This window comes from Robertmurraya kyonggiensis, from assembly GCF_005116465.1.
GTDB lineage: Bacteria > Bacillota > Bacilli > Bacillales > Cytobacillaceae > Robertmurraya > Robertmurraya kyonggiensis.
The window spans coordinates 57672-115342 of record NZ_SWBM01000003.1 but is presented as its reverse complement, the minus strand read 5'-3'; the positions used below and the strand labels follow the sequence as shown (position 1 = coordinate 115342).

At 38.6% G+C, this 57671-nt stretch carries 53 protein-coding genes (2 of these 53 cut by a window edge); 32 read left to right on the top strand and 21 right to left on the bottom strand.

The window, feature by feature from the left end; genetic code table 11:
• The 5 genes from nagA to murQ form a co-directional block, all read right to left on the bottom strand.
• A protein-coding gene (nagA, locus tag FA727_RS14305; protein WP_136831963.1) for an N-acetylglucosamine-6-phosphate deacetylase crosses the window boundary here: on the bottom strand, window positions 1-264 show its start. It extends 900 nt beyond the left edge of the window; 264 of the gene's 1164 nt are visible here — the first part of the coding sequence; it begins with the start codon at window positions 262-264; its stop codon lies beyond the left edge, outside the window.
• A gap of 152 nt (window positions 265-416) precedes the next feature.
• Window positions 417-1424 (bottom strand): MupG family TIM beta-alpha barrel fold protein, encoded by a 1008-nt coding sequence (locus FA727_RS14300; RefSeq protein WP_136831961.1) that lies wholly within the window; start codon window positions 1422-1424, stop codon window positions 417-419.
• Window positions 1421-2779: a PTS transporter subunit EIIC gene (locus FA727_RS14295; protein ID WP_136831959.1), complete on the bottom strand. Its 1359-nt coding sequence runs from the start codon at window positions 2777-2779 to the stop codon at window positions 1421-1423. Before FA727_RS14295 ends, FA727_RS14300 begins: the two co-directional genes overlap by 4 nt.
• Before the next feature lie 18 nt (window positions 2780-2797).
• Window positions 2798-3658, bottom strand: coding sequence for a MurR/RpiR family transcriptional regulator (locus tag FA727_RS14290; protein WP_136831957.1), 861 nt, complete (start codon window positions 3656-3658; stop codon window positions 2798-2800).
• A 35-nt stretch (window positions 3659-3693) separates the two neighbouring features.
• Window positions 3694-4593 carry an N-acetylmuramic acid 6-phosphate etherase gene (gene murQ / locus FA727_RS14285; protein ID WP_136831955.1) on the bottom strand — a complete coding sequence of 300 codons (900 nt, stop codon included), beginning with the start codon at window positions 4591-4593 and terminating at the stop codon, window positions 3694-3696.
• A 228-nt stretch (window positions 4594-4821) separates the two neighbouring features.
• Between murQ and FA727_RS14280 the strand changes: the two genes are divergently transcribed.
• The 9 genes from FA727_RS14280 (at window position 4822) to FA727_RS14240 (ending at window position 14666) form a co-directional block, all read left to right on the top strand.
• Entirely contained in the window at window positions 4822-5400 is a 579-nt protein-coding gene (locus tag FA727_RS14280; RefSeq protein WP_136831953.1) for a nucleotidyltransferase family protein, read from the top strand.
• 679 nt (window positions 5401-6079) lie between these two features.
• The gene (locus tag FA727_RS14275; RefSeq protein WP_136831951.1) at window positions 6080-8236 is read left to right on the top strand and encodes a xanthine dehydrogenase family protein molybdopterin-binding subunit; all 2157 of its coding nucleotides are present in this window, start codon (window positions 6080-6082) and stop codon (window positions 8234-8236) included.
• Window positions 8229-8696, top strand: coding sequence for a (2Fe-2S)-binding protein (locus FA727_RS14270; RefSeq protein WP_136831949.1), 468 nt, complete (start codon window positions 8229-8231; stop codon window positions 8694-8696). Before FA727_RS14275 ends, FA727_RS14270 begins: the two co-directional genes overlap by 8 nt.
• Entirely contained in the window at window positions 8693-9553 is an 861-nt protein-coding gene (locus FA727_RS14265) for an FAD binding domain-containing protein (protein WP_158318877.1), read from the top strand. Before FA727_RS14270 ends, FA727_RS14265 begins: the two co-directional genes overlap by 4 nt.
• 10 nt (window positions 9554-9563) lie before the next feature.
• Complete coding sequence (locus FA727_RS14260; RefSeq protein ID WP_158318876.1) at window positions 9564-10376, top strand: XdhC family protein; 813 nt, start codon at window positions 9564-9566, stop codon at window positions 10374-10376.
• An 88-nt stretch (window positions 10377-10464) separates the two neighbouring features.
• Window positions 10465-11034, top strand: coding sequence for a hypothetical protein (locus FA727_RS14255; protein WP_136831943.1), 570 nt, complete (start codon window positions 10465-10467; stop codon window positions 11032-11034).
• A gap of 16 nt (window positions 11035-11050) precedes the next feature.
• On the top strand, window positions 11051-12232 hold the full coding sequence (locus FA727_RS14250) for an amidase (protein WP_136831941.1): 1182 nt from the start codon (window positions 11051-11053) through the stop codon (window positions 12230-12232).
• Window positions 12229-13869 carry a gamma-glutamyltransferase gene (ggt, locus tag FA727_RS14245; protein ID WP_136831939.1) on the top strand — a complete coding sequence of 547 codons (1641 nt, stop codon included), beginning with the start codon at window positions 12229-12231 and terminating at the stop codon, window positions 13867-13869. The genes FA727_RS14250 and ggt overlap by 4 nt, the downstream gene beginning before the upstream one ends.
• A 410-nt stretch (window positions 13870-14279) precedes the next feature.
• Window positions 14280-14666, top strand: a complete 387-nt coding sequence (locus tag FA727_RS14240; RefSeq protein ID WP_136831937.1) for an SET domain-containing protein — start codon at window positions 14280-14282, stop codon at window positions 14664-14666.
• A 47-nt stretch (window positions 14667-14713) separates the two neighbouring features.
• Here FA727_RS14240 and uraH read toward each other — a convergent pair whose 3' ends face one another.
• The 4 genes from uraH to FA727_RS14220 all read right to left on the bottom strand — a co-directional run bounded on the left by uraH (window position 14714) and on the right by FA727_RS14220 (window position 18830).
• A complete protein-coding gene (gene uraH, locus FA727_RS14235) occupies window positions 14714-15067 on the bottom strand; it encodes a hydroxyisourate hydrolase (RefSeq protein ID WP_136831935.1) in 354 nt (117 codons plus the stop codon).
• A gap of 13 nt (window positions 15068-15080) precedes the next feature.
• Window positions 15081-16526 carry an NAD(P)-binding domain-containing protein gene (locus tag FA727_RS14230; protein WP_136831933.1) on the bottom strand — a complete coding sequence of 482 codons (1446 nt, stop codon included), beginning with the start codon at window positions 16524-16526 and terminating at the stop codon, window positions 15081-15083.
• A 26-nt stretch (window positions 16527-16552) separates the two neighbouring features.
• Window positions 16553-17029 carry a 2-oxo-4-hydroxy-4-carboxy-5-ureidoimidazoline decarboxylase gene (gene uraD, locus FA727_RS14225; protein ID WP_306461675.1) on the bottom strand — a complete coding sequence of 159 codons (477 nt, stop codon included), beginning with the start codon at window positions 17027-17029 and terminating at the stop codon, window positions 16553-16555.
• A gap of 214 nt (window positions 17030-17243) precedes the next feature.
• The gene (locus tag FA727_RS14220) at window positions 17244-18830 is read right to left on the bottom strand and encodes a PucR family transcriptional regulator (protein ID WP_136831929.1); all 1587 of its coding nucleotides are present in this window, start codon (window positions 18828-18830) and stop codon (window positions 17244-17246) included.
• A gap of 173 nt (window positions 18831-19003) precedes the next feature.
• On the opposite strand from FA727_RS14220, the gene allC reads away from it, so the two are divergent.
• The 6 genes from allC (at window position 19004) to FA727_RS14190 (ending at window position 27296) form a co-directional block, all read left to right on the top strand.
• Window positions 19004-20239, top strand: coding sequence for an allantoate deiminase (allC, locus tag FA727_RS14215; RefSeq protein ID WP_136831927.1), 1236 nt, complete (start codon window positions 19004-19006; stop codon window positions 20237-20239).
• A gap of 13 nt (window positions 20240-20252) precedes the next feature.
• Window positions 20253-21491, top strand: coding sequence for a pyridoxal-phosphate-dependent aminotransferase family protein (locus FA727_RS14210; protein WP_136831925.1), 1239 nt, complete (start codon window positions 20253-20255; stop codon window positions 21489-21491).
• Window position 21492: 1 nt separating this feature from the next.
• On the top strand, window positions 21493-22863 hold the full coding sequence (locus tag FA727_RS14205; RefSeq protein WP_136831923.1) for an allantoinase: 1371 nt from the start codon (window positions 21493-21495) through the stop codon (window positions 22861-22863).
• 98 nt (window positions 22864-22961) lie between these two features.
• Complete coding sequence (locus tag FA727_RS14200; RefSeq protein WP_136831921.1) at window positions 22962-24158, top strand: class I SAM-dependent rRNA methyltransferase; 1197 nt, start codon at window positions 22962-22964, stop codon at window positions 24156-24158.
• A gap of 57 nt (window positions 24159-24215) precedes the next feature.
• Complete coding sequence (locus FA727_RS14195) at window positions 24216-25883, top strand: ribonuclease J (protein ID WP_136831919.1); 1668 nt, start codon at window positions 24216-24218, stop codon at window positions 25881-25883.
• A gap of 633 nt (window positions 25884-26516) precedes the next feature.
• Window positions 26517-27296 (top strand): Cof-type HAD-IIB family hydrolase, encoded by a 780-nt coding sequence (locus tag FA727_RS14190; protein WP_136831917.1) that lies wholly within the window; start codon window positions 26517-26519, stop codon window positions 27294-27296.
• A gap of 239 nt (window positions 27297-27535) precedes the next feature.
• Here FA727_RS14190 and FA727_RS14185 read toward each other — a convergent pair whose 3' ends face one another.
• Complete coding sequence (locus tag FA727_RS14185) at window positions 27536-28303, bottom strand: divergent polysaccharide deacetylase family protein (protein ID WP_136831915.1); 768 nt, start codon at window positions 28301-28303, stop codon at window positions 27536-27538.
• A gap of 149 nt (window positions 28304-28452) precedes the next feature.
• On the opposite strand from FA727_RS14185, the gene FA727_RS14180 reads away from it, so the two are divergent.
• The 3 genes from FA727_RS14180 (at window position 28453) to FA727_RS14170 (ending at window position 32981) form a co-directional block, all read left to right on the top strand.
• The gene (locus tag FA727_RS14180) at window positions 28453-29010 is read left to right on the top strand and encodes a phosphatase PAP2 family protein (protein ID WP_246041891.1); all 558 of its coding nucleotides are present in this window, start codon (window positions 28453-28455) and stop codon (window positions 29008-29010) included.
• Window positions 29011-29188: 178 nt separating this feature from the next.
• Window positions 29189-31762 (top strand): EAL domain-containing protein, encoded by a 2574-nt coding sequence (locus FA727_RS14175; protein WP_136831911.1) that lies wholly within the window; start codon window positions 29189-29191, stop codon window positions 31760-31762.
• 112 nt (window positions 31763-31874) lie between these two features.
• Window positions 31875-32981, top strand: a complete 1107-nt coding sequence (locus FA727_RS14170) for an HD-GYP domain-containing protein (RefSeq protein WP_136832482.1) — start codon at window positions 31875-31877, stop codon at window positions 32979-32981.
• A gap of 747 nt (window positions 32982-33728) precedes the next feature.
• Here the strand turns inward: FA727_RS14170 and FA727_RS14165 are convergent.
• Entirely contained in the window at window positions 33729-35471 is a 1743-nt protein-coding gene (locus FA727_RS14165) for a methyl-accepting chemotaxis protein (RefSeq protein WP_136831909.1), read from the bottom strand.
• 144 nt (window positions 35472-35615) lie between these two features.
• Window positions 35616-36095 carry a glutathione peroxidase gene (locus FA727_RS14160; protein WP_136831907.1) on the bottom strand — a complete coding sequence of 160 codons (480 nt, stop codon included), beginning with the start codon at window positions 36093-36095 and terminating at the stop codon, window positions 35616-35618.
• A 164-nt stretch (window positions 36096-36259) separates the two neighbouring features.
• Here FA727_RS14160 and FA727_RS25055 point away from each other — a divergent pair, with 164 nt between their 5' ends.
• A complete protein-coding gene (locus FA727_RS25055) occupies window positions 36260-36442 on the top strand; it encodes a hypothetical protein (protein ID WP_306461674.1) in 183 nt (60 codons plus the stop codon).
• Window positions 36443-36706: 264 nt separating this feature from the next.
• Here FA727_RS25055 and FA727_RS14150 read toward each other — a convergent pair whose 3' ends face one another.
• From FA727_RS14150 to FA727_RS14125, 6 genes are all read right to left on the bottom strand, one after another.
• The gene (locus tag FA727_RS14150; RefSeq protein WP_136831905.1) at window positions 36707-37324 is read right to left on the bottom strand and encodes a class I SAM-dependent methyltransferase; all 618 of its coding nucleotides are present in this window, start codon (window positions 37322-37324) and stop codon (window positions 36707-36709) included.
• Window positions 37325-37403: 79 nt separating this feature from the next.
• Complete coding sequence (locus FA727_RS14145; RefSeq protein WP_136831903.1) at window positions 37404-37697, bottom strand: DUF4306 domain-containing protein; 294 nt, start codon at window positions 37695-37697, stop codon at window positions 37404-37406.
• Window positions 37698-37981: 284 nt separating this feature from the next.
• Complete coding sequence (locus FA727_RS14140; RefSeq protein ID WP_136831901.1) at window positions 37982-38881, bottom strand: ABC transporter permease; 900 nt, start codon at window positions 38879-38881, stop codon at window positions 37982-37984.
• Window positions 38878-39765, bottom strand: a complete 888-nt coding sequence (locus FA727_RS14135; protein ID WP_136831899.1) for an ABC transporter permease subunit — start codon at window positions 39763-39765, stop codon at window positions 38878-38880. The genes FA727_RS14140 and FA727_RS14135 overlap by 4 nt, the downstream gene beginning before the upstream one ends.
• Before the next feature lie 13 nt (window positions 39766-39778).
• A complete protein-coding gene (locus FA727_RS14130) occupies window positions 39779-40678 on the bottom strand; it encodes a peptide ABC transporter permease (protein WP_136831897.1) in 900 nt (299 codons plus the stop codon).
• Complete coding sequence (locus FA727_RS14125; RefSeq protein ID WP_136831895.1) at window positions 40675-41577, bottom strand: ABC transporter permease subunit; 903 nt, start codon at window positions 41575-41577, stop codon at window positions 40675-40677. Before FA727_RS14125 ends, FA727_RS14130 begins: the two co-directional genes overlap by 4 nt.
• A 117-nt stretch (window positions 41578-41694) precedes the next feature.
• Between FA727_RS14125 and glsA the strand changes: the two genes are divergently transcribed.
• The 7 genes from glsA (at window position 41695) to FA727_RS14090 (ending at window position 48580) form a co-directional block, all read left to right on the top strand.
• Complete coding sequence (gene glsA / locus FA727_RS14120) at window positions 41695-42624, top strand: glutaminase A (RefSeq protein WP_136831893.1); 930 nt, start codon at window positions 41695-41697, stop codon at window positions 42622-42624.
• A gap of 326 nt (window positions 42625-42950) precedes the next feature.
• On the top strand, window positions 42951-43679 hold the full coding sequence (locus FA727_RS14115) for an ABC transporter ATP-binding protein (protein ID WP_136831891.1): 729 nt from the start codon (window positions 42951-42953) through the stop codon (window positions 43677-43679).
• The gene (locus FA727_RS14110) at window positions 43676-44440 is read left to right on the top strand and encodes an ABC transporter permease (RefSeq protein ID WP_136831889.1); all 765 of its coding nucleotides are present in this window, start codon (window positions 43676-43678) and stop codon (window positions 44438-44440) included. The genes FA727_RS14115 and FA727_RS14110 overlap by 4 nt, the downstream gene beginning before the upstream one ends.
• A 238-nt stretch (window positions 44441-44678) precedes the next feature.
• Window positions 44679-45887 carry a glycine betaine/L-proline ABC transporter ATP-binding protein ProV gene (gene proV / locus FA727_RS14105; RefSeq protein WP_136831887.1) on the top strand — a complete coding sequence of 403 codons (1209 nt, stop codon included), beginning with the start codon at window positions 44679-44681 and terminating at the stop codon, window positions 45885-45887.
• Window positions 45888-46721, top strand: a complete 834-nt coding sequence (locus FA727_RS14100; RefSeq protein ID WP_136831885.1) for an ABC transporter permease — start codon at window positions 45888-45890, stop codon at window positions 46719-46721. It abuts the gene before it with no gap.
• An 11-nt stretch (window positions 46722-46732) separates the two neighbouring features.
• Complete coding sequence (locus FA727_RS14095; RefSeq protein ID WP_136831883.1) at window positions 46733-47626, top strand: glycine betaine ABC transporter substrate-binding protein; 894 nt, start codon at window positions 46733-46735, stop codon at window positions 47624-47626.
• Between the two features lie 102 nt (window positions 47627-47728).
• A complete protein-coding gene (locus FA727_RS14090; protein ID WP_136831881.1) occupies window positions 47729-48580 on the top strand; it encodes an MBL fold metallo-hydrolase in 852 nt (283 codons plus the stop codon).
• Between the two features lie 39 nt (window positions 48581-48619).
• On the opposite strand, the gene FA727_RS14085 is transcribed toward FA727_RS14090, so the two are convergent.
• Window positions 48620-49498 (bottom strand): TetR/AcrR family transcriptional regulator, encoded by an 879-nt coding sequence (locus FA727_RS14085; protein ID WP_136831879.1) that lies wholly within the window; start codon window positions 49496-49498, stop codon window positions 48620-48622.
• A 224-nt stretch (window positions 49499-49722) separates the two neighbouring features.
• Between FA727_RS14085 and FA727_RS14080 the strand changes: the two genes are divergently transcribed.
• Together FA727_RS14080 and FA727_RS14075 are read left to right on the top strand one after the other, a co-directional pair.
• Complete coding sequence (locus tag FA727_RS14080) at window positions 49723-51225, top strand: DHA2 family efflux MFS transporter permease subunit (protein ID WP_136831877.1); 1503 nt, start codon at window positions 49723-49725, stop codon at window positions 51223-51225.
• Window positions 51226-51338: 113 nt separating this feature from the next.
• On the top strand, window positions 51339-52481 hold the full coding sequence (locus FA727_RS14075) for a trans-sulfuration enzyme family protein (protein ID WP_136831875.1): 1143 nt from the start codon (window positions 51339-51341) through the stop codon (window positions 52479-52481).
• Window positions 52482-52745: 264 nt separating this feature from the next.
• Here the strand turns inward: FA727_RS14075 and FA727_RS24070 are convergent, their stop codons facing one another.
• On the bottom strand, window positions 52746-52889 hold the full coding sequence (locus FA727_RS24070) for a hypothetical protein (protein WP_158318875.1): 144 nt from the start codon (window positions 52887-52889) through the stop codon (window positions 52746-52748).
• A gap of 346 nt (window positions 52890-53235) precedes the next feature.
• On the opposite strand from FA727_RS24070, the gene FA727_RS14070 reads away from it, so the two are divergent.
• The 4 genes from FA727_RS14070 to FA727_RS14055 all read left to right on the top strand — a co-directional run bounded on the left by FA727_RS14070 (window position 53236) and on the right by FA727_RS14055 (window position 57270).
• A complete protein-coding gene (locus FA727_RS14070) occupies window positions 53236-54009 on the top strand; it encodes a TerC family protein (RefSeq protein WP_136831873.1) in 774 nt (257 codons plus the stop codon).
• Between the two features lie 85 nt (window positions 54010-54094).
• Complete coding sequence (locus FA727_RS14065; protein ID WP_194138534.1) at window positions 54095-55426, top strand: hemolysin family protein; 1332 nt, start codon at window positions 54095-54097, stop codon at window positions 55424-55426.
• Between the two features lie 84 nt (window positions 55427-55510).
• Window positions 55511-56080, top strand: a complete 570-nt coding sequence (locus FA727_RS14060) for a TetR/AcrR family transcriptional regulator (protein WP_136831871.1) — start codon at window positions 55511-55513, stop codon at window positions 56078-56080.
• A gap of 254 nt (window positions 56081-56334) precedes the next feature.
• Window positions 56335-57270 carry an SDR family NAD(P)-dependent oxidoreductase gene (locus FA727_RS14055; protein WP_136831869.1) on the top strand — a complete coding sequence of 312 codons (936 nt, stop codon included), beginning with the start codon at window positions 56335-56337 and terminating at the stop codon, window positions 57268-57270.
• Window positions 57271-57378: 108 nt separating this feature from the next.
• Here the strand turns inward: FA727_RS14055 and FA727_RS14050 are convergent, their stop codons facing one another.
• Window positions 57379-57671 carry the 3' portion of a hypothetical protein gene (locus FA727_RS14050; protein WP_136831867.1) on the bottom strand. Its footprint extends 73 nt past the window's final position, so the window shows 293 of its 366 coding nt (coding positions 74-366); its start codon lies off the right edge, out of view; it ends in the stop codon at window positions 57379-57381.

Sequence of the window (57671 nt, the reverse complement as noted above, 5' to 3'; positions counted from 1 at the left end):
TAAGTTTGTGGCCATTGTATCGAGTGCGGCTTCTGTTGCATCCATTACGTCTGCTCCGTACGCACCATGGATATGTCCATCAATAAAGCCTGGAATCAGATTTAAATTGGTCCCATCAATTATGATTCTATTTTCAAGTTGCTCTGTTTCAAAAGGTGTAGAAGTAACCTGAGAGATTGTCCCATTTTCGATCAAGAGGGAGCCTTGCTCGATTACTTCTGTTTCTGTGAAAATTTTAACATTCTTAATTAGTATGGACTTCATTTTCTAGTTTCCTTTCTTTATAGACGAAAAAAGTGGAAGGTGATTCATTTTTTAAGTTTGTCTATATCATATGAAAAAAATCCAATCCAGTCTCGGCGGATTAGATTTTTTTCGGCTAAGGCTGTTTTCGTATAGATTTTGCCTCGAATTAATTAAACAAGTTCAACCATCATTCCTGGCTTTAGCTTCAACAATAATGGTACATCATCTTCATGAATCTTTCCAATTACATTGACTCGTTCATCTGCAGGTAAGTCATGTATGGCAATTTGAATCTCGCCTTGGTAACGACCATATCGTTGATTGTCCATTGTAATTGTACCAACAGGACGCGAGTAACTATTGGAAGGAGCGATTGGTTCTATCGATCTTGTGTTCATAAAACGTAGAACATCTCTAGAAAAATCAGGTCTTAATTGATACGTTCCTTGATGCCCGAATCCATTTTCGGTACGTAGTGAAATCACATTTTCATGATCAAATTGTACTAATCTTTTCAACAGCTCTTCTCCAGGCTCAGGATCCCCGATATAAACGTCTTCTACTCCTTCTTGAAAAAGCTCTAATGCAGACAAGAAAGGATCCGCAGAACGGTGGTCTTCAAGAGTTGGTAATCCTTCGAATAGGGGACCTCTTTTTTCACCGTCACCAGGAACATAGGCACTGATTGGAATGCCATAGCGTTTATATAATTCATTTTGTTGATGGAAGAACTCTTTGCTTAAGCCAGTCTCACGACGTGGATAAAAATTATGCCAGCCAATGATATGCTCCGTTTTTAATCCTTGCGAGATTAGAGCATCCAAATCTTTTGCAAATAAAATACTGGCATTGACTGCAATTTTAAATTCGTTTGCTAATTCACAAATCAAGCCATGGTCAAAGAAATCATCCAAACGAAGTCCTGTTACACCTAAATCCTTCAACTCGAAAAAGCTATCAATCCCTAAATGAGAAGGTGTTTTATAGGATACATCCGCAAAAACTTCAATCCCATTTTGGCTGGCTAGCTTTAATAGATTTTTTGCTCGTTCGGCTAATTCACCTTGTTCTTCAGGGAGGTGAAGCGAGGTAAACGCTCGCTTCACACCCATTTTTCCTGCAAAAACAATTCTTTCTTCTGCTAGTTTGTCATTTAAATAGAATGATATTCCGATCAATCGTATTCAACTGCCATTTCATCTTTAAATCCGAATAGGTAAGTAAAGAGGAAGCCAGCTGCGTAAGCAATTACAACGCCTAATAAATAGAGCAGAACTTCTCCAGTGTTTACAAGGAACGCTAGTGGTAAACCAGACACACCAACTGCAATAGTTGCGACATTAAAGTATGCTTGGAACGCTCCACCAATACCTGCACCTAGACAAGCAGTGATAAACGGTCTTCCAAGAGGAAGCGTTACACCAAAGATAAGTGGTTCACCAATTCCTAAGATACCAGATGGAAGTCCACCACCAATTGCTCTTTTTAAACGAGGTTTCTTCGTTTTGAAATAGATTGCAAAAGCAGCACCGACTTGACCAGCTCCACCCATTGCCAGGATTGGTAATAATGGGTCATCCCCAATGGTATTGATTAACTCTAAATGTACAGGAGTTAAACCTTGATGTAATCCAGTTACAACTAATGGTAGGAATGTTGCACCAAGAACAAATCCAGCGACAATTCCACCCATATCTAGAACAGCAAGTAAACCTTTTGTAATAACGTCAGAGATAAATCCACCAACAGGCATAAAGACAACATAAGTAACAATACCAGTAATCAATAAAGAAATAGTTGGAGTTAAGATAATATCTAGTGACTGCGGAATAAATTTACGTACACGTTTTTCGACAATAGCAATGAAAATAGCTGCTAATAAAACACCAATAAGTCCGCCACGTCCTGGGACGAGTTCTTTACCAAAAAGAATAATTGTTGCAGCAGCAGGGTTAAGAATTAAGATCCCGGCTAAAGCACCTAGTGCAGGAGAGCCACCGAATTCTTTTGATGCGTTAAGACCTACTAAAATACCAAGGTAAGAGAATAATCCTCCACCAATAACCGTTAAGATTATAGCAATCTGTGAATCAGCTGCTACCCAACCAGCTTGAATAACTGCTTTAGAGATCCCTGTAATTAATCCAGAAGCAACTAGCGCTGGAATTAATGGAATAAAGATACTCGCAATTTTATTTAAGAATAGCTTGAAAGGTGTTGCGTTCTTTTTCTTCAAATCAGACTTTACACTTGCAGCGCGGTCTTTTAAATTAATTTCGCCGCCAACTAATTTCCCGAATTCTTCTGTAACTTTGTTGACCTTACCAGGTCCTAGGATGATTTGTAATGTATCTTCCTCAACAACCCCGATTACGCCATCGATTTTCTTGATAGCATCTTTGTTTACAAGTGATTCATCTACTGGAGTTACACGAAGTCTTGTCATACAGTGTGTGTAAGACGCGACATTTTGAGATCCACCAAGCTGTTCTAATATTTTTTCAGCAAGAATTTTGTTGTTTTCCGCCATAATTGGCTCCCCCCATCATTTTCAATTTGATGATCGATCTTTTAAAAATTGGATAGCGCCTCTCGTTTTATCGATATAATCGACGGTTTCTTCGAATTGTTCAGATGCCATGCATAAGAACAAAATATCAATCATGAAGAGCTGTGCTAATCGAGAGGACGTGGCAGCGCTTCGGAATGGAGCTTCGGCAGAATGAGAGGTAAATAACTTCATGTCTGCTAAATCTGCAACAGAAGATTGCCCGTATTTTGTTAAGCTAATGGTCTTCATGCCTTGTTCTTTTGCTAATGCCATCACATTGATGACTTCAGGTGTTTCTCCTGAAAAAGAGATTCCAAACAATACATCGTCTGGCTCGGCATTCGCGATCAAAGTTGCTACTAAATGTGTGTCAGAAAAAGCCGTTGAACTCTTTTTGATGCGAAGCAATTTTTGTTGCGCATCTGTAGCGATGATATGTGAAGCTCCAATGCCAAAGAAATGAACATTTTTGGCGGTTAAAAGGGCTTGAACGGCCTTCTTTAACTCTTCATAATGGATAACTTCCACTGAATCACGTAGGCTCTGAATGCTATTGCTTAATGTTTTTTGAACGATATCTTCGCTCTTTTCGCCACGTTCAAAATCTCTGTACCCCTGTTCAACCGGTTTCCCTAAGTCGCTAATTATACGTATTTTTAATTCTTGAAACCCCTTGAAACCCAGTGATTTACATAGTCTGATGACCGCGGCACCACTTGATTCGGTAATTGCTGCTAATTCACTAACTGTGCAGTTTACAGCATCATGTGGAGATTGCAGAATATACTGGGCGATTTTTCTTTCAGACTCTGGCAATTGTCCCAGCATATTTTCGATGATTTTTAATCCACCGGAAATAATCGTGATACATCACCTCCTTAACCGGAAATTAGGGATTACTTATTAATAGCTCTACGAACATATCCATTTGCTTCTTCAAGTAATTTAATAGCTTCGTCTTTCGTAACGCTGTTAGCTAGCATGACGATGGCCACTTTTACTTGTAAACCAGAAGCTTGAAGTGCCTCAAGTGCTTCTTCATAGCTAACATCTGTAATTCTTGTGATGATATTGATGGCACGTTCTTTTAGTTTTTCGTTGCTGACGTGAACATCAATCATCAGATTTTCGTAAGCTTTTCCTAATAAAATCATAGAAGAAGTTGAAATCATGTTAAGGATCATCTTATGAGCTGTAGCAGCTTTTAATCTTGTTGATCCAGTCAACACTTCAGGTCCAACAACTACTTCAATTGCCTGATCTGCTTCCTTACTAATAAGGGCATTTTTGTTACATGAAAGAGCAACTGTTTTAGCCCCAATGCTGCGAGCATATTGGAGGGCACCAATTACATAAGGTGTTCTTCCGCTAGCCGCAATCCCAATGACTGTGTCATTTTCCGTTAGGTTAATTGCTTTTAAATCTGCAACTCCAGCTTCAGGTTTGTCTTCTGCACCTTCTACAGCCTTAACAAAAGCATTTTCTCCACCAGCAATAATTCCTTGTACCATTTCAGGTGGTGTACTAAATGTCGGAGGACATTCCACAGCGTCAAGAACGCCTAATCTCCCGCTCGTTCCAGCTCCGATATAAACAAGTTTTCCTCCTTGTTTAAACGATTCTAACGCGTATCGAACAGCAACTTCGATATTAGGTAGTTCTTCTTGAACAGCTATAGCAATCTTTTGATCGTCGTCATTCATGATTTTTAAAATGTCCATTGGTTCAGCTGTGTCGATTTGCATGGAACGCTCATTTCTAGATTCTGTTGTTAACGTTTTCAAGTTATGTTGCATGGTAAAGTTCCTCCGTGTTTTTGGCTTGATGTCGTTTTCATATGTTCACCACTAATATATCTTCTTCAAAACAAAATTTCAATAAGTTTTAAAAAATAGTGAAATTTTATTTCACTATACTTTTATATCATAATAAGTCTTGCCTAAAAAAGGTTGTCTTATTGACCGTGAATTGTGCTGGATTTATGATTGAACTACTAAATTGGATCTTGAGGGGGGAGATGGGACTTGGAAGCAATCATCTTAGCAGCAGGTTATTCTAGTCGAGCGAAGGATTTCAAAATGCTGTTGCCTCTTGGGAAAAAATCAATCTTAGAGCATACGATATCTAAATTTGAAGGGGTTTGTGAAAGAGTTATTGTCGTAGGCGGACATAATTCGAATTTTTTACAGGAAGCTATTTCAAAAATCAATTCAATCAAAATAAAATACGTCTTAAATGAGAATTTTGATTTGGGGATGTTTAGCTCGATTCTAAAAGGGTGTGAAGAAATACGTGCACCCGAATTTTTTATCACGCCCGGAGACTGTCCACTGGTGAAGAAGGAAACCATTAAGATCTTGGCAAGAACTGAGGGGGAAGTTGTCATTCCAAGCTTTGAATATAGAGGTGGACATCCGATTAAATTATCGAGTGAGATTGGGCATGCAATTCTTGCTGCTGAAGCCAACAGTAATTTGCGGATGATCCTACAAGATTTTGATAAAAAATATGTAAACGTCGATGATCCAGGTGTGCTTATGGATGTAGATACGCCTGAAGATTATAAAAGAGTTTTAGAATATTATGAGGAAAGAATGAAGTGACTGCTGCCTAGAATGTGAGGTTGCAGTTTTTTTGTTTATGGTTGCCTAGAGTGGTTCATGCGGACAAGTATCGCCGAATTCTTGCAATAGTTGTCTTCATGAAAGCTTCATGCGGACACTATTTTCAGGCCAACTGAGATTAATGTCTTCATGTGGATTTCATGCGGACACTATTTTCAGGCCAACTTAGATTAATGTCTTCATGAAGGCTTCATGCGGACACTATTTTCAGGCCGGCTGAGATTAATGTCTTCATGAAGGCTTCATGTGGACACTATTTTCGGACCGGCTGAGATTAATGTCTTCATGAAGGCTTCATGTGGACACTATTTTCGGGCCGGCTGAGATTAATGTCCTCATGGGAAATTCATGCGGACACTAAATTCGGGCCAGCTGAGGTTAATGTCTTCATGGGCACTTTATGCAGACACTATATTTAGACCAACCAAGATTAATGTCTTTATGATCCCAAAAAGAAACCAACTGAAAACAAGATGCTCTTAATCTAAGTTACAAAAACAGAATTTTTAGAAAAAATATTGTCAGATTACCTAACAAAAACCATTTTTTCAAATACAACTTCATATATAATAAATAAAATTCATTTTACCAGTGCGAAAAGAGAGGCGTCTATTCTAAGAAGGATGCCTTTTATCATCGGTCGAAGGGTGTTGCTTATATGATTACGAAAGACATTAGCCAGTCAGTAGTGAAAAAGGATCATGTAGACAAGGTAGCGGGTCAACTTCCTTATATCAGCGACGTGAAAATGGAAGACATGCTGTATGGCGTTTTATACCGCTCACCTATTGCATACGGAAAGGTGCTTTCAATCGAGTATCCAATCTTACCTGAAGGCTATCATGTGATTGGGGCTGAACATATTCCTGGAGGGAATTTCGTCAAAATCTTAATTCCCGATCAGCCGATTTTTGCCAATGAGTGGGTCAATTATATCGGGGAACCAATCTTTATGCTTGTGGGAAAAGAGTTAGAGGTACTATATCAATTGCTTGATGAAGCCCAAGTAAAATTTGAAGAACATGAAGCTACATATACACTTGACGACGCGATTGAGAAAATGACCGATGTGATGGCGACTCATGAATTTGGAGAAAGTCTCCAAACGATTGAGGAGATTGGAAAAAAAGCGTACCAAATTATCGAGGAAGAATATGAGACGGGGTATCAAGAGCATGTCTATTTAGAGCCGCAGGGGATGCTTGGGATATATCAAGAAGATGAAATCCAAGTACAAGGCTCAATGCAATGTCTCTATTATATAAAAAATGCATTGATTAGTGCCTTAGCTTGCGATGACGATGAGGTTCGAGTCATTCAAAGTCCAACAGGTGGAGGCTTTGGTGGAAAAGAAGACTTTCCATCGATGATGGCTTGCCATGTGGCCATTGCGGCACAGGTTGTCAAAAAGCCAGTGATGTTACTTTTTGATCGGTCGGAGGATTTGGTTGTCACGACAAAAAGACATCCCTCAAAAATCAAATATAAAACGGCTCTCGATAGGGACGGAAACATTCTCAGTATGAGTACAGAAGTTTTTCTTGATGGGGGAGCCAATACAGGACTAAGTCCAGTTGTCCTACAACGAGCATTGCTCAACAGTGCGGGTGTCTATAAGATTCCTCACTATCATGCCAAAGGTTATGTGTTAAAAACGAATACCGTACCAAACGGAGCTTTCAGAGGATTTGGAGCACCGCAAAGCTTCGCTGGTTTAGAGAGTCATATGGGCCACATTGCGCGTATTGCTGGTAAGGACCCGCTTGAGTATAAGCGTCAATATCTGGTGAAGCAAGGGGAACCGACTATTACCAATGGACGTTTTAGAGACCCGATCTTCATGGAGGACATGATTGAGGATCTCTTGAAGACGTTGAATTATAAAAAGAAAAAAGAAGAGTTTGCTAGATTCAATCAACAAAGCCCACGCTTCAAAAAAGGAATTGGAACCTCGCTTTTTTTGCATGGCTGTGGTTTTACTGGAAGTGGCGAGCGGGATCATATTAAAGCGACCGTTAAGCTTTTAAAAACGAAAGACGATCAAGTTTTGGTGAAAATCTCGAACTCGGATATGGGGCAGGGCATTTTTACCACGCTGAGCAAAATTGTCGCACAAGAGTTAGGTGTGCCATACGAAGAGATTTCATTTCCATACCCTGATACAAAGGATGTTCCTGATTCTGGTCCGACTGTAGCATCTCGGACAACGATGATTGTCGGAAAGTTGCTGGAGCGTGCAGCACGAAGACTCAAGGAAAAATGGCAGTCAGGTGTAGAACAAGAAATCGTTGAAGATTACGTCCATGAGGAAATGATTCCTTGGGATGAAAAAACATTTTCAGGAGATGCCTATCCTGCCTATTCATGGGGCGTCAATATAGTCGAGGTTGAAGTTGACTCGTTCACAGGAAATGTTCAGTTGGAAAAAATTCATGCAAGTTTTGATATCGGAAAAGCCATTGATGAACGAATAGTCAAAGGACAAATAGATGGCGGTATGGCTCAGGGTCTCGCCTATGGGTTTATGGAAAAAATGACATCAAAGCAAGGACGAATTCAGCAAAGGAGCATTACCGACTATGGTCCACCAACGGCCATGGATATCGTCCATATAGAAAGCAAACTTTATGACAATCCATATGCAGGCGGACCATATGGTGCCAAGGGGGTTGGCGAATTGACATTGATTGGTGGCGCCCCTGCTGTTCAATCAGCAATAGAGGATGCGCTTGCGGTTCCTTTTTATCAAATTCCAATTACACCGGAAATAATCATCGAAAGTCTTGAAAAGAGAGAAGGGGAAGCTGTTGATTAAATTTAAGCTCAATGGGAGTGTTGTAGAAACAGATGCTCCTTCTACGGTTAGATTACTAGATTTGTTGAGAGAAGAGTTTGAATTAATTGGCTCCAAGGAAGGCTGTGGAGAAGGGGAATGTGGGGCATGCAGTGTTCTTGTCGATAATCTTGTGCAAAACAGCTGTTTAATTCCGATTGGAGCACTTGAAGGAACGGACGTGCAAACAATCGAAGGATATAGTAAAACCCCTCAATATCAGGTATTGAATGAATGCTATGCCACAGCAGGTGGAGTTCAATGTGGTTTCTGTACACCAGGGATGATTATTGCGACGGAAGCCTTATTATCGAAAAATCCTCATCCTTCTGAAGAGGAGATTCGTGAAGGTATTTCAGGAAATCTCTGTCGCTGTACAGGGTACAACATGATTGTCGATGCGATTCAGCTTGCTGCGAAAAAAGGTGATGGTCTATGGTGACAAAGACTGTAGCATCATATCATTTTGATACGCTGGCTGAGACGATTTCAAAGTTAAATGAAGAGGATTGTACCATTATTGCTGGGGGAACAGATGTGATGGTTCTTCATAAAAGTCGCCGAGGTGTAGCCCCAAAAATAGCGAAACCGGTTGTGTTTATCGATCATCTTCGTGAACTTAAGCAAACGTATTTGGAGGATGGAGACCTTCATATTGGAGCTTGTTGTACGTATGGAGAGATGCTCGAACACTCTTTAATCCCAAACATTTTTAAGAAAGCGATTCGAGAAGTTGCTGCACCAGCGATTCGTAATCGAGGAACGTTGGGAGGGAATATATGCAATGCTTCACCGGCTGGGGACATGTTGCCTCTTTTATATATTTTTAATGCGAAGCTAGTTCTGCGTTCTGTAAACGAAGATAGAATCGTAGAAATTCATGATTTTATTCAAGGGCCAAGAAGAATTGCTCGTCAGCAAAATGAATTGTTAGTAGAAATCATTTTGCCAGAAGTTGTAAACGAAGCTCGCCTGATTTTTGAAAAAATCGCTAATCGACGAGCTGATGCCATTTCGAAAGTGTCATTTGCAGGATTACTACAAGTGCAGGCTGGAAAGGTTGCAGATGCTAGATTTGCTTTTGGTGCGGTTGGACCAACGATGGTTCGTTCGCAGGAAACTGAAAAGAAATTATTGAGTCAGGTCTATCCTTTAAAGGTTGAAGTGTTAGACGAAGTAGTAGCTGACTTTGCTTCGATTATTAATCCAATTGATGACCAGCGCTCAACAGCAGCTTATCGTAAAACAGTTGCTCTTAAACTATTACGTTACTTTTTAACCTCAAAGGAGTTGTTCTAGCATGTTGCTCATGGAAAGAGTAGCGGAATTAGTTCGGCATAACGAGACGTTTGCGCTGGCAATGATTATCGAGTCAAAAGGCTCTACTCCAAGGCATGTTGGAAAAATGATTGTCAATCGTGACGGGACGAGTGAAGGGACTGTTGGCGGGGGACTTGCTGAGCTTTATGTCATTGAGGAGGCTCTGAAAGCAATCGAAAAAGGTCAGTCTACGATTGTTCAATATAAGCTTAATAAAAACGCTAAAGACGGCATAAGCATGCATTGTGGTGGGACATTAAGTGTTTTTATCGAGGTATATACAAATAGACCGGAGATGGTCATTGTGGGAGCGGGACACGTAGCTTACGGGTTAGCGAAGCAATTCGATTTTCTTCAATATCCGTATCGAGTTGTCGATGACCGACCGGATTATTGTACACACGAACGATTTCCGAATGCCGAGCAGATTTACGTGGATGAAAATATTGAATATGCTTTAACGAATGCGCACTTGGACGAAAAATCCCATGTCATCATCTGTACAAAGGATGGAGACGACCGGGTTTTGAAGAAGGCATTGGAATATCCATGTGCCTATATTGGGATGATTGCAAGCAAACGGAAGGTTCTGCAAATTTTTAAAAAACTAAAAGAAGAAGGTTGTTTAGATGAGCAACTAGAGCAGGTTTATACACCGATCGGTCTTGATATCGGGGCTGAAACGGTTGAGGAAATTACGATCAGCATTATTGCGGAAATCATTAAAGTAAGTCGAGCAGGAAATAAATCATCTGACAGAGAAAAATTGATTCATGCTGAGAAGGAAAGCTCATCTGTTTAAAGATGGGCTTCCTTTATCTCGAAAGTTACGTAACAAAATGGATTGGTTTTCGTCTTCATAATTAAACAATAATTATGGAGGGGTTAACGTGAAACGAGCATTGTTAAGCATCTTATTTATTTGTACCTTGGTTGGCTGCGGTACAAATGATAGCGAGCTGCCGACGAATAATCAGGCAGAGGAAACAGAAAAGGATGAGATTGTTCAGCCGAATGAACATGAGGATCAACACGAAGAAGTGGAAGATGAAAAAAATCCTAATGAATATGAAAACACTGAATATGGCTTTGTTTTTTCCTTGCCTGAAAGCTGGAAGGGGTATCGCATTGTGGAAGAACGGTGGGAAGGCTTAGGGATTACCGAGGAGCAAAGTGGGAAAGTCGTAGAAACAGGTCCGCAAATTGTTATTCGCCACCCACAATGGACAGAAGAGACCCCAAGACAAGATATTCCGATTATGATTTTTACACTTGAACATTGGGAAGCACTTCAAAAAGAAGAATATTCAGTTGGTGCTGCGCCAATTAAACCAAAGGAACTTGGAAGAAATGATGAGTATGTATTTGCATTACCGGCCCGCTATAATTTTGCATTCCCATTAGGTTTTGAAGAGGTTGAAGAGATTTTGAACGGTAATCCACTTAAGCCAATCAAGTAGATTGAGGAGGGTTCTAATGACGGACCGATGGAATGCCTTTGTAAAAAATGATCTCCATATAAAGCCAGAACGTTCTGGGATATTAGATGGACTTACATGTGGAGTTAAGGACGTTATCTCTATTAAGGGATATCAGAATACGGCTGGGAATCCGGATTGGTTAAGGACGCATGAGCCCGCCGCTGAAAATGCTCCTGTTATTAAGCAGTTATTAGAACAAGGAGCTGAGATAACAGGAACGACTCATACAGATGAACTTATGTTTAGTCTAAATGGAGAGAATTTTCATTATGGGACGCCAGTAAATCCAAAAGCGCCTGATCGAATTCCTGGTGGTTCTTCAAGTGGTTCTGCAGTTGCAGTAGCGGCTGGACTTGTTGATTTTGCCGTTGGGACCGATACAGGAGGCTCTGTTCGCATCCCTTCTTCTTATTGTGGAATCTTCGGCTTCAGACCAACCCATGGAGTTGTGAATATTGAAGGCGTCATTCCGCTGGCGAAAAGCTTTGATACAGTAGGTTGGATGGCGAGGGAAGCTGATCTTTTGTTAAAAGTTGGCGAAACACTTATCCCGCCAAGCTCTTCAGAAGAACAGAAATATACCCATTTCTATCTGGAAAAAGAAGCTTGGTCATTTTTAGAGGATGAGACAAAACAAATTTTATTAAAAGTTGTCTCTGAACTGGAGGAAAAGCATTTCTTAAAAATCACAGAAGATGGACTTTCTGAGTGGGCAAACCTGTTCCGTACGATTCAAGGAATCGAAATTTGGAAGGAACATGGGGAGTGGATTGAGCAGGTGAAGCCGAACTTTGGTCCTGGGATAGCCGAACGCTTTTTATGGACGAGTACATTAATCCAAGATGAACTTGAACCTAAGATGGAAGCGAGAATGAAAATAAAGGAGAAGCTGTCAGAACTTTTAAAGGACAATGGATTACTAGTGATCCCGACTGCCCCAGGTGAAGCTCCATTGAAAAATCTATCTATGGAAAAAATGGAGCAATATCGCTCAAGAGCGATGCAATTAACCTGCATTGCTGGATTAACAGGTTTTCCGCAGATAACGATTCCTTTTGTAAAAGAAGATGGACTACCAATTGGCTTATCCTTTATAGCTAATGAATTTCAAGATATAAACTTGTTAGAGTGGGCGAACCAGTTTGTGACAAGTTTAAGGGAGGCGCATTTGATATGAAATCGTACCGTCCAACAACGATGGCAGCTAATGGGATGATTACAACTCCTCATTATTTAGCGACCCAAGCAGGAATGAATGTTTTGCAAAATGGAGGAAATGCCGTTGAAGCTGCGATTGCTGCTGTCTCGACGATTGGTGTTGTTTATCCTCATATGAACGGAATTGGTGGGGATAACTTTTGGCTAGTCTATGATGCAAAACATAAAGAACTGAAAGCATTGAATAGTTCGGGGCGTTCAGGTGAAAATGTCACGATTGATTTTTATAAAAGGCAGCACTTAGATAAGATTCCATCAAGGGGAGTGCTTGCTGCTAATACGGTGCCCGGTGCTGTTGCGGGTTGGGAGCAGGCATATCAGTTTTCGCGAAATCAATTAAAAGGTACATATAGCTGGGAGCAATTACTTCTTTCAGCTATTCATTATGCAAAAGATGGCTTTCCGGTGACTCCGAGTCAAGAGTATTGGACCAATGTGAACCTTGATGACAAGGATAGTCAATTTCGTTATTTGCAACGATTCCCCGAGTTTTGCAAAATCTTTCTGAAGTCTAGTGGACTTTCTTATAAGGCTGGAGACATGATGAAACAGACTGATTTGTCCTTAACATTGGAGGGGATTGCAAAAGGAGGAAGTCAGTACTTCTATCAAGACGTAGCTGCACAAGCGATCGTCAAGGACCTTCAGCGACATGGTGGGTTATTGACAGTTGGTGATTTTGCTCGCCATACAAGTGATTGGGTGGAGCCGATTTCTGTTAAGTATCGTGGACATACAGTATATAACGTGCCACCAAACTCTCAAGGGTTTGCGTCCCTTTCTATCCTTAATATTTTGAACAACTTTAATATGGAACTAATAGAAGAAGGTTCAGCGGAGTATTACCACGTATTAACGGAAGCGATCAAACTAGCATTCTTAGATCGGGATCAATATTTAACGGATCCTGAGTTTTTGCCAATTCCATTAGAATATTTGCTATCACCTGAAAGAGGAATGGAACTGGCAAATAAAATTAATTTTACAAAGGCGCAAAGCTTTGAAAGACAATTAGATCCAAAAGGGGATACGATTTGGCTTGGTGTGGTTGATAAAGAGGGAAATGCCATTTCCTTAATTCAAAGTATTTATCATGAATTCGGCTCAGGTTTTATTCCAAAGAATACGGGAGTAGTCTTGCAGAATCGTGGAAGTTTCTTCTCGTTAGATCCTGAGCATGTGAACTGCTTGCAGCCGCACAAACGAACATATCATACATTAAATCCAGCGATGATGTTTACAGATGACGTCCTTTCCTTAGTGTATGGAACGATGGGTGGAGAAGGGCAGCCGCAAACACAGGCTGCACTTGTTACGCGGATTATTGATTATGGTTATCCTGTCCAAGCGGCAATAGAAGCGCCAAGATGGTTATATGGCCGAACATGGGGAGCAGCATCCAATAGTTTGAAAATCGAAGGTAGAGTGTCAGATGAAGTGACTGAATTTCTTCGAGAAAAGGGGCATGAAGTAGAGTTGCTTGAAGATTTTACAGATGTGATGGGGCATGCGGGAGTGATCAAGATTGACCCTGTAAGTGGTGTGAAATATGGAGGTGCCGACCCAAGAGGGGATGGAGTAGCGTTGGGGTATTGATATTAATTTGGACTTAGTCTGCGGATTGGGCTCTTTTTCCCTTTTAATTATCATGTCTTGTGCTTAAACGGCTAACTAGAAAAAAAGTATAATAAGCGGAAATTTTCCGGTTAGATATAGAATGAAGCTCGTTTCGGGGTATATAAGCAGAGTTTTTCCGATTATGCCAAGAAAAACCTCTCATTTTCCCGTTTTTCGAGTCGATAGTCGGAATTTCTACGCTTATTTAACCTCAATTTTTATAATAACTACTTTATAAGCGGAATTTTTCCTTTTATTTTCGAATCAGCTTATCCCAAAAACGATATGTGTGGAATAAAGTCTCTTATTGAAATAAAAACAAGCCCATTGTCCAAAATAATGGTAAAGTTAAGAAAGTAGTAAATTTTAAAAGTGAGTAGGTGCACAGCATGATAGAGATAAAATCATCTTCACTAAGTGATGGAGAATTCAATAGAGGGGTATTTGCTACATGTGATATCAAAAAAGGAACGCTTATCCATGAAGCGCCAGTTATTGCTTATCCAAACGAACAGCATGAACATATTGAAAAAACCTTACTCGCTGATTACGCGTTTGAGTATGGGATTAATCATACGGCGATTCTTCTTGGTTATGGAATGTTGTTTAACCATTCCTATGAACCGAATGCAACTTATGATATTAATTTTGATAATCACACTTTTGACTTCTTTGCTTATAAAGATATAAAAGCAGGGGAAGAGATTCTCATCAATTATAATGGTGATGTGGATGATCAAGAAAAGTTGTGGTTTGATCGAGAAGACGAAGAATAAGTACAAGCAAGAGCACGTCTTGGCAACATTGCCAAAGCGTGCTCTTTTTAACTTCCTCTATACACTTGATAGCCCCAAGGAGAAACGAGTAATGGTACGTGGTAATGGGAAGTCACATTTGAAATGCTGAAGCGTACGGGAACTTTATCTAAAAAAGGCAGTTCCGGTAATTCAAGTGCTGTACTACGAAAATAATCCCCGATATGAAATATGAGTTCATAGGTTCCGATTTTCGTATCTTCTTTAGATAGAAGCGGTTCACTCAGTCTTCCGTCTAAATTTGTAACGGCTGAAGCGAGTAACTGCCATGCATGATCTCCGTAAAAGTATAGCTCGATCGTGACATTGCTTGCTGGCGTACCGTGAGTTAAATCTAATATATGCGTCGTTAATCCTGCCATATCAATCTCCTTCTTAATTTTCTGTTGCTGAGGTTACTTGTTGTTCTATTTTCGGCCATTCCCCAACAAATTCCTCTTTATCGTACGTGAGGAAGTTGTGTAAAATTCTCGCTTTGTCATCTTGGAAAAGCTGATCGGATACCGATAAAGCGAGCTTTGGTAATGCAAAACGAATCCCTGAAAGTGCTGATGCTGAAAGGCCACAGCTCACTAGAGTTGAGTAGTTGAAAACGAAGAGTCCATAAAGTGAATTTTTTCCTTGCTCATCACGACTGGTAAATGAAAATCCTGAGCTAAGATAAGGGTGAGCATCAACAAGTGGATTAGCGATTTCCTCAGGTGCAGTATACTTATCACCCCAACGTGCAATATGTTTGTCTATTAGCTTTAGCTCTGGTCGTAAAGATGGATCAGTTACGAAACCGGTACTGATGATTAGGAAATCAAAGGTATGTTTACCTTGTGGTGTAGTGACGACTACGCAGTTACTTGTAGCTTCAACATCGTGCCAAGGTGCTCCTAAATGGAGTTGGAAACCGGGCCATGCAGAAGCTCTGATAAATGTATCGTTCGTAGGTGGTTGATTAAATTTGAAGAATTGGGAAATTGCTGTGTATTTTTCTTCATCGGAAAAGGTATGAAAATGCTCGATGATACCTGAGCCTTCCATCTGGCGAATTGGATTGATCCGAGGGAGCTCTTTTCTTCGGACAAAGACATGTACTTCTGCAACTCCTTCAGATAGAGCGGCATGAGCGTTGTCAAAAGCGGATGCTCCTCCTCCTAATATCGCTACCTTTTTTCCTTTTAGTAGTTCGAAATCAATTGATTCGGAGGTATGCGCGTATCGTTCACGGGTTAATTTTTTCGAAATGAGAGGTGGGACATGCCATTCGCCTCCGCCTTGGATACCGGTAGCAAGGATGACTTTGCGCGCGAGTATTTTTTCGCTAGGGGCACCAGTACCTTCAATGTGCAAGTGATGAATTCCTTCGACTGAGGGTTCGATTAATTTCAGCTTTACTTCGTTGACTACTGGTAATTTCAAAACGTTTCGATACCAACGGAGATAGTTCATCCATTCGCCTCTTGGAATCTTATCAAGCTTTTCCCAACCTTCTTCACCTGCTTGTGAGACCCACCACGAACGAAAAGTTAAAGAGGGGATGCCGAGGTCAATAGAAGTCAATTCCTTAGGAGTTCTTAAAGTTACCATACGGGCATACGTTTCCCAAGGGCCTTCATATCCTTCTGGATTTTCGTCAATGATGAGGACGTTATAGATGCGCTCCCGCTTTAAAGCAAAGGCTGCGCTTAGGCCGCTTTGTCCACCACCGACAATCACCACGTCGTAAACATGTCCTTCAGGATGATGGAGTGGCTGCACCCATTCTGGTCCGCCAAAGTTCAGATAAGTTAGATCTCTTTTTACTTGTTCATTTAATCCTTCCAAACTCATGATTCTCTCATCCTCTCAAGCTCCCGTTATTGAATCTTTTCTTCCAAACGTAACAGGGCAATCTTATATATTTCTTTCATCGCCGTTTGGAATTCGATTTCTCGTTGATTTTGCACGCGCTGCTCCATGGCTTCGTATATTTGGTGTTTGTTTTTTCCTTTGACGGCTAAGATGAAGGGAAAACCGAATTTGTCCATATATTGTTGGTTTAAGGTGCTGAATTTGTCGTATTCCGCGGGTGTAAGATTTTTTAAACCAGCTCCTGCTTGTTCACTGACAGAATCCGGACTCATTTCAATACGCTCTCCTAAATTGGGGTGTTCTTTAATTAGGATAAGCTTTTGTTTTTCGGGGGATTGTTCCACGACGGAGACCATTTTTTCGTATAGATGCTCCAATGAAGAGAAGGGTTTTGCATTCAAAGCCTTTTCTGCGACCCAAGGGGAATGTTCAAAAATCCCACCTAGAAATTCCATGAATTCATGTTCTGTTGTTTTGTTCAATTGTTCGATCGTGAGCATAGGAGCCCTCCTTTGTGAATGAAGAACGATTTTACAGATTGAGCCTTCATATGTAATATAAAATAACATTCAAAGTTATTTTAATTAACATAATAATGCATATTTTTTGAATTGTCATTATTTATAATGACTGAAAATGAAGTCTCTTTCTGTATGTTATGCACAAATAAAGGACCCAAGGAAAGTCTCCAAGGGTCTACAGTTCTAACAGAGTTTTTAATCGCAGTGCAATTCTTAATTGTAACGTTGTTTCCGATTCCTTTAATGATTTTCCAAGAATCTCTTCGCATTTTTCGATGCGATAGACGACAGTATTACGGTGAACAAATAATCTTTTCGCCGTTTCAGAGATTTGACAGTTCGTGTCTAAGAAAACAGATAAGGTTTCAAGCAAGGTTTGTTCTTCTTCAGCCTTCGATTGAAAAAAGCCTTGAAGTGTATATCGATAAAATGTTTTTAGTTCCTTTTCGGGGATAAGTCGTAATAATTCAATGACATCCTTTGTTTGAAAGGTTTGGATGAAATTGGTTTTTTTTAACAGTTCACCTTGTTTCAAGGCGTCTAAGGCTTCTTTATATGCATGTTTGGTTTGTAAAAAGGTGTGGCTAATATTGCTGACACCAAATGAAATGGTTTTATCAAAATAGGATAGAACCATGCTTTGCAACTGTAACAATGACTTTTCGATAGAAGAATCTTGATGAATTTCGAATAAGATAATGCAACAATCCCCTAATGTGAAGAAATGGCCTTTGTTCACTTCATCTTCGATAAATTCATAAATATCGTCAATCGTTTGCTGTCGCTCTGTATAGGTGAAATAACGGTCCGTATCATCCAATTTCCCGGCGACAACATACATTTGGTTATTGGGCAATGAGAACTCTGCTGCACGATGAAGGGTTTCAGTTTCCGAGGGAAATGCCCCATCTATGAATCTTAGAAAAAAGTCATTGCGAATACTTCTTGTTTGTTGTTTCAAAGCCTGTTCTTTCATGAGCGCAAAAGAAATTACATTAATGGCTTGATCAATCGTTAGCAATGTAGATGGATTGTAATGCTGGATGTCCCCCATGACAGAAAGGAAACCGATTTTTTTCTCACTAAAATAAATGGGGAAAAGTGTATAGGCTTGTCTTGTTGCACGTAAGGAAAAAGCGATACTCGATGTGTTCTTAACGGATAAGGTGAAAGCTTCTTTTCGAATAGAATTCATGAATGTAAATAATTCTGAATCAGAATTCGTTTTAAAAATAGGTTTTAAATGTTGGTTAATCAACTGGACTGGATAACCGATAGTCTGAGATAAATCCTGAAGTAATTTGGGGATGCCTTTTCCTTGTAAGATTAACTGGGTAAATTGCTTATGTGTCTCAAACGCAAGTGAAAGCTCGGTAGCCCGTTTATCAGAAATAGCACGTAATGTATGATTCACGATTTCACCCAGGGAGATCTCTATTGGAAGGTCGATAATTGGGAAGGACAATTCATTTGCAAGGTCGATAACAGACTGGGGAATCTCCTTTAAAAATCGTTTTGTTTTGATCCCTAAAGCAGCACAGCCTTTTTCGCTCATCATACGAATCAATTCAGTTAACTGGTCGGGATGATCTTTTACATGATAGGCAGTCGTAACGAGTAATTCGTTCTGATTTAAAAAATGGATGATGTCGGGTGCATCCATCATGTTCACAGTATGGACTTCTCGCTCTTTACCGGATGCTCCGGCAATCATGTTCATCCCTGCAAAATGAGGAACAGCTAATAGTTCGCTTACTTTCATTACGACACCTCTTTTGAAAAATTCGGAATAATTAATATTATACATAACTTTCCTTGGTTAAGATAAACAAAAGAACTTAATAAATTTGTGTATAAGTGATAATGATGTTTGATGGTGGAATCTGTAAACTTAATCTAATACATACTTTTATTTTTTGATAGGGGGTGACATGTATGGCCATTCAAATGAGAGAGCATAAAAAAGATTCGGTTAGTGAAATGATTGAATGGCTTGCTAGGTTTGGACGAACGGCAAACGGGGGAGTTACTAGGCTATTGTTTTCAAAGGAATGGCGTGAAGCTCAAGATGCGTTGAAGGATAAGATGGAGAGCCTTCAGCTTCAAACCTATTTTGACAGCGCAGGAAATTTATTCGGTAAACTGCTCGGAACGGAACCAGGCGGTAAAACGATTTTAACCGGTTCTCATATTGATACTGTGTTGGACGGTGGTAAATATGATGGAGCCTACGGAATTATTGCGAGTCTACTAGCAACCACTCGATTATTTCAGAAATATGGATTCCCGAAAAAAACAATTGAAGTGATTTCTCTCAGCGAGGAAGAAGGAAGTCGCTTTCCATTAACATTCTGGGGTTCAAGGAATATCTCAGGTGCTTATAATTTAGAGAATGTGAAGGATTTAGAAGATGACGACGGAATTCCTTTTTTAGAAGCGATGAAGGAATCGGGTTTCGAACCAAAAGAATATCAACCTAGCATTCGTACCGATATTGAGAGATTTGTTGAGATTCATATCGAACAAGGGATGATTCTCGAAAAAAATCAAAACACGATTGGAGTCGTCTCGCATATTGTTGGTCAGCGCCGCTATACGATCAATGTGGTTGGGGAAAGCAATCATGCAGGGACGACGCCTATGCTTTATAGAAAAGATGCAGTCAGTACAACATCGAAGTTGATTACGTATTTAACGGAAAAAGCAAAAGAATTTGATCCACAGCTAGTAGCCACAGTTGGGAAGTTAAATGTCATGCCTAATGTTTCTAATGTGGTTGCTGGTGAAGTGGAATTTAGTTTAGATATTCGGCATCATCAGGAGGATGTGCTTAATCGTTATTGTGAGGATATTTTTACAGAGTTTGAGAGACTTTCAACCGATTTGGAAGTTCGCATATCCCAATGGATGGATGTAAAGCCGATTGCGATGGATGAAGAAATGAATCAAATGATTCGCCAAATAGCAACGGAAAAGGATATTTCCTATCAAGATATGGTTTCGGGTGCAGGGCACGATGCTCAAGTGTTTGCGTCAATATGTCCCACTACATTGATTTTTGTACCGAGTCAAAATGGCATCAGTCATTCTCCAAAAGAGTTTACGAGAATAGAAGATTTGGAGACAGGGGTCAAACTGTTAACTGAAGCTTTATACAAATTAGCTTATTAAGGAGATGGATAATATGCGTTTTTCAGAGTTAAATACGCCGAAGAGAACGATTATGACTCCTGGACCAGTTGAGGTCGACCCGCGCGTACTAAGGGCGCTCAGCACACCTATTTTAGGTCAGTTTGATCCAGCGTTCACAGAAATTATGAATGAAGTGATGGAAATGCTGAGGCAGGTGTTTCAAACAAAGAATCATTGGTCATTTCCAATTGATGGGACCTCACGTGCTGGGAATGAAGCGGTGCTATCCAGTCTAATTGAACCCGGTGACAAGGTCCTTGTACCAATCTATGGTCGCTTTGGACATTTGCTTGTTGAAATTTGTGAAAGATATGGTGCAGAGGTTCTTACGATTGAATGCCCGTGGGGAGAAGTGTTTGAGCCGGAGGTTGTCATTGCGGAAATGAAGAAGGTTTCTCCTAAAATTGTAGCGATTGTTCATGGGGAAACCTCGACGGGAAGAATGCAGCCACTTGAACAAATTGGGAAGGCATGTCGTGCTCAAGATGTATTACTTGTCGTTGATGCTGTGGCTTCTATTGGAGGTGTTGAGGTAAAAACGGATGACTGGTGTATTGACGCAGTCATTGGTGGAACTCAAAAGTGTATCTCTGTTCCATCTGGAATGGCGCCGATTTCGTATAATGAGCGGGTCGAAAAAATTATTCTCGCACGAAAAAAAGTTGAGCGAGGAATTGCAACGGAAGATGACGATCGCTATGTGCGGAGTAGTCTACCAATCGCCAGCAATTATTTTGACTTAGGCATGTTACAAGATTATTGGAGCCCGAGAAGATTAAATCATCATACAGAAGCAACTTCAATGGTCTATGCTTTAAGGGAAGGCTTGCGACTTGTGCTTGAAGAAGGATTAGAAGATCGTTTTGCTCGTCATAAATTCCACGAAGAAGCTTTGGTCGCAGGAATTGAGGCGATGGGGCTAAAATTGTTCGGTGACCCAGTAAATAAACTTACTTGTGTCACTTGTGTGGAGATTCCAACTGGTGTTGATGGAGAAGTAGTGAGGAGTATGCTCCTTAAAGAGTTTGGCATTGAAATCGCCTCTTCATTTGGCCCACTACACGGGAAAATCTGGCGAATTGGAACGATGGGATATAGCTGTCGAAAAGAAAATATTCTTTCGGTCCTAGGTGCGCTGGAGGCTTGTTTGATTCGCCATGGTGCGAAGGTTAATCGAGGAGAAGCATTGCAGACTGCTCTTGATCTGTACGAATCAAAGGCGGTGAGCTAAAATGCCAGATTACGATTTGATTATTCGGAATGGATTTGTTGTTTTACCAGAAGAAGTGAAGAAAGCGGATATTGGAATTAAAGATGGTGTTATCGTCAAAATTGAGTCCGAGATTGCTGGGATAGCCAAAGAGGAACGAGATGAAACAGGAAACTATCTTTTTCCAGGCATGATTGATGTTCATGTCCACTTTAACGACCCGGGAAGGGATACATGGGAAGGCTTTGAGACAGGTTCGGAAATGATGGCGGCTGCAGGCTGCACAACGTTTTTTGATATGCCACTAAACGGTATACCTTCCACGATTGATAAGGAAGCCCTTTTTCAAAAAGTAGAGAAAGGAAAAGAAAAATCGATTGTTGATTTTGCCCTTTGGGGGGGACTTGTTCCAGGGAATGAAGAGAATTTAGAGGAGCTCTCTGAGGCAGGCGTTATTGGTTTTAAGGCTTTTCTTTCAGAATCAGGGAATGAGGAATTTGAACGAGTCGATGACATGACCTTATTGAGAGGTATGAAAGAAATTGCTTTTTTAGGTAAAATTCTTGCTCTCCATTCAGAAAGTGATGCTATGACGAAATGGTTAGCTGCTCAAAAAAGGGAGAAAGGTTTATTTACTGCAGATGATTACTTAGAGACTCGCCCCATTCTTGCTGAAGTAGAAGCAGTTGAAAGAGTGTTATCTTATGCTAAACTAACAGGCTGCTCGATTCATTTTGTTCATATCAGCAGTGCAGCAGCTGTTGAAAAAATAGAAGAAGCAAAAAAACAGGGACTCGATGTAACGGTTGAAACTTGTCCTCATTATTTACTGTTTAATCACGATGTTCTCATTGAAAAAGGAGCGATTGCCAAATGTGCCCCACCGTTACGTGAGAAAAGTGAGCAAGAGAAATTAGTGCAATTAATATTAGATGGCAAGTTTGATATGGTTGCTTCTGACCATTCTCCGAGTCCGTATTCGATGAAAGATCCAAACATACATCATTTATTCAATGCATGGGGAGGAATTAGTGGCGGGCAGTTCACTTTATTATCGATGATTGAACTTGCGGTGAAGCACGACTTTCCTTTTTCAAAAATTGCTCTGATGACTGCAACGAATCCAGCGGAACGCTTCGGACTTTCTACAAAGGGGAAGATAGAACTCGGCTATGATGCTGATCTCGCAATCGTTTCATTGGCCGAAAATTTCACAGCAACTGAAGAAAATTTCTTTGCAAAGCATAAGCAGAGCATTTATCTCGGTCATACTTTTCCAAGCAAGGTTAAGACAACAATATGCAGAGGAAATGTAGTCTACGAGAATGACAAAATCATGAAACATAATGGGGAATGGCTCAGTGCTTCACATGCACAACAGATTAGGATTTGAAATTACTTCAAACAATGTATTACTATAGGGTAAAGAAGCCAATTCTATAAATGGATTGGCTTCTTTTCTTTTATTTATAAAATGATTGGATGGAAATAATGAATAATACAGTCAAACTTAAGATAAAATCAACTTTCGCAAAGAATCTTCGAGCTGGTTTTCCCCTTATAAACAAAGAGGCGGCTCTTAATTTGAAGGATACTGTCGTAGAAGGAACAACGCTTGAACTCGTAGATGAGAGCGGTAATTTTCTTGGTAAAGGGTATTTTGGTCAGCAGAACAAAGGAATTGGATGGGTTTTAAGCCGACAGCAACAAGAAGAATTTGATGAGAAATTTTTTGAGAAGAAGTTCAAGCAAGCAATTGAAGGACGAAAATCTCTTTCTAAAGATCCTGAAACAACAGCTTTTCGCGTGTTCAATGGTGAAGGGGACGGAATTGGCGGACTGACGATCGATTACTTTGACGGCTACTACCTGATTAATTGGTATAGCGAAGGCATTTATCATTTTAAAAATCGAGTCGTCCAAGCACTTACAAACATCGTGAACTATAAAGGTCTCTATGAGAAAAAGCGTTTTGCTGAACAAGGAACGTATATTGAAGATGATGATTTTATTGCAGGCGAAAAAGCACCGATTCCTCTTATCGTTAAAGAGAATGGGATGAACTTCGCCGTTTACTTGAATGAAAGTGCGATGGTTGGAATCTTTCTTGATCAAAGAGATGTTCGCAAAACAATCAGAGATAAGTATTCGAAAGGGAAGAACGTGTTAAATACGTTTTCTTATACAGGAGCCTTTTCGGTTGCTGCGGCAGTTGGAGGAGCTTCGAAAACGACCAGTGTCGATGTAGCGAATCGTAGTAAAAGTAAGACGATTGAGCAATTTAGTTTAAATGAAATTGACTATGAAGCACAGGATATCATTGTTGAAGATGTGTTTAATTACTTTAAATATGCGGTTCGAAAAAACTTGCTGTTTGATTTGGTGATCCTTGATCCTCCGAGTTATGCACGTTCTAAAAAGAATACGTTCAGTGCAGCCAAAGATTATCCTGATTTACTAGAAAAGGCAATCCGAATTACAGAGAAGGATGGGGTGATTGTAGCCTCTACGAATGCTAGTACATTTGGAATGGATAAATTTAAAGGATTTATTGAGAAAGCCTTTAAGCAAACAGGTGATAAATATAAAATTCTTGAGGAATTTAGACTCCCATCTGATTTCAAAACCATAAATAATTTTAAAGAAGGAAACTACCTGAAGGTTGTTTTTATAAAAAAGTTAACTTAATTATATAAAGAAAAATTGGAGATACTATCCATAATTGTCAATGCAGGAGGGCGCGTTATGGATGGAAAAGAAAATGTAGTATCCGTTTTTGCTTTAGGTGGTTTGCACGAGATCGGAAAAAACATGTACGTAATCCAATGGTCAGACAATATGATCATTATTGATTGTGGAAATAAGTTTCCCGATGAAAGTTTGTTAGGAATTGATCTGATTATTCCTGATATTTCTTTTTTAGACGAAAATAAAGACAAGGTTCGGGCATTAATCGTTACCCATGGTCACGAGGATCATATTGGCGGTATTCCTTATCTATTAAAGAAGTTGAATATCCCTGTGTATGCAACTCGTTTTACTCTTGGATTAATTGAATTAAAGCTAGAAGAACATAAACTTTTAAGAGATACCGAATTAATAGAAATAGATTCAAATTCAAAGCTGAATTTTGGAAAAATGGACATTGATTTTTTCAGAGTCAACCACAGCATTCCAGACTGTCTTGGAATTGTGTTTCGAACGCCACAAGGGAATATTGTCCATACGGGAGATTTTAAGTTTGATTTGACACCTGTTAATCATGAGTTTTCTGATATTCATAAAATGGCTCAGATTGGTACAGAAGGAGTCTTGCTTTTATTATCAGAAAGCACGAATGCTGAACGACCAGGGGGTACTCCTTCTGAACAAATGGTCGGTGAACAAGTATTAGAAGCCTTTATCAAAGCGACCGGGAAAGTAGTCCTTACCACATTTGCATCCAATATAAATCGGGTTCAGCAGGTGGTAGAGGCTGCCATAAAGACCCGTCGTAAGTTGGCATTGCTAGGTCGGAGTATGGTCAATGTTGTAGAAGTAGCGATTGAACGAGGATATTTACATGTTCCAGAAGGAATGATTATTGACCCGAATGAAATCAATGAGTTACCTCCGGAAAAAGTCGCCATTCTCTGCACAGGAAGTCAAGGAGAGCCATTAGCTGCTTTATCTCGTCTCTCAACTGGGAATTTCAGAGGAGTGGAAATTTTACCAGACGACACGGTGATTCTGGCGGCTGGTCCAATCCCTGGGAATGAAAAAGGTGTATCTAAAATCATCGATAATTTATTTGCGATTGGAGCCAAGGTCCTTTACGGTTCGGGAAAAGGACTGCATGTATCAGGTCATGGCTACCAGGAAGATTTAAAGCTGATGCTTACTTTGATAAAACCGAAATATTTTATTCCGATTCATGGGGAATATCGAATGCTTCATCAACATCGTTTATTGGCTGAGTCCGTTGGGGTAGAAAAGGAAAACACTTTTATTATAAAAAATGGAGAAATCGTTGATATTAAAGATTCCGTGGCTCGCCAAACTCGAGAAATCCAAGCAGGCAATACATATGTGGATGGAATAGGAGTTGGTGATGTTGGCGATATCGTCCTTCGTGATCGTAAGCAGCTCTCTGAGGATGGAATGCTCGTGATTGTGTTAACGATGAGTAAGTCAGATAAAAAGTTAGTTTCTCGACCTGATACGATCACACGCGGGTTCGTGTATGTGCGGGATTCGGAGGAACTATTAAGAGATATGAATCGTCTTATCGAAAAGACAGTCAGCGACTTACAATCTGCCAATAAAGGCCAATGGGGCGTCATCAAACAAGGCCTAAAGAAAACACTAGGAGAATACCTATTCAATCGAACCAAAAGAAGACCCATGATCCTGCCGATTATTATTGAGATCTAAAAGACCTGAAAGGGTCTTTTATTTTTGGATAAAAAATGGCTCACTATGATAGAAACATGGCTTAGATATGAATAGGAAGGCTAGTTTTTCATTTTCAGATTTTCATTCTTTAAAAACTCGATTTTTCATTGGTCTTGGAGCATTCATGAAGACAACTATTAGAAGAATCCGGTGAATAATGTCCGCATGAACCGTTCATGAAGCCAATTATTAGAAGAATCCAATGAATAATGTCCGCATGGAGCGTTCATGAAGCCAACTATTAGAAGAATCCGATGAATAGTGTCCGCATGGGGCATTCATGAAGCCAACTATTGGATGAATCCGGTGAATAATGTCCGCATGGAGCGTTCATGAAGACAACTATTAGAAGAATCCACTAATTTCTGTCCTTATGAAACATTCATTAAGAAGAGTGTAGTGAGAGGGAGCATTCAGCACCGCCCGCGGTAAGTGCCTCCCTGAGCGAGAATCAAATCTAGAGCCTTGGGCCCTTTGTATGTATGTGTAGTAAGGGAGTAAATAGTCTCCGTTGCAAACATATGGAAGTTGAGATACCATAGTAATGTATTGTTTTTAAGAGTTAAAGCGCTAAACAAACACATCACATCATCATAGAAAGTTGGTATCGATATGATTGAGAAAAGTGTAATATTTTTTGATATAGATGGAACATTGCTTAATCATGATAAGGAATTGCCTGCTTCAACAAAAGAAGCTATTTTTGCATTAAAAGAAAAAGGTCATGAAGTTGCAATTGCCACAGGTCGAGCTCCGTTTATGTATGAAGACTTACGAAAAGAATTAGATATTAACACATTTGTCAGCTATAACGGACAATATGTTGTGTTAAATGGAGAAGTCCTTCACAAGAATCCACTAAACATTTCGTCCCTTGTAAAATTAACAGAGGCTGCTCTAGAAAACGAGCATCCTATTGTGTATATGGACCACGAGGATATGAAGGCGAATGTGCCTGACCATGACTACATAAAAGAAAGTATTAGCACGTTGAAAATAGAGAAGTACCCAACTCATGACCCTAATTATTATAAGGAACGGGATATTCTTCAATCCCTTCTATTCTGTCCAGTAGGAGAAGAGAAACAGTATGAGGCTGTCTACAAGGACTTTGATTTTGTCCGCTGGCATCCTGTTTCCGTTGATATTCTTCCAAGAGGCGGTTCTAAATTAAAGGGAATCGAGATGATTGTTGAAAAGCTCGGCTTCCCGAAAGAACGTCAATATGCATTTGGGGACGGATTAAATGATAGAGAAATGCTCACACATGTTTATAACAGTGTAGCAATGGGGAATGGAGAAGAAGAAATTAAAGCTGTCGCAAAATACGTTACGAAATCCGTTGAAGAAAATGGGATTCTCCACGGGTTAAAAATGGTTGGGTTATTATAAAAATTGGAAACTCCATATAGGCATGCCGTGCCTGTATGGAGTTCTCCTTTTTAAAATACTGTTCTTTAAAGGTTGATGTTAATATCCTAAGGCCAATATTAACGTAGAAAGAGACAATTTTTGCTAATTACATTGTCTCAAGCTCTTTTCTCATTAATTGTAAACAACAGAATTTTAAAACATGCTAGATGCAAAATAGTTTGATTTCGAACCCAACAAAGTTTGAGAAAAGAGCCTCTTTAAAAAGTTGGGATCATTGGTGGGAGTAGTGCCGATAATGGAACAATTTTTGCGTGCTTCTCATATTCAGGGAGATAGGTTTTTAAGGCACTAACGACTCTATCACCGGTTATGCCGACATGTCCGATAGCAATAAACTTTGTTCGATGGTCAAGTCGTTCCGCTAGCTTTGATGCTTGTTTGTAAATATGTCTTTCAGAATAGATATGGTCAAAAAACATATCATTTTCTAAGTAAGGAACAGATAATTCCTCTGCTAATTTGGGAATGACACTTTTGGATGCTGTTTTACTATCAAGATAATAGAGATTATTTTTTTTACACACCTCTAAAATAATTCTCATCACTCTTTCATCCTCAGTAGCCTTTGACCCCATATGATGATTCATTCCAATGGCGAAGGGTACACTTTTAATCGCTGCTTCGACTCTTCTTCGGATTTCTTTATCACTTAAGTCCGTTGTAATCGCTCCAGGACCTAACCAGCTTTTCTTTCCTTTTTTCGGCTCCATTGGTAGATGGACGATGACTTCATGTCCTTTTGCATGAGCTAGCTTGGCGTCACTTTCAGTTGTAGACATGAAAGGCATAATGGCTACCGTAAGAGGGACAGGAAGCTCAAGCATTTCTTGCGTACCTTCCATATTGTTTCCGAAATCATCAATAACTATAGCTAATTCTCTCTCAATTGGTTGCTCCATGTTTGCAAATGATACATTTGATAAAAATGAAAAAGTGATCAGTACAGTAAGTAGGAGAATTCTCATGTTAGCTGCTCCTTTTATGAGGATTTTTGCAAAGCCTTTTCTATAAGATTTCACAAAAATAAAAGTTTCATCCTAAAATGATTTCCTCTTTTAAGTACCTGAATTATACGGTAAAATATGGATTATTTAAAGAATGGGAGAAGCTTGATATGGAGTTAAATATAGAACTGTTTCGAATGATTAATGATCTAGGGAAAGAATACGCATTTTTGAATCCAATCTTTGTTTTCTTTGCGAAGTATACCATATATTTCGTCATTATTGCCGTGCTCTACTATTTGTTTACGAAAAGTAGTAGGATGATGGTTATTAGTTCGGTTGTATCTGTGGCGGTTGCAGAAATATTGGCTATTATCGCTAAGAAGCTGCACTCCAATCAGCAGCCATTTGCAGAACTTCCTGATGTGAATCAGTTGGTGGAGAAAGCTGTAGGTAATTCCTTTCCAAGTGATCATACAATCATTGTGTTTGCTCTCTGTCTATCTTTTTGGATATTTAAAAGAGGTTGGCATTTTGTATGGATACTGTTAGCTATTATTGTTGGATTTTCACGTATTGGCGTCGGAGTGCATTATCCTGCTGATGTTGGTATGGGTGCGTTATTGAGCCTTGTTTCGGTAATCATAGTATCGCTAACGCTCCCTAAATGGGGTATGATACAAAAATGGTTTGGACAAGACAATCCTAATATTAGTAAAGAAATGTGAGTAATAGAGAAGCCAAAATAAACGCTAGGATGTTCCTGTTTATTTTGGCTTCTTTTTGCTCTGAATTATGTAGGTAAAAAGATATAGAAGGAATATTAAATTTTCCAATATTATGATATTATTAATTAAATTCGAAATTTTAGAAATCAACTTAGAGTAATGAAATAGGAGATGCTCAATGATTAAACATAAAAGGGATATTATGCTTTTCCTTGTTCTTATAGGGCTGGTCATTCTTGCGACAGAATATCAGTTCACGATTTTATATGGAATTACTTTTACATTTTCGAGTATTTTTTTGTTTCTCATCCTTCGAATATTCGGATGGCCAGCAGCAGTTCTTACTGGCCTATTAGCGTTATTTTTTGTTCCATGGGATTATATTAACCTTGCTTACGGCTCTATTTTAGTTTTAGAAGCTGCCTTTGTAGGACTTTTTTTCCTAAAAGGAAAGCGGGCCAAGTTATTTTATGTGGATGCTTTGTATTGGATCTTAATTGGGGGATTTCTTCTATATTATTTCAACAAAACAACTCTCGCGGAATATGGGCTATTTTTTCAAGTATGCAAAGATATTATGAATGGCGTATTTAATGCGTTGATTGCAGATATGCTATTAGCCTACTTTCCTTTTTATAAACTATTGAAAAATGATAGAGTAAATAAAAATCATGTTTCGATTCATCAGTTCTTATCCCATATCACTTTATTTTCTATTCTTGTTCCTTTCTTTATTAACGTTGTGACGAATACTTTTAATACGTACGATTCCATATCTACAGATTTAGTTGTGGATTCGAACAGTAGTACAACTCGTATGGAGAAGGAAATTCGTGCTTTAGATGCAAAAGAAATGGAAACGCCTTCTGTACTGGAAGATATTGCTTTGCGTATTAAGTCTGATAATTATGATGTTCTCATTGAAATGAATGGGAAAGAACTCGTTTCTACGAGTTCAAAGGGACTAAATGAGATACGTGAAATGGAGCAGAAGTATACTGTACGAGAAATCGCGGATGATTTTTATGAGGCCTTGCCTCGAGACCAAGAACATATAGAACCGATACATAAATGGTCAGAGGGTCAGTATTTTTTTGTAAAAGAGATGGACTCGATGACGATTCTTCTACAATATCCGATTTCAAACTATCAGAAAGAAATCTTTAAGCTTTCGATCGAACAGTTGAAGTATTTAGTATTGATGATTTCTTGTATGCTTCTTCTCTTATTATTTGTTAATCGAAGTCTAACGAATAATCTTAAGCAGCTTGCATTGGTGACGACAGGTTTACCTCGAAAGCTTCGAAAATTTGAAAATATCGAATGGCCACAAAGCTCGATCTATGAGCTTAAAGTGCTTGGGAATAACCTGCGGAAAATGGCAGACAAGCTATCAGAACTTTTTCAAGAAAGTAGTGAAATGAATGCTATTTTGAGTGAACAGACTGGAATGTTGAAGGAGTCTGAGGAGCAATTACATCGCCTGGCTTTTTACGATGGATTAACATCATTACCAAACCGTCATTACTTTCAACAGTATGTGAGCGAGTGGATTGATAAAGAAACTGATAAGAAGATGGCAATTATTTTTATCGACTTAAATCAGTTTAAGCAAATCAACGATACACTTGGTCATGATGCTGGGGATACTTTATTACAAATTGCTGCAAATAAATTGAAGGTTATTAAAAATGAAGACCGGGAAGTTTTTCGATTAGGTGGAGATGAATTTGTTATTGTTCACCGATTGGATCAAAAAGAAGAAGTTCAACAAACGCTCGATCTGATCTTGAATGAATTCTCCACATATTTTGAAATCCATGGACAAGCTCTTTATATTACGGCAAGTGTTGGCGTTAGTATGTATCCTGAAGATGGTGAGGATTTAAATACACTCGTCAAATTTGCGGATATTGCCATGTACATATCAAAGGAGACTGGGGGCAACACGGTCAAATTTTTCGACCAGTCGATGCGAAATAAGTTTCAAGAAAGCCTTATTATCGAAAATGCTTTACGAGCGAATGTGGATCGGGGAGGCTTTGACCAATATTATCAGCCTAAGACCTTGTTGGGAAAAGTTACGAGTGTAGAGGCACTTTTACGATGGAATGATCCAGAGTTAGGATTCATTTCCCCAGGACGATTCATCCCAATTGCGGAGGAAATGGGGCTGATTTTTCAAATTGATGAATGGTCTCTTGTTCATGCTTGTAAGCAAAATAAACAATGGCAGGATGAAGAACGATTATTTATTCCGATTTCTGTGAATCTATCAGCCAAGCATTTTCAGCAGGATAACATTGTGTCGATGGTGGATAGAGCATTACAAGAGTCTGGATTAGCACCAGAATATTTAAAGATAGAGATTACTGAAAGTGTGTTTATCCGAAATCCAGAGCATGTTGCGGAAGTCATTGGCCGCCTAAAAGAAATGGGTGTTCAAATATCCATTGACGACTTTGGAAAGGGATATTCATCTTTATATCAGTTATTGCAGCTACCGATTGATGAGATTAAAATCGATCGTCAATTTATTAAAGATATTAACGAAAATGAAAAGCAGGTACTCCTTGTCCAGTCAATCTTGGATTTTGCCCATGGCTTGCAGCTTAATGTTGTCGCTGAAGGTGTCGAAACACCGAAGGAAAATGCGTTATTAATCGAAATGGGCTGTGATGAAATTCAAGGCTATTTGTATAGTCCACCTGTTCCGAAAGATGAGTTGATTAAATTATTGCAAGTCATATAGACTAGTGCTCAATTCCTATATTTGGGGGTTGGGCTATTTTTTATGGGAAGAATGTAGTATGATTTGTCTATATAGAGACATATTTCGACAAGAAGCGGAGAGTAGAGGGAAAATGCGTTTAGTGAAGTTAGAACATTGTCAAGCTGGAACGCAGTTAAGTAGGTCGATTTATCAGGACAACGGAACGGTTCTGCTGGCACAAGGTACATACTTATCGGATAGTCTAATTAATAGACTGAAACAATTGAATATTTTTGCTGTTTATATAGATGATGAGGTATCTGAGGGAATTGAAATTGTCGAATCCATTCCAAACGAATTACGCGCAGAGGCGGCGGTTGCGATCAAGGAAGGGTTGGATTCCCTTGTTGAATTGCATAAAAACAAATCGAATCTTCAAGGTATTATGAAGACTGGTCGAGTGGTGCGTAGTATGCAAAAGATATTTAAGGATATTCTGCAGAGTTTAAATGAGAATGGAGCAGCCTTAAATTTATTGGCGACGACAAAGGTTCATGAAGATGATGTCTATAATCATAGCTTGAATGTTTCAATATATGCCTGCCAGTTAGCGATTGAGAACGGATTGCCGATTAAGAACATTGAAGAGATTGGGCTTGGTGCAATGCTTCATGATCTTGGGAAAATGTATATACCTAAAGAAGTATTGAATAAGCCAGGAAAGCTATCGGAAAATGAATTTGAATTGGTAAAGTCTCATTGTGAGCTTGGGTTTGAAACATTAAAGAAAATTCATGAAATCCCAATTCCAGTGGCTCATTGTGCCTTACAGCATCATGAAAAAGTAGATGGTACTGGTTATCCTCGTGGCTTGAAGGAAGAGGAGATCCATAAATATGCCAAGATTATAAGCGTAGCAGATGTCTTTGATGCAGTGACAAGCCATCGTGCATACCGTCCTCCAATGTTACCTCATATCGGGATGGAAGTTTTATATGGTGGAATTGGAACGGCTTTTGAACAAAGACAGGTTGAGCTGTTTAAGAATGCAATTGCCATTTATCCACCGGGCCTAACGGTAACTTTGAATGATGGAAGAACTGGAATTGTTTCAAATTATAATTTTTCTGCGGTTGGTCGTCCTACCGTTCGTATTTTTAAGGATGAAGAAAATCAAGATGTACAACCATATGAAATCGATTTAGCCTCTAAGGAGCATTTAACTGTTGAAATTGTCGAAGCGGATGCTTTACTATAAACGCATATTTAAACATAGGCTGTTCTTAAAGGTTATTTGATAATAAGACCTTTGGAGCAGCCTTGTGTTTTCTTTGTGGGTGTTTTAAAAGGTTTATAAAGTCGTAGCCCCAAGAAAAACATCAAAAAGGTAATTATGGAGCGTTCATAATGCCCATAACCCCAAGAAAAACATCAAAAAGGTAATTATGAAGCGTTCATAATGCCCATAACCCCAAGAAAAACATCAAAAAGGTAATTATGAAGCGTTCATAATGCCCATAACCCCAAGAAAATCATCAGAAAGGTAATTATGAATCGTTCATAATGCCCATATCCCCAAGAAAAACATCAGAAAGGTAATTATGGAGTGCTCATAATGCCCGACGCTACCAGAAAAACATCAAAAAGGTAATTATGGAGCGTTCATAATGCCCATAACCCCAAGAAAAACATCAAAAAGGTAATTATGGAGCGTTCATAATGCCCATAACCCCAAGAAAAACATCAAAAAGGTAATTATGAAGCGTTCATAATGCCCATAACCCCAAGAAAAACATCAAAAAGGTAATTATGAAGCGTTCATAATGCCCGTAGCCCCAAGAAAAACATCAAAAAGGTAATTATGGAGTGTTCATAATGCCCGTAGCACCAAGAAAAACATCAGAAAGGTAACTATAGAGCATTCATAGCGTCCCTTTCACAAGCTGAAAACTATTACTCTCAAAAAAAGAATCCATCCGAAATCGGATAGATTCTTTTGCTATATTTACACTCTAAACTTCGAAACATTCTCTTGCATTTCTTGAGCCATGCTGCTCAATGAATGAGAGGATGCAGTGATTTCTTCCATTGCTGCATTTTGTTCTTCTGCTGATGCGGCTACTTGCTGAGAGTTCACGGCAGATTGCTGTGAAATGCTAGCGATTTCGGCCATCTTTTGGACCATTTCTTCAGTGCTCGCGTTGACCTCTTCAACAATCGCGGATACTTCTTGTGCCTGTGTCGTGATTTGTGAAATCATCTCGGTAATTTCAAAGAAAGCTTGTCCCGTTTCATTTACTTTATCAATTCCTGATTTCACTGAATCTGTGCCTTCATCCATAGACACAGTTACTTCTGTAATCTCTTTTTGAATTTGATTAATGAGTACACGAATATTATCTGTAGCTTTATGGGATTCTTCTGCTAGCTTTCGAACTTCATCCGCTACCACAGCAAAGCCTTTTCCATGTTCGCCTGCACGTGCTGCTTCGATTGCTGCATTGAGGGCAAGAAGATTGGTTTGCTCAGAAACTTGAGAAATTAAATCGACAATTTTGCCAATTTCCTTTGAACGGGTTCCTAAAGCGTGAATGATGGAAGCGATCTTTCCGACTTGGTCTTGAACGATGCCCATCTGTGTGACCGTTTCAGTAACCACATTGTTTCCAACCTCAGCTTTATTATTGGTCGTAACACTTAAATCAGAGACAATTTGAATAGCGCCTGCGACTTGCTCCATACCTTTAGAAATTTCTTGCATCGATGCATTGCCTTGCATCGCGCCGCTTACTTGATGCTCAGATCCAGCTGCTACCTCTTGGATAGAAATTGTAATTTGTTCAGTTGCTTTTGATGTTTGTTCTGAGCTAGCCAGAAGCTGTTCAGAGGAAGCAGCAACTGTTTGTGATGTATGTGTCACTTTTCGAATTAAGTTAGCAAGACTTGTACCCATTTCATTGAAGGCTTTCGCTAATTCACCAATCTCATCTCTATTTTTGACGCTAATGGGATCCATTGTTAGATTACCTTTTGCTACTTCTTTTACATTATCCGTAACGAACTTCAAAGGCTTAGAAATCATACGTGCAGTGATGTAGGCGATGGTTAATCCTAAAATGACTCCTGCAACTAGGAAAATAATAATGAGCATTAAGCTTGTATCAAAAACAGAATTTCCTTCATTACTTGCCTTTTCAGCGTTAGCGTGGTTAAGGTCTACTAATTTCTGTAAAGTAAACTGAATACTAGAGTACATATTATCGGCTTCGCCAATGGTGGAAATTAACTTGATTCCATTGACATTGCCGGTTCCCTCGACAATATTCATTTCAGTGCCCAATTCAATAAACCTTTTGTGGATATCTTGGTATTTCGTCCATTTCTCTTTTAAACTATCAAAATGTTTTCGCTCTTCATCTAGTGTGATTCTTTTTTCGTAATCAGCGAATGACTTATCAATGTCTGCGAAAGTGGTGTCCATTTTTTCTTGAAGAAGGGTTAATTTCTTTTGATCAGGTTCAATCACATATTTATATTCGAGGGATGCGAGACGTTCAGTAAGGTAGTTGATGTGATTAACAGATTCTACACCGGGTAACCACGTTTCCGTGATTTCTGTTGATTTTTTATTGATGTTATTCATGCTATAGAGCGATACATAACCGAGAATTCCCATTATCAGCAGTACCGATATAAAGCTAATATACATTTTTCTAGCAACGGTGAACCTTATTTTTAGGCGCTTCATTGTATTCCCCCCAATGTCATTCTTCCTATATGTATTAGTACTATATTAAACTATTTTACTAGTAAATTAAAACTATTTCTATATTAATAAATATTTTGACTTATTGAGGTAAAAAAATAGGAGTGCCGAATAGCACTCCGTTCATTATGATAATAATGTCGCGATGTCTTTTTCAATTTTCTCTGGCTCTGTAGTCGTAGCATAACGCTCAACAACCTGTCCGTTTTTGTCTACCAAAAACTTTGTGAAGTTCCATTTAATATTTTTCGATAGTACTCCGTTTTTCTGGGATTTTAGAAAAGTATATAGGGGATCTTCATGCATCCCGTTTACATCGATTTTCGAGAAAATTGGAAAGGTAACCCCATAGTTCACCTGACAAAATTCAGTTGTTTCTTCAATATTATCAAATTCCTGATTATGAAATTGACTACATGGGAATCCAAGGATTTCTAAACCTTGATCCTTATATTTTTGATACAGCTCTTGAAGTCCTGCAAATTGTGGTGTGAATCCACATTTGCTTGCAGTGTTGACAATAAGAAGTGTCTTTCCTTCATAATCCATAAGTGGCTTATCCGTACCATTTGGCATTTTTACATAGAAATCATATACCGTTGTCATTTATATATCCTCCTAGTGTACGAGAATTTCTTATGATTAAATCGTAGATGATTTTTTGATAAAAAGCAAAGTCTACGTCCTTTGAATCTCGAAAAATAGGTTTTGCGATTCTTTTCAATTTCCTAATTTTTGTAGTATGATTTTTATTTGGAGGGGAAGAGATAATGAAAATTTTTAAATTTCTAGTAGTGCCGATTGTTATTTTAGGGCTCATTGGATATGGAGTATATTATTTTGGGACAAATTTAGCTTCTGAAAAATTAATGGATGAAGTGACAAGTGAACTTGAGACGAGTGGACAAATGGAAGAAATCAAAGAGGTTATTGAAAGTGATCCAGAACTTTAGTCGTTTATAGAAGAGGCTAAAAATGCTGATACGAGCGAGTTACCTTTTAGCACAAAAGAAGAAGCTACTCGTGCATTAATCAATAAAATTGGGATTAGTGAATTAAATGAAATTCGTGTGCAGGTGCAAGAAGGAACTGCTTCAAAAGAAGAAATTCTGCAAGAAGTACAGAGCAAGTTAACAGAGGAAGAAATGCTGGCCTTGAAGGTTATTGCATATAAGGAATTATACGGAAGGTAAAAAAGAGAGCGGGGTGCTCTCTTTTTATTTTGTACAAACTGCGATTCCAAAAGGATAATGACGACCCTTACGACCAGGTTCAGGCTCCACTAATACACCTCTTTGGAAATAAAATTCTACTTTGTCATATCGAGAGAATAATCCATGAAATTCATCTTTCGTTAATTGGTGAACATGAAAAGGCTCGTTCGTTGGCATGCCCCGACCTTGTCCAAATGGTGTTGAAATGACAAGGGTTCCACCTGGCTTTAGCATCTGATAAATGTTCTCCAAGAATTCCTTTTCTTCGGCAACATGCTCGAGAGTCTCAAAGCTCACAATGACATCGAATTGGCCTAGTTTTTCTGGAAGTGTAGGGTCTACAGCATTTTCTTGCTGGAATGTAACTAATGGATGATAGTATTTACTTTTCGCATAAGTGATGGCAGCTTTATCAATATCGATTGCGATAAGTTCTGTGATTTCTTTTTTAGCAGCGGAGGCAATGATATTACTTCCGAATCCACTTCCGCAGGCAAAATCAAGCACACGACCTTTCGCATAGTAAATCGCAAAGTGATATCTGGCTATATGCTCCAACAGCATTCCGTTTGTCGGCTTCATTAGCTCGGGAATAATTCGTTCGCCCGTAAATTTAATCATAGTGGGCTCCTTCCATGAAAGTTCATTTAATCCCTATCATATCAAAATTTATCTCAACCTAGAAGTTCGCTACGGATATTCATGACGTTCTTTTCTTATAGCTAATCTTTTTACGTAGCCAAATCGTAACAAAGCTCACGATCAACAAGAATGACAAGGAACAAATCACGCTTGATAATGGAGCATATTTAAAAGCATAAATGAATTTATCAATCTCATAAATTTCCATAGGATCAGAAGCATCCTTAGGAGTGAAAACAATGTCCTCTTTCCAATCTTCCTCAAGCATGAAATATGAAGCTGTCCAAGAAGTTGCATAATAACTATACGCAAATACAGGTAATAATAGGATGAAAATGATTAACCGTTTCATCTTATATTCACTTCCTCTTATGAATTGAAAGTTTTCGATACATTGAATATATAGTGTAATTTTACACTTTTAGAAACGGAATGGCAATAATTTCTTGTGGGTCTTATTTTCCAATCGAAGTTGCTTTTCAATAATGAATTGAGGGCTATCAATTATTAGAATAAAAAAGAACAAATCAACTATATGATTTGCTCTACTAAAAATGCTTATATACTTTAATTGATTTAATTACTTATCCTCCTGATGCTCTTGTACCACCATGAGAGTATTCCCGTCAATCCCGTTTATTTTAATAATTTCCGTATCCCCTGCGCCAATATATTAAAAGTGAAAATCACATAGGTCATCGCTAATGAAGCGTAGAAGGGAATCCAAATCGCTCCTCTTAAATCTCGAAAAGCATCAGTTAAAAGAGTCGGCCACGAGAGTGATGTGTTTTTAAACCCGAATGCGCCCGTATCTGTTTGGATAAAGGAATGGGAGATAAAAATTCCTAGAAACCCTAACTGACCAAGTAGGAACATCACTTTTCCTAGATCTCCAACGAAATTCACGAGCAATTTTCCATAGAGAAAAGGCATATAATATTTTCTCAACAAGCGAAAATTAGAGATTCCAACTGAATTTCCACCCGTAATATACTCCTTTGTCGAAAGTTGATTTAGTTCCAGTTTAATCATTTCGGCTACACGGCCAACCTCAAGGGCTGCGATAATAAGAATAAGGTAAAACGGTCTTGTTTTTGATAAAACGATGGGTGGCAAAGTAGCAAGTAAAATTACAAGAATGATCGTTGGAATATACGACAAAAACCCGTTAAGCCAATTCAGAACAACATTTACGCCGAATTTATTTTTATGGGCAAAAAAAGCCAGTGGAATCGCTAGTAAATAACGCACTAATGCAATGGCAAAAACGATGATTAATGTTTCTTTTGCGCCTAAAACGAGCAAGCTTAATAAGTCTCGTCCAAGTCTGTCCGTGCCTATTGCAAATTGTTCAGACGGTTCGTACGGTGGGGCCAATGGAATTTTGTTTTCAGTCCAAAGGAAATCAACTTCTTTTAATTTCGTATCAATCGCTGGGAGGTATTTCCCGAAAAAAGCGATATATAATAGAAAGAAAAACATCGCTGAGCCAAGAAAGAATAGTGGATTGCTCCTGATAAACGTTAATAGTTTCATCGTGAATCACCCGATTTCCTTGGGACTAACCAATGCCGACAGACCTTAGTAAAAATGACAGTCATGAACATAAGTAATAAGTAGGGAAGGATAAAGGCTAATGTTCTTTGATCTTCATTGTTAATGATACTTCCATATAGATGATAGCCTGCACCAAAATAGCTTGATAGTTTTTCGATAATAAGTAAGCTCGTTAAAATATAGAGCATGACAAATTGAGTTTGATTTAATAGCGAGCCTAAGCAGTTCCAAAGCATATGCTTCAATACACTTATGGTTCGTAATCCTTTGGCATGTGCGGTTCTTAAATAATCCTGCCCCACTTCATTTTCTAGAGAAGTGAAGGTGAATTTGCTTATATGTAACATCGGGTAAAGCATTACAGCAATCATTGGCAATATGAAGCTATACCACTGATCATTTCCATATAGATTAAATTGTGGCAAACCAACGTAAAACAATTTGATTAATGCATATTGCACAGCGATATAGAAAAAGAAATCAGGTATAGAAGAGAAGATCCATGAAAAAAAGGCTTGTATTTTTCCAAATGGCCCCTCTCTAAATTGAAATTGTACGACACCAAGAAACGTCCCCAATATAATACTGAGCACGAAGGCGGGAATGACAATAATCAAATCCCTTTTAATAAACGCTTGTAATTCTTCTAGAACCGCAGTACCATACCGGTTCTCACCAAATCCTTCAGTTTGAAAGTCATGAATAAAAGCTTGGATATTTTCTTTATAGGTCATTTCTGTTTTAGGAGTGTAATAACCGCCTAGATTATGTACCGTCATGATTCTTGGTGCGAGAAGAAGGATTATAAAACCAATGACAATTATTACGAAAACAAATGAACTCTTTAGGAAATCCCACCCCATAAAATGCCTCCTGTTACTTTGCGAGCTTTTGAATCCCTTGTGCCAATATGTTGAATGTGAAAATGACATAGGTCATCGCCAGAGCTGGGAAGAATGGAATCCAAATCGCGGATCGTATGTCATTGTAGGAATTTAACAATAACATGGGCCATGCTAAAGAAGTATTAAAAAATGCAAATTGTCCTGCATCGACTTGAACGAATACTTGGGTAATGAAAATGCCAAGGAATCCGATTTGTCCTAGTAAAAATGTTACTTTCCCGACATCTCCGACTAGACTAATCAGTAGCTTTCCATAGAGAAAAGGCAGAAGGTATTTTTTTAACAAACGAAAGCTGGAGACACCAATTGAATTTCCACCGGTTACAAACTCCTTCGAGGAAATTTGTGCAAACTCTAAACGAAACATCTCTGCTACTCGTCCTACTTCCAACGAAGCAAGAACAATAATGAGATAAAGTAGCCTTGTTTCTGAGATTAAGATTGGTGGTAGGGTGACGAGTAAGACTACTAATATAATGCTAGGAATATAGGATAAAAATCCATTCATCCAGCTAACAATGTGATGGATCCCAAAGCTTTTTTTATGGGCCAAAAAAGCAAGTGGGATCGCGATTAAATAACGAATAAATGTAATTGCGATAATAATCATTAACGATTCCTTAGCGCCTATCACAATCAAACTAAGGAGGTCCCGACCATCCCGATCCGTTCCTAGTAAGAAATCATCAGAAGGCTCATAGGGTGGAGCCAAGGGGATTTTTTTATCCGTCCAAATATATTCGATTTCTTTCAAATCTCGATCAATCCCAGGGAGATATTCTCCGAAGAATGTAAAGAATAGAAGGATTAGGAACATGAACATCCCGAGACAGAATAGAAAATGACGTCTAATGAAGGTAATGATTTTCATCGTAACGCTCCTGACTTAAATGGTACTAAGCGATGCTTAACTAATTTTGATAAAACAACCGTAGCAAACATAAAGACAAGATAAGGAAGCATAAATGCAAGAGAACGGACATCTTCATTTTTAAAGATGCTATCTAGTAGGTGATATCCGGCTCCTTGGTAACTTGATAGTTTTTCAATGATTGGTAGGCTCGACAAAATATAGAGCATGACAAATTGTGTCTGGTTTAATATCGAGGGCCAGCAGTTCCAAAGCATATGCTTAAGGATGAATAATCGTTGTAGTCCTTTAGAACGAGCAGTTCGCAAATAATCTTGTCCGACTTCGTTTTCGAGGGATGTCGTGGTGAATTTCATCATATAAAGCATTGGAAAAAGAGTTACGGCGACCATTGGTAATAGGAAGCTATACCAATCTTCATTTCCAAATAGATTCATTTGTAAGTGTCCGTGGACGACCAATTTTATTAATACGTACTGAATGCCTATATAGAAGAAAAAATCAGGAATAGAGGAAAAGATCCACGATAAAAAAGCTTGGATTTTTCCGACCCATTTTTCTCGAAAATAAAACTGTATAATCCCAAGCATCATGCCGAGAATAATGGCTAAGAAAAATGCTGGAATAATAATATGTAAGTCGCGCTGAAGGAAAGTCTGTAATTCTTCTAAAATGGGTACGCCCATTTTATTTTCCCCAAAGCCTTTTTCTGTTTGAAAATGTTGAATGAAGGCTTGTACTTTTTCCTTGAATAAATCGAAGGTAAAAGGAAAGTCAGCTGTAAAAACGAGTCCTCCCTGATGTGTGATTACCATTTCTCGAGGTAATAGGAGAATGAAAATGAACCCGACTACAATTAGTAGAAAAACAAGAAAGCTTTTAAGCAAATCCCACCCCATAGCAACCTCCTAAAAGTCTGTTAAAATAGAATATTCAGTCAAATTATTTTCTCACAAAAATACCTTTATAGTCAATTTTTACTATAATTTTTGCCAATACTATCATGGGTGATATAAATGGGATGCCAATCAAATAAAGAATTAAACCGTTTTGTGGAAGAGGCAAGAAAATACGCAGAAAAAGGCAAGGTGGCAAATTACATACCAGCGCTTGGACGAGCCAATCCTTGTGATTTGGCGATTGCAATTTACTATCCAGACGGGAACTGTTATTCTGCGGGGGATATTGAAAAAAAGTTCACTCTACAAAGTATTTCAAAGGTGATTGCTTTAGCGCTAGTCCTGATTGATAGAGGAAGAGAGTATGTGTTTGAGCGTGTGGGGATGGAACCGACGGGTGATCCTTTTAACTCGATTATTAAACTAGAAACAATGGCTGTGGCAAAGCCGCTAAATCCAATGATTAATGCAGGAGCACTAGTTGTTACTCATATGATCAAGGGGAATTCGATTGAAGAGAGGTTTGAACGGCTTGCATCATTTATTCGAACATTATCAGGCGATCCTTCTGTAAGCTATTGTGAAGAAGTTGCTCAATCCGAATATGAAACGGCGCATCTAAATCGAGCATTATGCTATTTTCTAAAAGCTCATCGGATTATAGAAGAAGACATTGAACCATTAATGGAGTTGTATACAAAGCAATGTGCGATTGAAATGAACTGTTTGGATTTAGCAAGAATTGGCCTTGTATTCGCAATGGATGGAGTGGACCCGATTAGTGGCACACAAATTATTCCTCTAGATGTAGCACGCATTTGTAAGACATTTATGGTAACATGTGGAATGTATAATGCCTCTGGAGAGTTTGCTATTAAGATTGGTATTCCTGCCAAAAGCGGTGTATCCGGTGGAATTATGGGAGCTGTTCCATGCAAATTTGGCATTGGTGTTTTTGGACCATCCTTAGATGAAATCGGAAACAGTATCGCTGGAATTAAGCTATTGGAGCTATTATCAGAGAAATATCAATTAAGTATATTTTAGGTTTTGGCTTTATTATTGTTCATTTTTTGATTTTCGATAGGTGTACCGCACCCACATAGCTGGAAAAATTCCGTGTATTTCGAAAGGATTAATGGTTATTTGGTGAAAAAGGCGGAGAATTTCCGCTAAATGACCTAAAAAGCCTTAAAATCTGGAGAAAGGTATAGCTTAACCGGAAAAATTCCGCTTATTTATAGGTAAATAGGTGAATTTCTCGATATAGCGGTAACTTTTCCGACTATTTTACAATGTAATAAATTCAACACCCAACTTAAACAAAGCTTAATTTTAATGAATCTCTTGATATTGGAGGAAGTGAGACGCGGTTGGAAATCGAATTAAAGAATATACATAAGTCTTTTATCAATCAAGGAAAACAGCAATCTGTCTTAAAGGGAATTAGTGGAGAGGTAGAAAAGGGAGAGATACTTACTATTATCGGACCATCAGGATCCGGAAAAAGTACAATTTTGTCTCTTTGTAATTTGCTCCAAACACCGGACGAAGGTGAACTTTATGTAGGTGGGAAGGAAATCCGCGATTGGGATGTCAGAAATCTTCGGCGTTATGTTGGAATTGCCTTTCAGTCAGGTCCGATGATGAAGGGGACAGTTCTTGAAAATCTATCACTTCCCATGCAGCTGCAAGGACGGACATTAGAAAGTCCGCAAACCTATATGAATTATGTTGGTCTATCAGAAGAGCTATTAAGTAGAGAAGCGAAGGAACTTTCTGGGGGACAACGGCAACGATTATCTCTTGCGCGGACATTGGTTAATCAACCGTCTGTCTTACTATTAGATGAAGTTACTTCTGCGCTCGATTCAAAAGCAGCTCAAGAGGTCGAAGAGTTGATTCTCTCAATTAACAAAGATCATAAAACGACCATCCTATGGGTGACACATGATTTAGCGCAAGCAGAGCGCGTTGGGGATCAGACATGGCTCATCATGGATGGACAATTGGTGGAGGCTGCTCCTACTAATCATTTTTTCTTTGAACCGAATGATCAAAGAACGAAAGAATTTTTGCATAGCTCGAGGGATATAATATGAGTTTACTAGCGATTATTTTGAGTTTCATATTTGTCATTTTAGCTCTCGTTCTAAGCACGGCTTTCAAATTAGGGTTGGGGAAAGACATCATGATTACCTGTGTACGGGCAACAATTCAGTTGCTTGTAGTTGGCTATATATTAAATGCAGTGTTTGGTTTGGACCATCCACTCGGCATTATTATCATGCTCCTCATAATGATTTTGGTTGCAGTAAGGAACGCAGCCAAAAGAGGAAGAAATATTCCGTTTGTCTTTTGGAAAATTTTTATCACCATTTCAATTGTAGAGATTGTGACACAAGGTTTTTTATTAGGTCTAAAAATTATTCCAGCTTCCCCTCAATATATCATTTCTATTAGCGGGATGATTATTGGAAACTCAATGATAATTGCAAACTTATTTTTGAATCGACTGCAGGCAGAAATAGATTTGAGAAAAGAAGAAATTCTGCTTGTATTGTCGCTAGGTGGAAGTGTGAAGCAATCCATTTTTCCTATTTTGAAGAATTCGATCAGAGCCAGTTTAATTCCTACGATTGAGGGGCAAAAGACGATTGGACTCGTACAACTACCTGGAATGATGACAGGGCAAATTATTGCTGGTGCTGATCCAATTCAAGCGGTGAAATTTCAGCTTTTAATCGTGTTTCTCATTATGGCTGCAGCGAGTTTGACCGCAATTATACTTGGTTTTCTTATTTATCCTAGTCTTTTTAATACAGAAGAACAGCTTGTAACAAATCGATTTTTGAGTCCATGATACCGAACTGGTGTGATGGGCTTTTTCATGTTGTTTTCGAAAGTCAGTCCGGAGCGATCGGGAGGATCTGGAAGGATATGGGCTGATTTCTAAGAATAAGACAGGTAGGTACAGCTGACAAAATGAGAGCCTGTTATTTAACAGAATAGCCCAATATATCGAGTTTGTTGTGCGTTTTTTAGAGGTATATACTTAATTAGTACGGCTGTTTATTTTTTGGAAGGATAGAGGTGAATGTATGAGTGATGCAAAAATCGAAGTCCGGAATGTAACGAAGGTCTTCGGAAAAGCTCCTCAGCATGGAGTAAAATTACTGAATGAAGGCATGACCAAAAAGCAAATTCTCGAAAAAACCGGAATGACGGTTGGGGTCAATAAAGCAAGCTTTGAAGTCAAAGCTGGAGAGATATTTGTCATTATGGGCTTATCGGGGAGTGGTAAATCCACATTAGTCCGAATGTTCAATCGATTAATCGACCCGACAGATGGTCAAGTGTTGATTGATGGACAGGACATTGTAAAAATGAAGCCCAATGAGTTAAGAGAAGTTCGTCGTTCGAAAATAAGTATGGTTTTTCAGCGCTTTGCACTATTTCCACATCGTACGGTCTTAAGTAATACAGAATACGGTCTTGAAGTTAAAGGTGCTGATAAAAAGAAACAGCGGGAAAAGGCGATCGAATCCTTAAAATTAGTTGGTCTAGAAGGCTATGAAAATAGTTATCCAAGCGAGCTTAGCGGTGGAATGCAGCAACGTGTTGGGTTAGCCCGTGCCTTAGCTAATGACCCTGATGTTTTATTAATGGACGAGGCGTTTAGTGCGCTTGACCCTTTAATTCGAAAAGACATGCAAAACGAATTGCTTGAACTACAAGAGAAGATGGAAAAAACAATCATCTTTATTACTCACGATTTAGATGAGGCGTTACGCATTGGTGATCGAATTGCCCTTATGAAGGACGGTTCCATCGTTCAGGTGGGCACGCCAGAAGAAATCTTAATGAATCCAGCGAATGATTATGTTGAACGGTTTGTGGAGGACGTAGACTTATCTAAGGTTTTAACAGCAGCACATGTGATGAAACGTCCAGAAGTGATTCACTCAGACCGAGGTGTAAGAGTGGCTTTACAGATTATGAAGGATGCAAAGATTTCGAGTCTTTATGTTGTGGATAAAAAACAAGTACTTGTTGGTGCCATCACAGCAGAAGATGCTTCGGATGCACTAAAAAGCGGTAAAACAATTAAAGATATTATGGTTCACGACATCCAAACGGTCACACCAGATACTTTGATTGCGGATATGTTTGAACAAGTAGCAACAGCCTCGTTACCGATAGCGGTGGTAGATGAACAAAATCGCTTAAAGGGTATTGTTGTACGAGGTGCTGTTTTAGCAGCACTTGCAGGCGATGATATTCAACTAAACGGAAATGAGGTGAAGTAATTGTCAATACCGAAAATACCCTTAGGAGATTGGGTAGATACCTTTGTTGATCTCCTTCAAGATAAATTAGAGCCCTTTTTCGATCTTATTACAGATGGAATTGGGGGATTTGTAGAATTTATTGTCTGGATTTTATCATCTATTCCTCCAGCACTTCTCATCATTATATTCGCCGCTATTACCCTATGGGTAAGTAAATGGACAAATGCGCTTTTTACAGCCATTGGTCTTCTATTAATCTATAACCTCGGATATTGGGATGGAACCATCGATACATTAGCTCTCGTGTTAACATCCGTTGTAATTTCCATCATTATAGGTGTTCCGATTGGGATATGGATTTCCCAAAATGATACTGCCAAAAATATCATGACTCCAATATTAGACTTCATGCAGACGATGCCTGCCTTTGTCTATTTGATTCCGGCGATTTTATTTTTCGGAATTGGAATGGTACCAGGGATTATTGCGTCCGTTATCTTTGCGATGCCGCCAACGATTCGTCTTACGAACTTAGGGATTCGTCAAGTTCCGGAGGACTTAATTGAAGCGGCGAACGCATTTGGTTCAACAACGAATCAGAAATTATTAAAAGTACAGCTACCATTGGCAACACCAACGATTATGGCAGGGGTTAACCAAAGTGTTATGTTATCACTTTCTATGGTCGTAATGGCTGCACTTGTCGGAGCACCAGGACTTGGTGCCGATGTCTATCGTGCTGTCACACAAATTAAAGTAGGTGTTGGTTTTGAAGCTGGTTTGGCTATTGTTATTTTAGCGATTGTGTTAGACCGGTTTTCTCAAAATATAGGAATGAAAAAACGAAAGTAGGGGGAGATTTTTTGTTAAAGAAAAAGCTTTTATGGTCAATCGTTCTAGTAATTACTATGGTGTTAGCTGCTTGTAGTGGAAGTGGCAAGAGTAATGGAGAAGAAGCTTCGGGTTCTATCGGTGAGGAAGTCGATTATAAAATTATTGGGATTGAACCTGGTGCAGGTATCATGCAAGCAACTGATACGGCATTAAAAGAATATGAAAATTTAGCAGATTGGGAGGTAGTAGAGTCATCTTCTGCTGCCATGGCTTCTGAACTTCAAAAGGCTTATGAGGATGAAGAACCAATCATCGTAACTGGATGGACGCCACACTGGAAGTTCGCTAAATTTGATTTGAAATACTTAGAGGATCCAAAAGGGGTCTACGGTGAAGCTGAAGTTATTCAAACACTTGTACGTCAAGGCTTAAAGGATGAACAGCCAAATGCTTATACAGTTTTGGATCAATTTTTCTGGACGCCAGATGATATGGCACAAGTGATGGTTGAGATTCAAGATGGTGCTGATCCAGTTGAAGCTGCATCTGCTTGGGTTGAAGACAACAGTGACAAAGTGGCAGAGTGGACTTCAGGTGCCGAAAAGGTCGATGGTGAAAAAATTAAACTTGCTTACGTAGCGTGGGATTCAGAAATTGCCAGTACGAATGTAGTTGCAAAAGTGTTAGAAAGCATTGGCTATGAAGTAGAATTACTTCAACTGGATGCAGGTCCGATGTTTGCTGCCATCGCTGAAGGGGATGCAGATGGAATGGTAGCTGCTTGGTTGCCAGGAACTCATGCAGCTTATATGGAAGAGTATGGTGACAAGGTTGAGGATCTTGGTCCTAACTTAGAAGGAGCTAAAATCGGATTAGTTGTTCCAGCTTATATGGACGTAGATTCAATTGAAGATTTAAAATAATTATGGAGTGGTGCCAAGATTTCGATCTAGGCACCATTTTTGTTATAGATTTTTTTACCAGTGGGACAATAACCATGACGTTCGATTTAAGGAGGCTCCCACATGGAAAAAGGAATGTACTACGGTGACGATTATAAATTCATACCGGCAACTTCAATTGGGAGTGGGGTAGGGATACAAGTATTACCTGATATTTATAGCTATACAATTCAAATTGTCAATATTGTTCTAGTCGGAGATACGCAGGATTTTGTTTTAGTTGATGCAGGAATGCCTGGTTCTGCTGAAGAAATCATTTCGGTAATTGAAGAGCGATTTGGGGAAGGAAGTCGACCAAAAGCGATTATTTTAACGCATGGGCATTTTGATCATGTAGGAGCAATCATTGAGCTACTGGAGCATTGGGATGTTCCAGTATATGCCCATGAATTAGAAATTCCTTTTTTAACAGGAAAACAGAGTTACCCAGAACCAGATCCGACTGTCGAAGGTGGAATGGTTGCGAAAATGTCACCTTTGTTTCCAAATGAACCGATTGATTTAGGCGATCAGATTCATAAGCTCCCAGTTGATGGAACAGTTCCGAGTATGCCTGGATTTAAGTGGTTACTTACGCCAGGGCATACCCCAGGCCATGTTTCATTTTTTAGGGAATCGGATAGGGCTTTAATTGTGGGGGATGCTTTTGTGACGGTCAAACAAGAATACTTATACAAAGTGCTGACACAAGAACAGGAAATAAGTGGTCCGCCACGGTATTTAACGACAGATTGGCAAGCTGCCGAGGAATCTGTAACAAAATTAAGGGATTTACACCCTTCCGTAGCAGTCACAGGGCATGGATTACCGATGTCAGGCGACCTATTAACGGATAACCTAGAGTTATTAGTTCGTGAATTTAATACGATTGCGGTCCCCCGTTATGGAAAGTATGTGGACGGAGAATTACATTAGAGGAAAAAAAGAGGCGAATATGTTCGCCTCCTCCTAAAATTAATTTGTTTTAACAACAAGCGCCTCAAGTCGCTTAAACTCATCGGTTTTACTAAGTATTATTTCTTGTTTCAATGAAGTAAGTGCACTCTCCACTAAGAAATGGCGTGGTTCTTTCTCATCAACGAGCTCATCATAAATGAAATCAAGAAGCTCCGCATATTTTCTCGCCTCTGAATTACGTTCGAGTAATTTTTTCAGCGCAAGAATGATAGTATGTAATTCTTGCTGAAAGGCTTTTTTATGATTACTTCCTTCTGGAGCCCAAGAATCTAAAAGTTCAGGACGAAGAAGTTGTTCACCAGACTCAGCAACCTCATCAACTATTTTCACTAAGCGGTTCACGCTATAGCGAACGACCTTGTACAGCGTACTTGGAGATTTTTCAGCGACAAAATTATATTTGTAATTATGGTTTAAAATTCCAAAAAAAGTAATGGCACAATCCAACAAATAGGGTTTTTTCTCCTCTCCAAAAATAGATAAGAATCTTCCGTAAGCCCATCTCAATACCCTCAGGTGACTTTTTCGAATGAATTGTTTCAGTTCATCATCATTTAAAATCATCACTTCTTCAAAGAGAGTATATAAATTATTCGTACGGTTAAATTCTAATTGGAGCTCGAGTTGTTTGATGAACACTTCGATATCGGTAGGATCCTTTCCAATTAGCAATTCGTCTCGTTCAGTTTCAATTTGTTGATAAAGAGATTTAATTAAGGCGATTAATAATTCATTTTTAGAAGAAAAATAATTATAAAATGTTCCTTTGGCAATCCCGCTATAATCTAAAATATCTTGAATCGATGTGGCCTGAAACCCTTTTTCTATAAACAATTGATGGGCCATTTTAATTACTTTTTGTTTTCTGTCCTTCACAATTCATCACCTATTTGCATGGATTTCCTTCGTTTTAAAAAAAGAAAGCGCTCTAATTAGACTGCTAGTATAACTATGATATTACATGTTTTTCTTGTTCTACTCAAATTAAACAGTAATAGGAAATCTTTTAATTGCAATTCATGAACTGCTGGTATATGATATGTCTTATGTGAAATAACAGTACAATAATATAGACTGTGCGTCTAACAGGGGGTATGACTATGGAACAATCTTTGAAAAAGACGGATCGTCCACCTTATGGAATTATCGCTGTCTTAATGATTGGAGCATTTATTGCTTTTTTAAACAATACATTATTAAATATCGCTTTACCGTCAATTATGGTGGAATTAGAAATCGAGGCAGCAACAGTCCAGTGGTTAACGACTGGATTTATGCTTGTTAACGGGATATTAATTCCAGCGACAGCCTTTTTAATCGAAAAATATTCGGTTCGCAGACTTTTCTTAGTGGCGATGGGATTATTTACGATCGGTACAGTTGTTGCCGGCATGGCACATGATTTTCCAGTACTATTAACTGGACGTATGTTACAGGCCTCTGGTTCAGCAATTATGATGCCACTCTTAATGAACGTAATGCTTGTAAGCTTCCCCGTAGAAAAAAGGGGAGCAGCAATGGGTGTGTTCGGCTTAATTTTAATGGCTGCTCCAGCAATTGGACCAACATTGTCCGGTTGGATTATTGAACATTATGATTGGAGAATGTTATTCCATTTTGTAACACCGATTGCAGTCGTAATATTCCTCATCGGATTCTTTTTACTTAAAGACAAGAAGGAAAAAGTTAATATCAGTCTTGATTTCTTTTCGCTTATCCTATCAAGCATAGGATTTGGTGGAATATTGTATGGATTTAGCTCAGCTGGTAGCAAAGGTTGGGACAGCCCGCATGTATATATTACAATTCCTGTGGGAGTCATTTGTCTAGTTTGGTTCATTCTTCGTCAATCCAAACTAGAAAGACCAATGCTTAATTTCCAAGTATTTAAGTATCCAATGTTTGCTTTGTCGTCTTCCATTGCGATGGTAGTGAATATGGCAATGTTTGCAGGTATGTTGTTGGTTCCGATTTATGTTCAAACGCTAAGAGGAATTTCTCCACTCGATGCAGGATTGTTAATGTTACCAGGGGCACTCGCAATGGCATTAATGTCACCAATCAATGGTAGACTATTCGATAAAGTCGGAGGACGTATTTTAGCGGTAATTGGGTTAGTGATTATGGTTGTTACAACATATTTATTTAGTAATTTAACCCTTGATTTAAGCTATACACATTTAATGCTACTACATGCGGTTCGTATGTTTGGTATGTCCATGGTAATGATGCCTGTTTCGACAAATGGATTAAATCAGTTACCACGAAGACTTTATCCACATGGTACTGCGATGAATAATACATTAAACCAAGTTTCTGGTGCGATTGGTACAGCACTTTTAGTGACCATCATGTCAAATCGTACAGAAACACATGCTACTGAAATGGCAAAATCTTTGACCGCTCCACCAACAGAAGCTGCAATGGCACAACTTAAGGCGCAAGCAATGCTTGAAGGAATCAATGATGCATTCTTTGTTGCTTCTATTATTGCTGCTGTAGCACTCGTTCTTGCTTTCTTTATTAAACGATCAACTCCGGCAGAAGATCCTATTCAAGAAAAACCGAAAGCACAAGTAAATACAAAATTAGCAGAGAATTAATGAGGAGGGGGACCCATCCCCTTCTTTTTTGTATTGAAAAAATTTTTTCTTGAAAAATTCTTAAAAATGGTTTTTGATATAATAAATCAATTCTACATAAGAGGGTGCTTTGAATGACGAAGAAGTTTGAAACGATGTTACTACATAGTGTAAAAAAGAGTGAACAGCCGATCAAAAGTAAGGTGACACCAATTTATCAAACTTCTGCATTTACGTTTGCCGATCTAGATGAATTAGAAGGCTACTATCAAGGCGAAGGAAATTACTTGTATTCACGTACAGGAAATCCCAACCCTGATGAACTAGGGAAAGCAGTTGCTGCAATTGAAGGAGCACCAGAGGGCATTGCCACATCATCTGGATTATCAGCGATTTTAGCAGGAGTTCTTGCTGCTGTTAAAAGTGGAGATCACATCGTGGCTGCAGATGACTTATATGGTGGAAGTTTTCATTTATTAAAAGCAGAGCTCCATGATTTAGGTATTGAAACAACGTTTGTTTCCTTTTCCGACCTTTCATTAGTGGAAAAAGAAATCCAGTCAAATACAAAGTTACTTTATACAGAATCAATTACGAATCCGTTTTTGAGAGTGGAGGATTTAGAATCTGTCGTTGCTTTAGCAAAACAATATGATTTGCTGACACTTGTCGATAATACGTTTGCAACGCCATATCATAGTAATCCATATTTACTAGGAGTGGACATGGTTGTTCATAGTGCAACAAAATATATTGGTGGACATAGTGATGTGACTTCTGGTGTGTTGGTTGGTAGAGAAGATTTACTAACGAAGGCAAGAGCTAAAGTTGTTAATTTAGGGGCGAATGTTAGTCCGTTTGAAGCATGGTTAACATGTCGTGGTCTAAAAACATTGGCGCTACGGATGAAGAGTCAATCATCTAACGCAAGAAAATTAGCAGATGCTTTAAGAGAAAATAATTATATCTCGAAGACCTATTATCCATTTCAAGAAGCAGAAGAAGGATATGGAGCAATGGTCACCATTGAGCTAGGTCAACAAGTTGATGTGAATCAGTTTTTCAAATCACTTTCATGGGTAAAAATTGCCCCAACTCTAGCAGGTGTAGAAACGACGGTATCTCATCCGTTAAAAACATCTCATCGTGCTTTACCGAAGGAAGCACAAGAGGCTTTAGGAATCACAAACAATGTCGTTCGTATCTCTGTTGGAATTGAGCATGCGGATGATATTATTCAAGTATTTGAAGAGGCAATTGAAGGTTCGTTATTATAAAATAGGCTCTGTTAGTGGATGTTCCTACTTAAACGGAAAAATTCCGTTTATTTTAAATAAATGATGGTTATTAGGTGAAATAGACGGAGATTTTCCGCTAAATGACCTAAAAAGCTTTAAAATCATGAAATATGTATAGCTTAACAGGAAAAATTCCGTTTATTTATAGGGAAATGGGTAAATTTTTTGATTTAGCCGGAAATTTTACGCTTATTTTTCAATAAAATAAAAAAACTAAAAGGCGTACCGAGCTGGGTACGCTTTTTAATCTTGGCGAGAACGGCTATGATTTGAAAAAGCTATACGTCTTAAAGTTCCACTGCTAAAATCAGAGATGTTTTTATTATTTAATCTTTCTCTTAGTGTGCTTTTGCTCATATTTACTGGATGATGTGATTTCGGGTCCATTCAGAAATCCCTCCTTTGTGATAGTGTGCACTCTATAGTTAAAATTAATTGACGAACCCCAAAGTTTTTGAATATAATAAAAGTAAGTTAATAGTTCTCCTAAAGGGGAGTAGCTTTTACAGCAAAGTCGTCATTTCAGAGACCTTTGTCTCTCGGCTTTGTTGGCAACAATTTGCAACCAAGTTGTAAATATTATCGTTGTTAGCAAGACCTTTACCATTGGTAAAGGTCTTTTTTGTATTTTTGAAGTCCTTACCAAATCGGTTAGGGCTTTTTCCTTTTTAGAGGACCTGATTAGCTAGAGAAAGAACAAAGAACTATTTGAAAAAAGAGGAGGAAAAGAACGTTGGATTTATCAATTTTAATGGAGTATGGTTGGGTATTGTTATTATTAGTAGCACTAGAAGGACTATTAGCAGCAGATAATGCATTAGTGCTGGCTATTATGGTCAAGCATCTTCCAGAAGAGGAGCGGAAAAAGGCATTATTTTATGGCTTAGTTGGAGCATTCATCTTCCGATTTGGCTCTCTATTTGTCATTTCTTATCTTGTGGATGTTTGGGAGGTACAGGCTATAGGTGCTCTTTACTTATTGTTTATTGCCATCAATCATATTGTGAGGAAGGTTGTTTTTAAGGATAAACAACAGGAAAAAGAGGAGAACGAAAAGCCAAAAGGGGGACTTTGGGCAACTGTTTTTAAAGTAGAACTAGCTGATATTGCCTTTGCGGTTGATTCGATTCTTGCAGCTGTGGCCCTAGCAATGACTCTTCCGAATACCAATCTTCCGACTATTGGAGGTATGGATGGAGGAAAGTTTCTCGTTATTTTTGCCGGAGGTTTAATCGGGGTTGTCATTATGAGATTTGCTGCAAACTTCTTTGTTAAATTGCTGCACTCAAAACCAGGGCTCGAAATTGCTGCTTTTACCATTGTTGGCTGGGTAGGGGTAAAGCTTGTCATATTAACATTAGGACATCCAGAAGTGGCGATCATACCGCATGATTTTGCTCATTCTACCACATGGAAAATCATCTTCTATACAGTATTGATTGGGATAGCTGTTGTAGGTTGGTTTTCTAGCAAAGATAAAGCTGTTGTAGAAAGCAAAGAAGCATAATTGAGACTATAAAGTTCATACTCACTTGGAAGTTCGGGCATAGTAATATCATGAACTCGTGACACTAGCTAAGTGGGTGAATTTCTTGGGTTTTGAAATTATGGTTCTTGTTATTCTCATTATTGTAAATGCCTTTTTTGCAGCCTCAGAAATGGCACTCGTTTCGATAAATGATAATAAAATGAGGCTGTTAGCGGATGGAGGAAATAAGAAAGCGCAGGTGGTTCAGAATCTATTGTCTGAACCTAGTCGCTTTTTGGCAACGATTCAAATTGGAATCACTTTGTCAGGATTTCTTGCTAGTGCTTTTACGGCGAGAAGCTTTGCAGGTGTATTGACTGAGGCCATTAGTCAATTGAATTTGCCAATTGAAAAAGGTGTATTAGAGATGCTTTCTACTGCTATTATGACCTTAATTTTGTCGTATTTTACTCTTGTTATAGGGGAATTGGTTCCGAAAAGACTAGCAATTCAAAAGGCTGAAGAAATATCTTTTCTGGTGGCAAGTCCGATATCTTTGTTATCTAAATTTACTGCCCCGTTTGTGAAGCTCTTGACTCTTTCAACCAACTTAATAGTTCGGTTATTTGGCATTGATCCTCATATGGAAGAGGAGAATGTGACAGAAGAGGAAATTCGAATGATGGTCGATGTGGGCCAAGAAAGAGGGACCATTCAGGAAACAGAGAAAGTAATGATTAACAATATTTTTGAATTCGATAATAAAACCGTTTCAGATATTATGACCCATCGAATGAATATTGTAGCGATTCCTGTCGATACGAATTTTCAAGAAGCAGTTCATATAGCTAATGTGGAGAAGTATACGCGAATTCCTGTATACGAAGAAAATATCGATCGCATCGTAGGCATTTTACATGTGAAAGATCTATTCTATTTTATCGAAAATGGAGATAGAGATGCGTTTGAACTGCGAGAATTAATTCGTGAGCCTTATTATGTACTCGAGTCAACTCGAATCGATCATGTATTTAAGGATATGCAAAAAAATAAGAGTCACGTTGCTATTGCGATTGATGAATATGGTGGAACCGACGGAATCGTCACAATGGAAGATATCCTCGAAGAGATTGTCGGGAATATTTTTGATGAATACGATGAACCTGAGCTAGACATCGACGATATTGAGCAGATTAACGAAAATAAATATATGATCGCTGGTACGACAGATTTGGATGATGTGGAGGATTTATTGAAGGTTGAGTTTCCGACGGATGATTATGATACATTAAGCGGCTTTATCATTGGCCAGTTGGGATATATTCCGGATCCAGAGGAGAAGCCACAAGTCGAATACGAAAATTCTCTATTTGAAATTGAAGAGGTAAATGATCGTAGGATTGTAAAGGTTAAAGTAACAGTGCTAGAGAATGAAGAAGAAGAACAGGAAAAATGATTTCTGTTCTTTTTTAAATTTTATTGACCATTGTTCAATAAATGAATATAATTTAATTAAACAGTGGTCAATAAGGAGGATATTATGTCACCGCGAAAATCGGTCCACCAAGAGCTAACAAGAGATATGATAATGGATGCAGCAAGAGTTTTGTTCTCCGAAAGAGGATATGAGCATGTATCGATGAGGCAAATTGCCAAAGAGCTAGGATATAGCCATGGAGCCATTTATTATCATTTTAAAAATAAGGCAGAATTATTTTTCGCCTTAGTTGAAAGTCATTTCCAAATGCTGAATAACATCCTAGAAGAAATTATGGAACAAGAACTAGACAATAGAGAAAAGCTTAAGCAAATTTTTATCGGATATATTAAATTTGGGCTCACGTATCAAAGCCACTACGAGATCATGTTCCTCATTAAAGATGACGAAGTGAAATGTTTTATTCAAGAAGAGCCTAATACCACCTATGAAAACTTTGCTAAAAATGTCCATTTGTTATGTGGAAAAAAGGTTTCGATTCAGGAGATTTGGTCGATTTTTCTATCGTTACATGGTTTTGTTACGCATTATTGTAGACAGGTAGATGGTTTCGAGGAAGTAAGTGGCTTAGCTGAGATGCATGCGGATTTCCTAATGGGGTGTATTCTTTAAGACTGTTTTTTCTGTGAAAAAACTTGTTGTTAAAATCCTAAGGCCGATTTTAACGTACAAATAATAATATTGTACTTTCTATTTTGTGTGCAGGCTCTTTTCTCACTATTTATCCCCTAGAGAGTAATAATTTTCATTAAATTTTTATTTTACTAAATTACAGCAAAGTCTGAGAAAAGAGCCTTCTACTAAGATCGATTCATTAATTTTTTTAGGTTTAATTGACCATTGGTTAATAAAAAGGAGGAATAGAAATGAAAAAGGCACTTGTGTTAGGAGCTTCAGGTGGAATGGGTTATTCAATTGTGAAGGAATTATCTAAACGGGGGATTCAAGTTACGGCATTTGCACGAACAAAGTCAAAGTTAGATAAGCTGTTCAAAAATGATACAAATGTGACCACTTTTCAGGGAGATATTTTTCAAGGTCAAGATATTAAAGATGCAGCTAAAGGTGCCGATGTCATTTTCCAAGCAGCGAACATTCCTTATCCAGAGTGGGAAAAGAAGCTAGAAACGTTTATGGGGAATATTTTAACGGCTGCACAAGTAAGTGGGGCTAGCCTCGCAATTGTTGATAATATTTATGCGTATGGTAGAAGTGATGGAAGGAAGGTCCAAGAGGATTTTCCGAAAAATCCACATACGAAAAAAGGTCGGATTCGTCTCAATGTTGAAGATCTTGTAAAAAATTCGGACGTGAAAGCACTTATTGCTCACTTTCCTGATTTTTATGGTCCAAATGCTGAAAACAGCATTCTTCATTTTACACTTCAGGGAGTAGTGAAGAATAAGAGAGCCATGTTTGTAGGAAATCAACAAATAAAACGAGAATTTATATTTACTCCTGATGGGGCAAAAGCTATTGTGAATTTAGCATTAAATGAAAATGCATATGGACAGAACTGGAATATCCCAGGGATTGGTGTTATTTCAGGAAAAGAGCTTGTGAAGATAATTAGGGACACGGACAATTACGAAAAAGGTGTGTCCACAATTACGAAGAACATGATTCGTTTCCTTGGCATTTTTGACCCGATCATGCGTGAAGTCGTTGAAATGTTTTATCTTAATGAAGAACCTGTCGTGCTAGATGGAAACAAGTATGAACAATTTATTGGAGAGTTGCCACGTACATCATACAGAGAAGGATTAAAACAAACGTTGGATTATATGAAGAATATTGGGTAGAAATTTTATAGGAGTAACATGTGCTTAGGAGAGGTAAAAGAGTATGTCCGTTACTCCTAAATTAGTTGTGAAATAATAAAGTGAGGAATTTGAGGAAACATTGAAGTGTTACTTTTCGTTTATACGGTGGAAGTACATTTCGTGTTTCCCGACTTGCTCTGAAAGATATTCAATGTCCTTAGTGATAGACTGAGTGTTGTTGTCGATTCTTTTGAGAATTGCTACAGTATCGTCGTTAGATGTTCTAGCAACAGCGTTTAGTGTGGTTTCCATACGATCTAGTTTCTCATCAATTCGATCAAACTTCTCATCAATTCGATCAAACTTCTCATCAATTCGATCAAACTTCTGATCGATCTTATCGAATTTTTGATCAATTTGATTAAACTTTTGATCTGCTT

Coding starts and splice junctions, on each gene's coding strand:
- ggt (WP_136831939.1), top strand. CDS start 12,229: ATGAAATCGTACCGTCCAACAACGATGGCAGCTAATGGGATGATTACA.
- FA727_RS14110 (WP_136831889.1), top strand. CDS start 43,676: ATGAGTTTACTAGCGATTATTTTGAGTTTCATATTTGTCATTTTAGCT.
- FA727_RS25055 (WP_306461674.1), top strand. CDS start 36,260: ATGAAAATTTTTAAATTTCTAGTAGTGCCGATTGTTATTTTAGGGCTC.
- FA727_RS14090 (WP_136831881.1), top strand. CDS start 47,729: ATGGAAAAAGGAATGTACTACGGTGACGATTATAAATTCATACCGGCA.
- FA727_RS14150 (WP_136831905.1), bottom strand. CDS start 37,324: ATGATTAAATTTACGGGCGAACGAATTATTCCCGAGCTAATGAAGCCG.
- FA727_RS14055 (WP_136831869.1), top strand. CDS start 56,335: ATGAAAAAGGCACTTGTGTTAGGAGCTTCAGGTGGAATGGGTTATTCA.
- FA727_RS14080 (WP_136831877.1), top strand. CDS start 49,723: ATGGAACAATCTTTGAAAAAGACGGATCGTCCACCTTATGGAATTATC.
- allC (WP_136831927.1), top strand. CDS start 19,004: ATGGCCATTCAAATGAGAGAGCATAAAAAAGATTCGGTTAGTGAAATG.
- FA727_RS14130 (WP_136831897.1), bottom strand. CDS start 40,678: ATGAAAATCATTACCTTCATTAGACGTCATTTTCTATTCTGTCTCGGG.
- proV (WP_136831887.1), top strand. CDS start 44,679: ATGAGTGATGCAAAAATCGAAGTCCGGAATGTAACGAAGGTCTTCGGA.
- FA727_RS14205 (WP_136831923.1), top strand. CDS start 21,493: ATGCCAGATTACGATTTGATTATTCGGAATGGATTTGTTGTTTTACCA.
- FA727_RS14240 (WP_136831937.1), top strand. CDS start 14,280: ATGATAGAGATAAAATCATCTTCACTAAGTGATGGAGAATTCAATAGA.
- FA727_RS14165 (WP_136831909.1), bottom strand. CDS start 35,471: ATGAAGCGCCTAAAAATAAGGTTCACCGTTGCTAGAAAAATGTATATT.
- FA727_RS14170 (WP_136832482.1), top strand. CDS start 31,875: ATGCGTTTAGTGAAGTTAGAACATTGTCAAGCTGGAACGCAGTTAAGT.
- FA727_RS14275 (WP_136831951.1), top strand. CDS start 6,080: ATGATTACGAAAGACATTAGCCAGTCAGTAGTGAAAAAGGATCATGTA.
- FA727_RS14185 (WP_136831915.1), bottom strand. CDS start 28,303: ATGAGAATTCTCCTACTTACTGTACTGATCACTTTTTCATTTTTATCA.
- FA727_RS14190 (WP_136831917.1), top strand. CDS start 26,517: ATGATTGAGAAAAGTGTAATATTTTTTGATATAGATGGAACATTGCTT.
- FA727_RS14060 (WP_136831871.1), top strand. CDS start 55,511: ATGTCACCGCGAAAATCGGTCCACCAAGAGCTAACAAGAGATATGATA.
- FA727_RS14250 (WP_136831941.1), top strand. CDS start 11,051: ATGACGGACCGATGGAATGCCTTTGTAAAAAATGATCTCCATATAAAG.
- murQ (WP_136831955.1), bottom strand. CDS start 4,593: ATGCAACATAACTTGAAAACGTTAACAACAGAATCTAGAAATGAGCGT.
- FA727_RS14200 (WP_136831921.1), top strand. CDS start 22,962: ATGAATAATACAGTCAAACTTAAGATAAAATCAACTTTCGCAAAGAAT.
- FA727_RS14175 (WP_136831911.1), top strand. CDS start 29,189: ATGATTAAACATAAAAGGGATATTATGCTTTTCCTTGTTCTTATAGGG.
- glsA (WP_136831893.1), top strand. CDS start 41,695: ATGGGATGCCAATCAAATAAAGAATTAAACCGTTTTGTGGAAGAGGCA.
- FA727_RS14075 (WP_136831875.1), top strand. CDS start 51,339: ATGACGAAGAAGTTTGAAACGATGTTACTACATAGTGTAAAAAAGAGT.
- FA727_RS14220 (WP_136831929.1), bottom strand. CDS start 18,830: ATGAAAGTAAGCGAACTATTAGCTGTTCCTCATTTTGCAGGGATGAAC.
- uraH (WP_136831935.1), bottom strand. CDS start 15,067: ATGGCAGGATTAACGACGCATATATTAGATTTAACTCACGGTACGCCA.
- FA727_RS14140 (WP_136831901.1), bottom strand. CDS start 38,881: ATGAAACTATTAACGTTTATCAGGAGCAATCCACTATTCTTTCTTGGC.
- FA727_RS14210 (WP_136831925.1), top strand. CDS start 20,253: ATGCGTTTTTCAGAGTTAAATACGCCGAAGAGAACGATTATGACTCCT.
- FA727_RS24070 (WP_158318875.1), bottom strand. CDS start 52,889: ATGGACCCGAAATCACATCATCCAGTAAATATGAGCAAAAGCACACTA.
- FA727_RS14135 (WP_136831899.1), bottom strand. CDS start 39,765: ATGGGGTGGGATTTCCTAAAGAGTTCATTTGTTTTCGTAATAATTGTC.
- FA727_RS14160 (WP_136831907.1), bottom strand. CDS start 36,095: ATGACAACGGTATATGATTTCTATGTAAAAATGCCAAATGGTACGGAT.
- FA727_RS14260 (WP_158318876.1), top strand. CDS start 9,564: ATGGAAAGAGTAGCGGAATTAGTTCGGCATAACGAGACGTTTGCGCTG.
- FA727_RS14125 (WP_136831895.1), bottom strand. CDS start 41,577: ATGGGGTGGGATTTGCTTAAAAGCTTTCTTGTTTTTCTACTAATTGTA.
- FA727_RS14180 (WP_246041891.1), top strand. CDS start 28,453: ATGGAGTTAAATATAGAACTGTTTCGAATGATTAATGATCTAGGGAAA.
- FA727_RS14230 (WP_136831933.1), bottom strand. CDS start 16,526: ATGAGTTTGGAAGGATTAAATGAACAAGTAAAAAGAGATCTAACTTAT.
- FA727_RS14195 (WP_136831919.1), top strand. CDS start 24,216: ATGGATGGAAAAGAAAATGTAGTATCCGTTTTTGCTTTAGGTGGTTTG.
- FA727_RS14145 (WP_136831903.1), bottom strand. CDS start 37,697: ATGAAACGGTTAATCATTTTCATCCTATTATTACCTGTATTTGCGTAT.